Source organism: Pseudomonas sp. UBA6310, assembly GCF_002438225.1.
Taxonomy (GTDB): Bacteria; Pseudomonadota; Gammaproteobacteria; order Pseudomonadales; family Pseudomonadaceae; genus Pseudomonas_O; species Pseudomonas_O kuykendallii.
Window position 1 is genome coordinate 1 of sequence record NZ_DJTK01000030.1, and the last position, 55571, is coordinate 55571.

The 55571-nt window shown below is 64.2% G+C and carries 56 protein-coding genes and 3 pseudogenes (1 of these 59 running past the window's edge); 30 read left to right on the forward strand and 29 right to left on the reverse strand.

Features of this window, described 5'->3' with window-relative positions; genetic code table 11:
* The coding region (locus tag B3E91_RS22215; protein ID WP_414708202.1) for a paraquat-inducible protein A at window positions 1–188 on the forward strand (188 nt) is incomplete at its 5' end.
* On the opposite strand, the gene B3E91_RS06490 is transcribed toward B3E91_RS22215, so the two are convergent.
* Window positions 136–1215 (reverse strand): patatin-like phospholipase family protein, encoded by a 1080-nt coding sequence (locus tag B3E91_RS06490; protein ID WP_273233248.1) that lies wholly within the window; start codon window positions 1213–1215, stop codon window positions 136–138. The genes B3E91_RS22215 and B3E91_RS06490 overlap by 53 nt on opposite strands.
* A 176-nt stretch (window positions 1216–1391) precedes the next feature.
* Here B3E91_RS06490 and B3E91_RS06495 point away from each other — a divergent pair, with 176 nt between their 5' ends.
* From B3E91_RS06495 to B3E91_RS06510, 4 genes are read left to right on the forward strand one after another with little or no spacing between them, the layout of a single operon-like run.
* On the forward strand, window positions 1392–1703 hold the full coding sequence (locus B3E91_RS06495; RefSeq protein ID WP_090230426.1) for a PepSY domain-containing protein: 312 nt from the start codon (window positions 1392–1394) through the stop codon (window positions 1701–1703).
* Window positions 1703–2020: a PepSY domain-containing protein gene (locus B3E91_RS06500; protein WP_287028775.1), complete on the forward strand. Its 318-nt coding sequence runs from the start codon at window positions 1703–1705 to the stop codon at window positions 2018–2020. Before B3E91_RS06495 ends, B3E91_RS06500 begins: the two co-directional genes overlap by 1 nt.
* On the forward strand, window positions 2020–2688 hold the full coding sequence (locus tag B3E91_RS06505; protein WP_287028776.1) for a response regulator transcription factor: 669 nt from the start codon (window positions 2020–2022) through the stop codon (window positions 2686–2688). Before B3E91_RS06500 ends, B3E91_RS06505 begins: the two co-directional genes overlap by 1 nt.
* Window positions 2685–4019, forward strand: coding sequence for an ATP-binding protein (locus tag B3E91_RS06510; protein WP_287028777.1), 1335 nt, complete (start codon window positions 2685–2687; stop codon window positions 4017–4019). The genes B3E91_RS06505 and B3E91_RS06510 overlap by 4 nt, the downstream gene beginning before the upstream one ends.
* 67 nt (window positions 4020–4086) lie before the next feature.
* Here B3E91_RS06510 and B3E91_RS06515 read toward each other — a convergent pair whose 3' ends face one another.
* The 4 genes from B3E91_RS06515 to B3E91_RS06530 all read right to left on the reverse strand — a co-directional run bounded on the left by B3E91_RS06515 (window position 4087) and on the right by B3E91_RS06530 (window position 7214).
* Window positions 4087–4854, reverse strand: coding sequence for an SDR family oxidoreductase (locus B3E91_RS06515; RefSeq protein WP_287028778.1), 768 nt, complete (start codon window positions 4852–4854; stop codon window positions 4087–4089).
* A gap of 23 nt (window positions 4855–4877) precedes the next feature.
* Entirely contained in the window at window positions 4878–5945 is a 1068-nt protein-coding gene (locus B3E91_RS06520; RefSeq protein ID WP_287028779.1) for a phosphotransferase family protein, read from the reverse strand.
* 187 nt (window positions 5946–6132) lie between these two features.
* Complete coding sequence (locus tag B3E91_RS06525) at window positions 6133–6447, reverse strand: SCP2 sterol-binding domain-containing protein (protein ID WP_090230441.1); 315 nt, start codon at window positions 6445–6447, stop codon at window positions 6133–6135.
* Between the two features lie 56 nt (window positions 6448–6503).
* Complete coding sequence (locus B3E91_RS06530) at window positions 6504–7214, reverse strand: histidine phosphatase family protein (protein WP_287028780.1); 711 nt, start codon at window positions 7212–7214, stop codon at window positions 6504–6506.
* A 205-nt stretch (window positions 7215–7419) separates the two neighbouring features.
* Between B3E91_RS06530 and sohB the strand changes: the two genes are divergently transcribed.
* From sohB to B3E91_RS06545, 3 genes are all read left to right on the forward strand, one after another.
* Entirely contained in the window at window positions 7420–8442 is a 1023-nt protein-coding gene (gene sohB, locus B3E91_RS06535; protein ID WP_287028781.1) for a protease SohB, read from the forward strand.
* A gap of 9 nt (window positions 8443–8451) precedes the next feature.
* Window positions 8452–9444 carry a YhdH/YhfP family quinone oxidoreductase gene (locus B3E91_RS06540; protein WP_287028782.1) on the forward strand — a complete coding sequence of 331 codons (993 nt, stop codon included), beginning with the start codon at window positions 8452–8454 and terminating at the stop codon, window positions 9442–9444.
* 84 nt (window positions 9445–9528) lie between these two features.
* Window positions 9529–9909, forward strand: coding sequence for a hypothetical protein (locus B3E91_RS06545; protein WP_287028783.1), 381 nt, complete (start codon window positions 9529–9531; stop codon window positions 9907–9909).
* Between the two features lie 49 nt (window positions 9910–9958).
* Here B3E91_RS06545 and B3E91_RS06550 read toward each other — a convergent pair whose 3' ends face one another.
* The 3 genes from B3E91_RS06550 to B3E91_RS06560 all read right to left on the reverse strand — a co-directional run bounded on the left by B3E91_RS06550 (window position 9959) and on the right by B3E91_RS06560 (window position 12671).
* Window positions 9959–10459, reverse strand: coding sequence for a DUF934 domain-containing protein (locus tag B3E91_RS06550; RefSeq protein ID WP_273233263.1), 501 nt, complete (start codon window positions 10457–10459; stop codon window positions 9959–9961).
* Window positions 10443–12101: a nitrite/sulfite reductase gene (locus tag B3E91_RS06555; protein WP_287028784.1), complete on the reverse strand. Its 1659-nt coding sequence runs from the start codon at window positions 12099–12101 to the stop codon at window positions 10443–10445. Before B3E91_RS06555 ends, B3E91_RS06550 begins: the two co-directional genes overlap by 17 nt.
* Before the next feature lie 351 nt (window positions 12102–12452).
* A complete protein-coding gene (locus tag B3E91_RS06560) occupies window positions 12453–12671 on the reverse strand; it encodes a DUF2970 domain-containing protein (RefSeq protein WP_287028814.1) in 219 nt (72 codons plus the stop codon).
* A 576-nt stretch (window positions 12672–13247) separates the two neighbouring features.
* Here B3E91_RS06560 and B3E91_RS06565 point away from each other — a divergent pair.
* Complete coding sequence (locus B3E91_RS06565; RefSeq protein ID WP_287028785.1) at window positions 13248–13598, forward strand: hypothetical protein; 351 nt, start codon at window positions 13248–13250, stop codon at window positions 13596–13598.
* Window positions 13599–13776: 178 nt separating this feature from the next.
* A complete protein-coding gene (locus B3E91_RS06570) occupies window positions 13777–14703 on the forward strand; it encodes a ZIP family metal transporter (RefSeq protein ID WP_287028786.1) in 927 nt (308 codons plus the stop codon).
* Window positions 14704–14719: 16 nt separating this feature from the next.
* On the opposite strand, the gene B3E91_RS06575 is transcribed toward B3E91_RS06570, so the two are convergent.
* Together B3E91_RS06575 and B3E91_RS06580 are read right to left on the reverse strand one after the other, a co-directional pair.
* Entirely contained in the window at window positions 14720–15640 is a 921-nt protein-coding gene (locus tag B3E91_RS06575; RefSeq protein ID WP_287028787.1) for an alpha/beta hydrolase, read from the reverse strand.
* Window positions 15641–15714: 74 nt separating this feature from the next.
* Window positions 15715–16755 (reverse strand): RNA methyltransferase, encoded by a 1041-nt coding sequence (locus B3E91_RS06580; protein WP_287028788.1) that lies wholly within the window; start codon window positions 16753–16755, stop codon window positions 15715–15717.
* Between the two features lie 258 nt (window positions 16756–17013).
* Here B3E91_RS06580 and B3E91_RS06585 point away from each other — a divergent pair, with 258 nt between their 5' ends.
* Window positions 17014–17556, forward strand: coding sequence for a flavodoxin (locus tag B3E91_RS06585; RefSeq protein ID WP_287028789.1), 543 nt, complete (start codon window positions 17014–17016; stop codon window positions 17554–17556).
* Window positions 17557–17592: 36 nt separating this feature from the next.
* On the opposite strand, the gene B3E91_RS06590 is transcribed toward B3E91_RS06585, so the two are convergent.
* The gene (locus B3E91_RS06590; protein WP_287028790.1) at window positions 17593–18459 is read right to left on the reverse strand and encodes an aldo/keto reductase; all 867 of its coding nucleotides are present in this window, start codon (window positions 18457–18459) and stop codon (window positions 17593–17595) included.
* 178 nt (window positions 18460–18637) lie between these two features.
* Here B3E91_RS06590 and B3E91_RS06595 point away from each other — a divergent pair, with 178 nt between their 5' ends.
* Window positions 18638–18940 carry a DUF1883 domain-containing protein gene (locus tag B3E91_RS06595; RefSeq protein WP_090230475.1) on the forward strand — a complete coding sequence of 101 codons (303 nt, stop codon included), beginning with the start codon at window positions 18638–18640 and terminating at the stop codon, window positions 18938–18940.
* Here the strand turns inward: B3E91_RS06595 and B3E91_RS06600 are convergent.
* The 3 genes from B3E91_RS06600 to metH all read right to left on the reverse strand — a co-directional run bounded on the left by B3E91_RS06600 (window position 18903) and on the right by metH (window position 25485).
* The gene (locus B3E91_RS06600) at window positions 18903–20048 is read right to left on the reverse strand and encodes an acyltransferase family protein (RefSeq protein ID WP_282342533.1); all 1146 of its coding nucleotides are present in this window, start codon (window positions 20046–20048) and stop codon (window positions 18903–18905) included. The two genes, B3E91_RS06595 and B3E91_RS06600, sit on opposite strands and share 38 nt — an antisense overlap.
* 447 nt (window positions 20049–20495) lie before the next feature.
* The gene (locus B3E91_RS06605) at window positions 20496–21767 is read right to left on the reverse strand and encodes a Mur ligase family protein (RefSeq protein ID WP_287028791.1); all 1272 of its coding nucleotides are present in this window, start codon (window positions 21765–21767) and stop codon (window positions 20496–20498) included.
* A gap of 10 nt (window positions 21768–21777) precedes the next feature.
* Window positions 21778–25485: a methionine synthase gene (metH, locus tag B3E91_RS06610; RefSeq protein ID WP_287028792.1), complete on the reverse strand. Its 3708-nt coding sequence runs from the start codon at window positions 25483–25485 to the stop codon at window positions 21778–21780.
* 165 nt (window positions 25486–25650) lie between these two features.
* On the opposite strand from metH, the gene B3E91_RS06615 reads away from it, so the two are divergent.
* From B3E91_RS06615 to B3E91_RS06635, 5 genes are all read left to right on the forward strand, one after another.
* On the forward strand, window positions 25651–27930 hold the full coding sequence (locus B3E91_RS06615) for a fatty acid cis/trans isomerase (protein WP_287028793.1): 2280 nt from the start codon (window positions 25651–25653) through the stop codon (window positions 27928–27930).
* A 181-nt stretch (window positions 27931–28111) separates the two neighbouring features.
* Complete coding sequence (locus B3E91_RS06620; protein WP_287028794.1) at window positions 28112–29122, forward strand: acyltransferase family protein; 1011 nt, start codon at window positions 28112–28114, stop codon at window positions 29120–29122.
* An 83-nt stretch (window positions 29123–29205) separates the two neighbouring features.
* On the forward strand, window positions 29206–29790 hold the full coding sequence (gene nfuA / locus B3E91_RS06625) for a Fe-S biogenesis protein NfuA (protein WP_090230489.1): 585 nt from the start codon (window positions 29206–29208) through the stop codon (window positions 29788–29790).
* Window positions 29791–30000: 210 nt separating this feature from the next.
* Window positions 30001–30999: a response regulator gene (locus tag B3E91_RS06630; RefSeq protein WP_090230493.1), complete on the forward strand. Its 999-nt coding sequence runs from the start codon at window positions 30001–30003 to the stop codon at window positions 30997–30999.
* A gap of 2 nt (window positions 31000–31001) precedes the next feature.
* Window positions 31002–31952, forward strand: a complete 951-nt coding sequence (locus tag B3E91_RS06635; RefSeq protein ID WP_287028795.1) for a sensor domain-containing diguanylate cyclase — start codon at window positions 31002–31004, stop codon at window positions 31950–31952.
* Window positions 31953–31958: 6 nt separating this feature from the next.
* On the opposite strand, the gene B3E91_RS06640 is transcribed toward B3E91_RS06635, so the two are convergent.
* From B3E91_RS06640 to B3E91_RS06665, 6 genes are all read right to left on the reverse strand, one after another.
* Window positions 31959–33071 carry a DNA topoisomerase IB gene (locus B3E91_RS06640; RefSeq protein WP_287028796.1) on the reverse strand — a complete coding sequence of 371 codons (1113 nt, stop codon included), beginning with the start codon at window positions 33069–33071 and terminating at the stop codon, window positions 31959–31961.
* 59 nt (window positions 33072–33130) lie between these two features.
* Window positions 33131–33319, reverse strand: coding sequence for a hypothetical protein (locus B3E91_RS06645; RefSeq protein ID WP_287028797.1), 189 nt, complete (start codon window positions 33317–33319; stop codon window positions 33131–33133).
* Window positions 33320–33397: 78 nt separating this feature from the next.
* Window positions 33398–34090 (reverse strand): DUF421 domain-containing protein, encoded by a 693-nt coding sequence (locus B3E91_RS06650; RefSeq protein ID WP_287028798.1) that lies wholly within the window; start codon window positions 34088–34090, stop codon window positions 33398–33400.
* A gap of 15 nt (window positions 34091–34105) precedes the next feature.
* The gene (locus B3E91_RS06655; protein ID WP_287028799.1) at window positions 34106–34396 is read right to left on the reverse strand and encodes a DUF1652 domain-containing protein; all 291 of its coding nucleotides are present in this window, start codon (window positions 34394–34396) and stop codon (window positions 34106–34108) included.
* A 128-nt stretch (window positions 34397–34524) separates the two neighbouring features.
* Entirely contained in the window at window positions 34525–34794 is a 270-nt protein-coding gene (locus B3E91_RS06660; protein ID WP_090230506.1) for a hypothetical protein, read from the reverse strand.
* 156 nt (window positions 34795–34950) lie between these two features.
* The gene (locus B3E91_RS06665; RefSeq protein WP_287028800.1) at window positions 34951–35214 is read right to left on the reverse strand and encodes a DUF1652 domain-containing protein; all 264 of its coding nucleotides are present in this window, start codon (window positions 35212–35214) and stop codon (window positions 34951–34953) included.
* Between the two features lie 197 nt (window positions 35215–35411).
* On the opposite strand from B3E91_RS06665, the gene B3E91_RS06670 reads away from it, so the two are divergent.
* Complete coding sequence (locus B3E91_RS06670) at window positions 35412–36023, forward strand: hypothetical protein (RefSeq protein WP_287028801.1); 612 nt, start codon at window positions 35412–35414, stop codon at window positions 36021–36023.
* A 5-nt stretch (window positions 36024–36028) separates the two neighbouring features.
* On the opposite strand, the gene B3E91_RS06675 is transcribed toward B3E91_RS06670, so the two are convergent.
* Complete coding sequence (locus B3E91_RS06675) at window positions 36029–37126, reverse strand: GNAT family N-acetyltransferase/peptidase C39 family protein (RefSeq protein ID WP_287028802.1); 1098 nt, start codon at window positions 37124–37126, stop codon at window positions 36029–36031.
* Between the two features lie 104 nt (window positions 37127–37230).
* On the opposite strand from B3E91_RS06675, the gene B3E91_RS06680 reads away from it, so the two are divergent.
* The gene (locus B3E91_RS06680) at window positions 37231–38745 is read left to right on the forward strand and encodes a RimK family protein (RefSeq protein ID WP_287028803.1); all 1515 of its coding nucleotides are present in this window, start codon (window positions 37231–37233) and stop codon (window positions 38743–38745) included.
* A 54-nt stretch (window positions 38746–38799) separates the two neighbouring features.
* Here the strand turns inward: B3E91_RS06680 and B3E91_RS22220 are convergent.
* Window positions 38800–39558, reverse strand: a pseudogene (locus B3E91_RS22220) (methyl-accepting chemotaxis protein); the annotation flags it as partial.
* A gap of 144 nt (window positions 39559–39702) precedes the next feature.
* A pseudogene (locus B3E91_RS22225) lies at window positions 39703–40434 on the reverse strand (cache domain-containing protein); the annotation flags it as partial.
* 204 nt (window positions 40435–40638) lie between these two features.
* Between B3E91_RS22225 and B3E91_RS06690 the strand changes: the two are divergent.
* Window positions 40639–41469 carry an undecaprenyl-diphosphate phosphatase gene (locus tag B3E91_RS06690; RefSeq protein WP_287028815.1) on the forward strand — a complete coding sequence of 277 codons (831 nt, stop codon included), beginning with the start codon at window positions 40639–40641 and terminating at the stop codon, window positions 41467–41469.
* A gap of 23 nt (window positions 41470–41492) precedes the next feature.
* Window positions 41493–42164 carry a DUF1294 domain-containing protein gene (locus B3E91_RS06695; protein WP_287028805.1) on the forward strand — a complete coding sequence of 224 codons (672 nt, stop codon included), beginning with the start codon at window positions 41493–41495 and terminating at the stop codon, window positions 42162–42164.
* Here the strand turns inward: B3E91_RS06695 and B3E91_RS06700 are convergent.
* On the reverse strand, window positions 42161–43342 hold the full coding sequence (locus B3E91_RS06700) for an MFS transporter (RefSeq protein ID WP_287028806.1): 1182 nt from the start codon (window positions 43340–43342) through the stop codon (window positions 42161–42163). The genes B3E91_RS06695 and B3E91_RS06700 overlap by 4 nt on opposite strands.
* A 76-nt stretch (window positions 43343–43418) precedes the next feature.
* Window positions 43419–43772 carry an MmcQ/YjbR family DNA-binding protein gene (locus B3E91_RS06705; protein ID WP_287028807.1) on the reverse strand — a complete coding sequence of 118 codons (354 nt, stop codon included), beginning with the start codon at window positions 43770–43772 and terminating at the stop codon, window positions 43419–43421.
* A gap of 99 nt (window positions 43773–43871) precedes the next feature.
* Between B3E91_RS06705 and B3E91_RS06710 the strand changes: the two genes are divergently transcribed.
* From B3E91_RS06710 to katG, 4 genes are all read left to right on the forward strand, one after another.
* Window positions 43872–44378, forward strand: a complete 507-nt coding sequence (locus B3E91_RS06710; RefSeq protein ID WP_287028808.1) for a DUF1993 domain-containing protein — start codon at window positions 43872–43874, stop codon at window positions 44376–44378.
* An 87-nt stretch (window positions 44379–44465) separates the two neighbouring features.
* A complete protein-coding gene (locus tag B3E91_RS06715; RefSeq protein ID WP_273233330.1) occupies window positions 44466–45485 on the forward strand; it encodes an alpha/beta hydrolase family protein in 1020 nt (339 codons plus the stop codon).
* Between the two features lie 299 nt (window positions 45486–45784).
* The gene (locus tag B3E91_RS06720; protein WP_287028809.1) at window positions 45785–47371 is read left to right on the forward strand and encodes an ABC-F family ATPase; all 1587 of its coding nucleotides are present in this window, start codon (window positions 45785–45787) and stop codon (window positions 47369–47371) included.
* A gap of 416 nt (window positions 47372–47787) precedes the next feature.
* Window positions 47788–50061 (forward strand): catalase/peroxidase HPI, encoded by a 2274-nt coding sequence (katG, locus tag B3E91_RS06725; RefSeq protein ID WP_287028810.1) that lies wholly within the window; start codon window positions 47788–47790, stop codon window positions 50059–50061.
* Window positions 50062–50218: 157 nt separating this feature from the next.
* Here the strand turns inward: katG and B3E91_RS06730 are convergent.
* Window positions 50219–51159 (reverse strand): annotated as a pseudogene (locus B3E91_RS06730) (aromatic alcohol reductase).
* Window positions 51160–51254: 95 nt separating this feature from the next.
* Here B3E91_RS06730 and B3E91_RS06735 point away from each other — a divergent pair.
* Window positions 51255–51713, forward strand: coding sequence for a winged helix-turn-helix transcriptional regulator (locus B3E91_RS06735; RefSeq protein WP_090230538.1), 459 nt, complete (start codon window positions 51255–51257; stop codon window positions 51711–51713).
* Window positions 51714–51873: 160 nt separating this feature from the next.
* Here the strand turns inward: B3E91_RS06735 and B3E91_RS06740 are convergent, their stop codons facing one another.
* Window positions 51874–52131, reverse strand: coding sequence for a DUF1652 domain-containing protein (locus B3E91_RS06740; protein ID WP_273233340.1), 258 nt, complete (start codon window positions 52129–52131; stop codon window positions 51874–51876).
* Between the two features lie 77 nt (window positions 52132–52208).
* Window positions 52209–52451 carry a hypothetical protein gene (locus B3E91_RS06745; protein ID WP_287028811.1) on the reverse strand — a complete coding sequence of 81 codons (243 nt, stop codon included), beginning with the start codon at window positions 52449–52451 and terminating at the stop codon, window positions 52209–52211.
* A 264-nt stretch (window positions 52452–52715) separates the two neighbouring features.
* On the opposite strand from B3E91_RS06745, the gene B3E91_RS06750 reads away from it, so the two are divergent.
* The 3 genes from B3E91_RS06750 (at window position 52716) to B3E91_RS06760 (ending at window position 53764) form a co-directional block, all read left to right on the forward strand.
* Complete coding sequence (locus B3E91_RS06750) at window positions 52716–52958, forward strand: hypothetical protein (RefSeq protein ID WP_273233346.1); 243 nt, start codon at window positions 52716–52718, stop codon at window positions 52956–52958.
* A gap of 114 nt (window positions 52959–53072) precedes the next feature.
* Window positions 53073–53519 (forward strand): hemerythrin domain-containing protein, encoded by a 447-nt coding sequence (locus tag B3E91_RS06755; protein ID WP_090230549.1) that lies wholly within the window; start codon window positions 53073–53075, stop codon window positions 53517–53519.
* A gap of 89 nt (window positions 53520–53608) precedes the next feature.
* A complete protein-coding gene (locus B3E91_RS06760) occupies window positions 53609–53764 on the forward strand; it encodes a hypothetical protein (RefSeq protein ID WP_282344033.1) in 156 nt (51 codons plus the stop codon).
* 284 nt (window positions 53765–54048) lie between these two features.
* On the opposite strand, the gene B3E91_RS06765 is transcribed toward B3E91_RS06760, so the two are convergent.
* Window positions 54049–54915 carry a helix-turn-helix transcriptional regulator gene (locus B3E91_RS06765; RefSeq protein ID WP_287028812.1) on the reverse strand — a complete coding sequence of 289 codons (867 nt, stop codon included), beginning with the start codon at window positions 54913–54915 and terminating at the stop codon, window positions 54049–54051.
* 122 nt (window positions 54916–55037) lie between these two features.
* Here B3E91_RS06765 and rmuC point away from each other — a divergent pair, with 122 nt between their 5' ends.
* Window positions 55038–55571, forward strand: partial view of a DNA recombination protein RmuC gene (gene rmuC / locus B3E91_RS06770; RefSeq protein ID WP_287028813.1) — the 5' portion only. 1035 nt of this gene lie beyond the right edge of the window; the window shows 534 of its 1569 coding nt (coding positions 1–534); the start codon lies at window positions 55038–55040; its stop codon lies beyond the right edge, outside the window.

Genomic DNA, 55571 nt, shown 5'->3' on the forward strand with positions numbered 1-55571 from the left:
GCGGCTACGAGCTCTACACCCATCGCCACAGTGTCGTATCGCGCAGCCTGGCGCTGGTCCTGGCGGCGCTGCTCCTCTACTTCCCGGCCAACCTCCTCCCGATCATGCGGCTGGATCTGCGTTCACGTGACCTCATCAAAGCGGCTGGAGTTGCTCGTGAAGTCGTCCGTTTTGCGTCAGTTCCATGAATTCGTCGCCCAGCCTGCTACTTTCTTCCATCGCCTTTCGCCAGTAGCGCTCTCTACCTAAGTCGTCGCCCAGGAAACGGGTGAAGTCCTTGCGGTCCGGCAGCTTGCCGTGGGGAAGGCGACCTAGATAATCCTTCGAAGGGGAAACCAGCAGGACGTTTTGAAGGCGTTCGCTGCAGCCCTTTCGCCAGGGAAGCGCCTTATCGAACCAGCCAGGAATGACCTTATCGGTGAAGTGCGGGTAAAGCACTACACCTTCTCCCGTATAGGGAAGGTCGAGGTGGTAGTCGAGCAGGCCACCGTCTCGATAGGTCCCGGGGCCCAGGCCGGGAATATCTTTTACTCCTTCCATCACCATGGGGATCGAGCCCGAGGCCAGTAATGCCTGGCGCAGGTTGCCGGTGTCCAGCGGCAGGTAGCGTGAGGGAAAGTCGCTGAGCGCGGCCAGTGGGGGTGGCAGGCGACTGTCGTGCAGAATGACGCGCTCGAAATGGCGGGCGAGGCGAGGGCGGCCTAGCAGATTGCTGCCGGCCACCGACGAGAGGCCAAGGCCGAGGCGGCCTCGGTGATCGGCGGACAGCAGCCCGTTGCTTTTAACCACGACGATGTTCAGCCGATTCAGCGGTGAATTCAGGATGTCTGCATCCTGGCCGGCGAGCAGTTCATCCAGCATGCGGATACAGGCGCGGCTGACTTCGGCCATGCTCACGCCCTTGGCGAAGCGCTGCGATGTGTACAGCTCGCCCAGTCGACGAATCCCGTCGACCGGGTCGGGCAGGCAGGCACTGGCGAAGCGCCAGGAACCGATCGATGCGCCGATCAGCGACCGTTCCCGCGGCGCGCCAGGTAGCCATTCCCCGAACAGTGCGAGATCCAATCCCTGGATACCCAGTGCCTTGGGGCCGCCGGCCGCTCCGGGTAAGATGCCGACGTCCTCGGCGTGCAAACCCCGCTCGCGTATACGCGTCAGGGCTCGCGCACCGGCGCGGAGGGAAAGGGCAGGGAATTTGATATGGATGGCGGTCATGCTGGGCTCCGGTTCTAGCGCACGATTATAAGGATTCGTACGGCTCGCCCAAGCAGCCTTCATGGGCCGAATGATGGGGATGTCCTCGCCGGATGCTTCGATACCTGTGGTTCAGTTTGAGTTAAGCGGCGTTGGATAGTCTGTGCTTGTCCAAACAAAACACAGGAATCCAAAAGATGAATGCCAAGATCACTGCCCTTTTTGCTGCCGCCGCCTTTGCCTCCCTTACCAGCCTGGCGCAGGCCAAGGACCTGGGGCCGGATGAAGCGCTGAAACTGCGTGACGCCGGCACGGTCCAGAATTTCGAGAAGCTGAACCAGGCCGCGTTGGCCAAGCACCCGGGTTCGGTGATCGAGGAAACCGAATTGGAAGAGGAATATGGGCGCTATCTGTACAAGGTAGAGCTGCGCGACAAGCAGGGTATCCAGTGGGACCTGGAGCTTGACGCCACCAATGGCCAGGTACTGAAGGATCACCAGGACGATTGATGAAGCGATTTACCCCTTTCTGCTCGGCGCTGTTCGCCTCTTTTGTTCTGGCCCTGGTCGTGCCTGCTTCCGCACGCGACCTGGACCAGGACGAGGCTCTGCGCTTGCGTGAGAAAGGCATCATTCAGCCGCTGGAAACGCTGCTGCAAAACGCCCTGGGGCGCCACCCCGGGGCGCGTTTGCTGGAGGCTGAGCTTGAGGAAGAGGACGACGTGCTCGTCTATGAGATCGAGCTGCTCACCAGCGAAGGCGTGGTGCGCGAGATCGAGCTCGATGCGTCGACGGGCAGGATTCTGAAGGACGAGGAAGACGACTGATGCGCCTGTTGCTGGTGGAGGACAGCGTACCGCTGGCCGACGAACTGATCGCCGATCTCAGCGCCAAGGGTTACGCCGTGGATTGGCTGGCGGACGGCCGCGACGCCCTCTATCAAGGGGCGAGCGAGCCCTATGACCTGATCATCCTCGACCTGGGATTGCCCGGTAAGCCCGGGCTCGAACTGCTCGCCGAGTGGCGCGCAGGGGGGCTGAGCGTACCCGTGCTGATCCTCACGGCGCGTGGTTCCTGGGCCGAGCGCATCGACGGGCTCAAGGCCGGCGCCGATGACTATGTCACCAAACCCTTCCACCCCGAGGAACTGCAGCTGCGTATCCAGGCGCTGCTGCGGCGTTCCCACGGGCTGGCCAATCAGCCGCACCTGGAGGCATCAGGGCTGCAGCTGAACGAATCCGAGCAGACGGTGAGCCTGGAGAATCGCGTCACCGAGCTGACCGCGGGCGAATTCCGCCTGTTGCGATACTTCATGCTGCATCCCGGGCAGATTCTTTCGAAAACCCGCCTGGCCGAACACCTCTATGACGGCGAGACCGAGCGCGACTCGAATGTGCTCGAGGTCCACGTGAACCGGCTGCGCGGCAAGCTCGGCCGCGAGGTGATCGAGACCCGTCGCGGCCAGGGTTATCGCTTCGCCGGTATCAAGGCTTGAGGTCGATTCAGCGGCGTCTTGGACTCGGGCTCGGCGGTGCGCTGCTGGTGGTTGGGCTGCTTCTAGCGCAGACGAGCCTCTGGCTTTTCGAGTCGGGCCTGCGCCGGTACTTGGAAGACAACCTGCGGGACGACAGCGAGGCGCTGCTCGCGGCGCTGGTACGCGGCCAGAATGGCCCGCAACTGGACGAGTCGCGGGTCGGTCCGGCCTTCCAGCAGCCGCTTTCGGGGCACTATTTCCATATCGACGTGGACGGCAAGACCTGGCGCTCGCGATCGCTGTGGGACAGCGCGCTCCCGTTGCCGGACAAGCCGGGCCTGATGGAAACGTTGGCGAACGGTCCGCAGGCGCAGCAGTTGCTGGTCTATCGCGCCGACTACCGACGGCTCGGGCGCTCGCTGTCGATAACGGTGGCGCAGGACTACACGCCGATTCTCGACAGTTTCCGACGCGTCCGTATCGTCGGGCTGGCACTCGGCGCGGGGGCCTTGTTGCTGATCCTGCTGCTGCAACGGCTTACCGTTCGACGCGCGCTGCGGCCGCTCGAGCGCGCCCGAGTACAGATCGCGCAGCTTCAGGACGGTCGCCGCGGCACCCTCGATTCCGACGTCCCCGACGAGCTAGAACCTCTGGTTCGGCAGATCAACCACTTGCTCGAGCACACCGAACAGACCCTGCAACGCTCGCGCAATGCCCTCGGCAACCTCGGTCACGCGCTGAAAACGCCGCTGGCGGTACTGGTCAGTTTGCTCGCGCGAAGCGAGTTCGATGCCCATCCGGCGTTGCGTCAGACCCTGCGCGAGCAGCTGGAGCAGATTGAGCAGCGCCTGGCTCGTGAGCTGGGCCGCGCGCGGCTGGCCGGCGAGGTCCTGCCGGGCGCGCAATTCGTCTGCGCCCGGGAGCTGCCCGCGCTTTTTGCGACTCTGCAGATGATTCACGGTCAGGCTTGCGAGCTGAGCTGGGAGGCCGAGCCCCAGCTGAGCATTCAGCGTGATCGCGAGGACGTGCTGGAGTTGCTGGGCAATTTGCTGGACAACGCCTGCAAATGGGCCGGTTCGAAGGTGCGCCTGCAGGTGCTCGAAGAGCGCGGCGGGATCGTCCTGCTGATCGATGATGACGGCCCCGGAATCGAGACGAGCCGCCGTGACGACGTGTTGGGGCGAGGGGTTCGACTGGACGAGCAGGTCAGCGGCCATGGCCTTGGCCTGAGCATCGTCCGCGATATCGTGGAGGCGTGGCGGGGGCATGTCGATCTGCTCGACAGTCCGCTGGGCGGGTTGCGCGTGAGTATCCGGCTACCTGCGTCGGCCGGCGGGGCTGGCCCTTCCTGAGCCAGAAGGCAATCCGCCCGGCGCGCGATGCGGACCGGGAGGATTCGACATTCGGGTTACGGCAGGATCAGGAGAGGAAGCCACCGTCGACGTTCAGCGCTACGCCGGTGGTGTAGCTGGACGCGTCGCTGGCGAGGTAGAGCACGGTGCCGGCCATCTCGCTCGGGTCGGCGACGCGCTTGAGCGGGATGCGTTGCAGCGCCATCTTCAGGATGCTGTCGTTCTTGGTCAGCGCGGAGGCGAACTTGGTATCGGTAAGGCCCGGCAGCAGGGCGTTGCAGCGGATACCGAACTGCGCGCATTCCTTGGCGAATACCTTGGTCATGCTGATCACCGCCGCTTTGGTCACCGAGTAGATGCCCTGGAACTCGCCCGGCGAAACGCCATTGATCGAGGCGACGTTGATGATGCTGCCGCCGCCGTTTTCCTTCATCAGCTTGCCGCCTTCGATGGACATGAAGTAGTAGCCGCGGATGTTCACGTCGACGGTCTTCTGGAAGGCCGAAAGGTCGGTGTCCAGCACGTTGCAGAACTGCGGGTTGGTGGCGGCGTTGTTGACCAGGATGTCCAGGCGCCCGAACTGTTCACGAATCTGCGCGAACACGTTCTGGATCTGCTCCATTTCGCCAATGTGGCAGGCGATGGCGGTGGCTTTGCCTCCTTCGGCGGTGATCGCGTCGGCCACGGCCTGGCAGCCGTCGATCTTGCGGCTCGACACGATGACATGGGCGCCTTGCTGGGCGAGCAGTTTGGCGATCGCTTCGCCGATACCGCGGCTGGCGCCGGAGACGAAGGCGATCTTGCCGTCGAGGTCGAACAGGTGCGTCTTGGACATGGGGTTCCCCTTGTTATTGATCGTTAGAGCCGGGACTTGCCGATGACTTGCAGGCTCATGTGTTCGAGCAGCTTGTTCATCTGGACGAATTGGGCGAAGCGCTTGTCCTGCGTCTGCCCGTGGTAGAAGCGGTAGTAGATCTGCTGAACGATGCCGGCCAGGCGGAACAGGCCGTAGGTGTAGTAGAAATCGAAGCTGGGTATGTCGATGCCGGCACGTTCGGCGTAGTAGTCGACGAACTCCTGGCGCGTCAGCATGCCCGGCGCGTTGCTCGGCTGGCGGCGCATCAGTTGGACCGGTGGCGGGTCGTCGGCCTCGATCCAGTAGGCGAGGGTGTTGCCCAGGTCCATCAGCGGATCGCCGATGGTGGTCAGCTCCCAGTCGAGTACGCCGATGATGCGCATCGGATCGTGCGGGTTGAGGATCACGTTGTCGAAGCGGTAGTCGTTGTGGACGATGCCCGGCTTGGGATGATCGGCCGGCATTTTGTCCTTCAGCCAGGCCTTCACCGGCTCCCAGCTCGGTGCATCGGGCGTCAGCGCCTTCTCGTAGCGATCGCTCCAGCCGCCGATCTGGCGCTGCACGTAGCCTTCCGGCTTGCCCAGATCGCCGAGGCCACAGGCCTGGTAATCGACGTTATGCAGGTCGACCAGCTTGCCGATGAAGCTCTTGCACAGCGCACGGGTGCGGGTTTCGTCGAGGTTGAGTTCGGCCGGCAGGTCGGCGCGCAGGATGATTCCCTTGACCCGTTCCATCACATAGAACTCGGCGCCGATGACCGACTCGTCGACGCAGTGCACGTAGGCTTTCGGGCAGTAGGGGAAATCGTCCCGCAGCTGGTTGAGGATGCGGAATTCGCGTCCCATGTCATGCGCGGACTTCGCCTTGTGCCCGAACGGCGGCCGGCGCAGGACGAACTCCTGGCCCGGGTACTCCAGCAGATAGGTGAGGTTGGAGGCGCCGCCGGGGAACTGGCTGATGCGGGGCGTTCCATCCAGGCCTGGGATCTGCGTCTTGAGGTAGGTGTCGATGGCGGCGGCGTCGAGTTCCTCGCCATCGCGGATGCCGGTGGATTGATCAGTCAGCGTCATGTTTATCCCTTCTACTTATGATCGGCGCCTTTGATTATTGGACAATCTAATGCGCTTGCCGAAGCCTTCACAAGGCATGCGGGCCGTTATAGACCAGCGTGTTGCCGGCTGATCAGGTTGCCTGATCGCCGTCCGGGCAATAAAAAACCGGAGTGAATGACTCCGGTTTTTTCGCTGCCTGGGTCAATCAGACCGGGAACAGTTCGCTCAGCTTCATTGCCAGCATCATGTCGCCTTCGGCGCGCAGTTTGCCGCCCATGAAGGCCTGCATGCCGTCGGTTTCGCCGCTGGTGATGCCTTGCAGGGTCTCGGTGTCCATGATCAGGGTGACGTTCGGTGCGTCGGCGTCGCCCTTCTGCACGTCGCAGGTGCCATCCTTGACGACCAGGTAGTGGTTTTCGCCATCTTCGATGTTGAACTGGAAGACCAGATCCAGGCCGGCAGCCGCGCCAGCGTTGAACTTGGATTTCATGGTTTGGATGATGTCTGCGGAATTGCTCATGGTTTCGTTCCTTTGTTATGGATGATGACGGCCACGCAGGGCCGATTGGCCGGCGCTCAGCGGTAGGTGATGAGCTCCGGCGCCTTCAACAGTTCCAGATGCGCATGACTGTTGAAGGAAGCCAGTGACACTTCGTTGCCCCGGAACCGCAGGTGGCTGAGCGAGGTGTTGACGATCTGCCAGTTGAGTTCGAATGCCTTGACCGCCGGAACCCCGATGATCAGTTGCAGCAGGGCGCTGATGGTGCCGCCGGAGGTGAACACGGCGATGCGGTCTCTCGGCCCGGCGCTGCTCAGCAGCCGCTCGAGCCCGGCGCGCGCTTGGTCGAGGAAGGACTGCCAGCTTTGCAGGCCTTCGCGCTCGTGCTCGCCGGAAATCCAGCGGCCGATGATCAGCGAGAACAGGCGCTGGAATTCGGCGCGGTGCTCGGCGGCGTTGCGCATGATGTGCAGCGCGTCGGGTTCTTCGGCGAGGATGTCCGGCAGGTGTGCGCGGATCACCTCGTCGGCCTTGAACTCATTGAAGGCCGCGTCGGTTTCCAGTTCGGGAATCGTCAGCCCGGCATCGCGCATGCGGGCGACCGCGGTAGCACCGGTGTGCTGCTGGCGGCGCAGGTCGCCGCTCAGGCAGCGGTCGAAGGTGATGCCGACACGCGCCAGGTGGTCGCCCAGCACTTCGGCCTGACGCACGCCGGTGGCGGACAGCACGTCGTAGTCGTCGGCACCGAACGAAGCCTGGCCATGTCGAATCAGATAGATGCTGCCCACGTCCGCTTTCATCCCGGTACGCTGAAGTTTCGCGAGAGTAGGGGGATCGGCGGCGCACTGTCAACGAAAAAACATACGCTTGTTTGAATGGCGACGACGAGCAGTCGAGTTGGCGTGCCGGTGGCTACCCACGGGCCGTGGCCGGTATGCTTGGGAAAGAACAGGTCGTCGGCACTGGCCGGCGCGTAGCGATGAAGGAGTCGATGTGGAGTTTCTGGCGGATTACGCAAGCTTTCTGGCCAAGACGCTGACCGTGGTGCTGGCGATCCTGGTGGTGCTGCTCACCATCGCCGCGCTGCGCGGTCGAGGACGCAACCGCAGCAGCGGTCAGCTCAACGTGCACAAGCTGAATGATTTCTACAAGGGCCTGCGCGACCGGCTGGAGCAGTCGGTGATCGACAAGGACCGCCTGAAGAGCCAGCGCAAGGCAGAAGCCAAGGCGGAAAAACTGGCGAAGAAGGCTGCGGAACCGAAGCCGCGCGTCTATGTGCTGGATTTCGACGGCGACATCAAGGCCTCCGCGGTGGAGAACCTGCGCCACGAGGTGACGGCGCTGCTGACGCTGGCCACGCCCAAGGATGAGGTGGTGCTGCGCCTGGAGAGCGGCGGCGGCATGGTGCACAGCTACGGGCTGGCGTCTTCGCAACTGGCGCGAATCCGCCAGGCCGGGGTTCCATTGACCGTCTGCGTCGACAAGGTCGCGGCCAGCGGCGGCTACATGATGGCCTGCATTGGCGAGAAGATTATCTCCGCACCCTTCGCCATCCTCGGTTCGATCGGCGTGGTTGCGCAGGTGCCGAACGTCCATCGGCTGCTGAAGAAACATGATGTCGATTTCGAAGTGCTTACCGCAGGCGAGTTCAAGCGCACCCTGACCGTGTTCGGCGAAAATACCGAGAAGGGCCGGGAGAAATTCCAGGAGGACCTCGAGACCACCCACGAGCTGTTCAAGAACTTCGTCGCGCGCTACCGCCCGCAACTGGCGATCGACGAGATCGCCACGGGAGAGGTCTGGCTCGGCATGGCGGCGCTGGGCAAGCAACTGGTCGACGAGTTGAAGACCAGCGACGAGTACCTGGCCGAACGCGCCAAGGACGCCGACCTGTTTCATCTGCACTACGCGGAGAAGAAGAGCCTTCAGGAACGCTTCGGCATGGCCGCCAGCGTTGCCGTCGATCGCGTGCTGCTGAACTGGTGGAGCCGGCTCAACCAACAACGATTCTGGTAGGAGGACGAGATGAGCACATTCAAGGCGTTACAGGCCAGCGAGGGCCAGGACGGGGCATTCGTGCAGCGGGTGGTGGAGCGCAATGTCGCCGACCTGCCTGCCGGCGATGTGCTGGTCCGCGTTCGCTATTCGTCGCTCAACTTCAAGGACGCGCTGTCCGCCAGCGGCAATCGCGGCGTCACCAAACAGTTTCCGCACACGCCGGGCATCGACGCGGCGGGCACGGTCGTCGAGTCTGCCGTGGGTGAGTTCGCCGTGGGCGATGAGGTGATCGTCACCGGCTACGACCTCGGAATGAACACCGCCGGTGGCTTCGGTCAGTACATCCGCGTGCCGGCGCCCTGGCTGATCAAGCGTCCACAGGGGCTGAGCCTGCGCGAGGCGATGGTGCTGGGCACCGCCGGGCTGACGGCGGCGCTCTGTGTGGACAAACTCGAGAGCGCCGGGCTCGATCCCCAGGCCGGTCCGGTTCTGGTTACCGGTGCCAGCGGCGGCGTCGGCAGCGTCGCCGTGGCGCTGCTCTCCAGTCTCGGCTACACGGTGGCGGCGGCCACTGGCAAAGCGGAGCAGGCGGATTACCTGCGCAGCCTGGGCGCCACGCAGATCGTCACTCGCGAGGCGCTGCAGGAGGGCCTGGAAAAGCCCATGCTCAAGGAGCAGTGGTCGGGCGCGGTGGATACCGTCGGCGGCGACATCCTGTTCAACGTGGTCAAGTCGCTGCGCTACGGCGGCAGCGTCGCCTGTTGCGGGTTGACGGCGGGCGTGGCGTTCAAGGCCAACGTCATGCCGTTCATCCTGCGCGGCGTGAACCTGCTGGGTGTCGACTCGGTCGAGCTGCCATTGGTGGTCAAGGCGTCCATGTGGGACAAGCTGTCGCTGCAATGGAAGTTGGCCAATCTGGACGAGTTGAGCCGTGAAATCAGCCTCGACGCATTGCCCGAAGCAATCGCGGCGATTCTCGCGGGCAAGCAGGTCGGTCGCCTGCTGGTCAATCTCGACTGAGCCGCCGATTCATTGGCAGGCATCAACTTGGCCGGCCCGCCGAACTGGCACAGTGCTGCCCTCACTTAGCTGCCTGGGGGCATCATGAAAGAATTCCGCATTGCGCTGATCGGCGCGGGTGAAACCGGCACGCCGCTGCTCGAACAACTCCTCGCCGCACCGTTCGTGAAGATGCTTGGCGTGGCAGACCTCGATGAGCAGAGCCCCGGCATGGTCCTGGCGCGCCAGCATGGCGTGCACGTCACCACCGATTTCACCGAGCTGGCCGCGATTGGCGAGGAACTGGATATCCTCATCGACGTTACCGGAAAGCCGGAAGTCCGCGAGCTGCTGCGCAAGCAGATGATCGACAGCGGCAACCGCCACACCCTGATCATGCACGAGCTGATCAGCCTGCTGATGCTTTCGCTGTCGGCAGGCAAGCTGGTGGAGAGCAAGCACATGGCGCTGGACTATCACGCCTGACGCCTTCGCCCCGTACAAGAAAAAGCCCCGCATTGCGGGGCTTTTTCGTTCATGCCTGGCGGCGTCGGAACAGCGGTAGCGGCTGGTCGGCGGACGCCTGGTAGACCTCGGAGAAGTCATCCAGACCCTTCAGGGCATCGAAGGGGTCCTTGTCTTCGCGCACGGCGAAGGCGTCGAAACCGCAACGCTTGAGCGCGAACATCTGGTCGCGCAGCACGTCGCCGATGGCGCGCACTTCGCCCTTGTAGCCGTAGCGGGTGCGCAGCATGTAGGCGGTAGAGGAGTGCCGACCATCGGTGAACGCCGGGAAATTCAAGGCGATCACCTGGAAGTGCTCCAACTGGTCGGCGATTTCCTCGATTTCCTCACCGGCTTCCAGCCACACACCCAGTCCGCCATCGCGCGCCTTGAGCGCGTGGGCGTGCTCGCGCCACAGCGCCAGCGGAACGATCAGGTCGTCGCAGTTGGGCATGCCGTCGAGCGTGGCGTCCTTGCCGAGCAGGTGCCACGTCTCGTTGACGACTTGGCCGTCCTTAATGATTCGTTGCATATACACGCTCCTTGAACGGGTCGATGCCCACGCGGCGGAAGGTGTCGAGGAAGCTCTCGTCTTCGCTGCGTTTTTCCACGTAGACGTTGATCAGCTTGTCGATCACATCGGCCATGTCGTCCTGGGCGAAGGATGGACCGAGGATCTGCGCCAGGCTGGCGTCGCGACCCGAGCTGCCGCCGAGGGATACCTGGTAGAACTCCTGGCCCTTCTTGTCGACGCCGAGAATGCCGATGTGGCCGACATGGTGGTGGCCACAGGCGTTCATGCAGCCCGAGATGTTCAGGTCGATGTTGCCCAGGTCGAAGAGATAGTCGAGGTCGTCGAAACGGCGCTGGATGGCTTCGGCGATCGGAATCGACTTGGCGTTGGCCAGCGAGCAGAAATCGCCACCCGGGCAGCAGATGATATCGGTCAGCAGGCCCACGTTCGGGGTGGCGAAACCGTGCTCGCGCAGTTCGCCCCACAGGGTGAACAGCTGACGCTGCTCGACGTCGGCGAGGATGATGTTCTGGTTATGGCTGTTGCGCACTTCGCCGAAGCTGTACCGATCGGCGAGGTCGGCGATGGCGTCGAACTGCTTGTCGGTCACGTCGCCGGGCGCCACGCCGGTGGGCTTGAGCGACAGGGTCACCGCGCAGTAGCCGGGCTTCTTGTGCGGGAAGACGTTACGCGAGCGCCAGCGGGCGAAGCCGGGATGCTCGGCGTCCAATTGCGCGAGCGCCGCATCCTGGTCTTCGAGGGCCTGATAGGCCGGGTCGACGAAGCAGCTGGCGACGCGTTGGAGCTCGGCCTCGGTCAGGGTCGTCGGGCCGTCCTTCAGGTGCTTCCATTCGGCGTTCACGCGCTCGGCGAACACCTCGGGGGTCAGTGCCTTGACCAGAATCTTGATCCGCGCCTTGTACTTGTTATCGCGACGGCCATAGCGGTTGTACACGCGCAGGATGGCGTCGAGATAGCTGAGCAGGTGTTTCCACGGCAGGAACTCGTTGATGAAGCTGCCGATCACCGGGGTACGGCCGAGGCCACCGCCGACGGAAACGCGGAAGCCCAGTTCGCCCTCGGCGTTCTTCACCGCTTCCAGGCCGATGTCGTGCACTTCGATGGCGGCGCGATCGCTGGTGGAACCGTTCACCGCGATCTTGAACTTGCGCGGCAGGTGCGAGAACTCGGGGTGGAAGGTCGACCACTGGCGAATGATTTCGCACCAGGGGCGCGGATCGACCAGTTCGTCCTTGGCCACGCCAGCGAACTGATCGGTGGTGGTGTTGCGGATGCAGTTGCCGCTGGTCTGAATCGCGTGCATCTGCACGGTCGCCAGCTCGGCGAGGATATCCGGTATGTCTTCCAGCTCCGGCCAGTTGAACTGCACGTTCTGCCGGGTACTGATGTGGGCGTAGCCCTTGTCGTAGTCGCGAGCGATCTTCGCCAGCATGCGAACCTGGCGAGAGGAGAGCAGACCATAGGGCACGGCGACGCGCAGCATGGGCGCGAAACGCTGAATGTAGAGGCCGTTCTGCAGGCGCAGTGGGCGGAACTCTTCACCGGACAGTTCGCCGGCAAGGTAGCGGCGGGTCTGATCGCGGAACTGCTTTACGCGGTCCTCGACGATTTTTTGATCGTACTCGTCGTATACGTACATATAAGGTGGGTCCTGTTTTCAGGCTGTTCTACAGCTGCTAGCGCGCACGGTCGCGCTCTCCAGAACGGAGCCGCGGAAAGATACCAGCAAGCAGATATGCGCAAAAGTGCTGTTTAGACATATCGAAAGAACGGCTAATGCTAAGCACTGCGTGTGGCATCACCTTGAGAGGCGCTGTCCCATCGACTTAACTACTGCAGTGCCTTCGACAACAATAAGGAGAACGGAATGAGCGAGCCGTCCGAACACCCTGAAAGCCGCGACAGCATCGTCGATGCCTGGGCGATCTTCATCCTGATCGTCATCGCGGTGAGCACCGCCGTCTTCTGGGTAAGCCATCAGTAGCGACGGCTATACGCCAGCGATGCTGAGTACCAGTTTGACCACGCCGAGTACCAGAACTACGAAGAGCAGCGTGAAAAGCACGCCGAGTGCGATGAAATGCACCGGTTTGCCTCGGCTGAAATCGCGCGCGCGGTTTTTCCCGCTCTGCACGCCGAGTGCCGCAGCCAGCACGCTGCCGAGCATTTCGCGAAACTTCAGGGGTTTGTCGTCCGGTTTGTCTGTCATGTCTTGTTCCTTTTTTTCGTACAGTCTAGTTGCGGCTTTCGCGACGCCACGGTCTACTCGATCACTGGTGCTGACGTGGTTCATTGTCCGACAGCTTTTTTCCAGGCATGCAGATAGAGGTGGGGGTGGCATGCAGCCGAAGCCGTCGAGTAGGGCTGTCTCGCGACGTTTGCGTGCACTCTGTGGTGCGCTGATTCTGGCCACTGGCGCGGTCGCTCGCGGGGAGCCGGTGAACGTCTACATCGGTCACGGGCAGATGCCGTTCGCGGACAGCGGGCCGGACCAGGTCGGGCTGTTCGGCGAGGTGATGGGCGAACTCTGTGCGCGCCTGACGCTGGAGTGCCGCATTCGCGACGTGCCCTGGAAGCGCGTGCAGCACGACGTCGCCGAGGACCCGCGAGGCATCGTGTTGAACCTGGGACGCACGCCCGAGCGTGAGGGGAGCTTCATCTGGCTGGTCGACGTGGTGCCCACCTCCTATGTGCTGGTGAGCGTCGATCAGCCGTTCGACAGTCTGGACCAGGCGTTACAGGCCGGGCCGGTCGTCGTCATGGGGGGACGCCGCGCGCCCAGGAAGTGCATGCCCACAGTGCCGGCGCGCAGCGCGTGGTCGAGGTCACCGATCCGGAGATGGCCGCCCGCATGCTCGCCAGCCGCCGAGTGGTCGCCTGGTACGAGATCGACCTGCGCTCGCTTTACCTGTGGAAGCGCCTGGGCCTCAGCCATCAACCGATGCATATCGGCAAGCCGATCTTGTCGACCGACAGCTATATCGCCGCCAGCCCGAAGTTTCGCGGTGCCCAGGTGCTGAAGGCACGGATGAGCGAGGCCTTCGAAGCCATGAAGCACGATGGCAGTTGGCGGCGGATGCTGGCGGGCTACCTGGACGAGCGCAAGGTCGAGGAGCTTCTGCAGGCCGAACTCTGAAACGGCGCATTCGCCCGGCGGTCTTGCTGCTCTGGCGATCCCGTCGCTCGTCGAGCCGATCCCTTTCATATCGCCTTGGGCAGGGCACGCTGACGCCCGTCGCTGGTCAATAACCTCTATGAGCCCAGCGGCCCATTCCTGCGTCCGCTGTCAGACGACCGACCAGCGAAGCCAGCCGATGCAGACGACAGAAGAGCAGTACGCCAATTTCCGCGCGGCCTGGGTTGCCCAGGCGCAGGCGAATCCCTGGGTGACCGTCGGCCTGGTGCTCGCCTTGCTGGCGCTGCTCGGGCTGATTCTCAGCGCCGGGTTGAGCGCCTTCGAGGACAACCCGGAGCGCCTGCGTTATGCGCTGTATGGCGGGTTCGCGGGGTTCGCCGCCACCGCCGTCGGCGCGTTGCTGGCAATCGGCTTGCGCAACATTTCCTCTCGCCTGCAGGACGTGATGCTGGGCTTCGCCGCCGGGATGATGCTCGCCGCCAGCTCGTTCTCGCTGATCCTGCCGGGGCTCGACGCCGCCAGGGAAATCACCGGCAACGACGTGCTGGCGGCCTGCACCGTGGTGCTCGGCCTGGGCTTGGGCACCTTGCTGATGGTGGGCCTGGACCGTTTCACCCCGCATGAGCACGAAATCGGCGGGCGCCACGGTCCGGAAAGCCAGCGGATCAATCGGGTCTGGCTGTTCGTCTTCGCCATCACGCTGCACAACCTGCCGGAGGGCATGGCCATCGGCGTGGGCTTCGCCGGTGGCGATCTCACCGTCGGCATTCCACTGGCTACCGCGATCTCGCTGCAGGACATTCCAGAAGGCCTGGCAGTGGCCATGGCGCTGCGCACCACCGGCCTGTCGGCGCTGAGTGCGGCGCTGATCGCCGTCGCCACCGGGTTGATGGAGCCACTGGGTTCGCTGCTCGGCGTCGGCATCTCCAGCGGCTACGCCATCGCCTATCCCACCAGCATGGGACTGGCCGCCGGGGCGATGATCTTCGTCGTCAGCCACGAGATCATTCCGGAAACCCACCGCAATGGACATCAGAGTGCCGCGACCATGGGGCTGATGGGCGGTTTCGCGGCGATGATGTTCCTCGACACGGCGCTCGGTTAGCGGCGCCGCGAGCGTCTCAGTGCAGGCCGAGCCCGGCGAGGAAGTCGTCGACCTCGGCGGTGTAGCCGACGTCGGCACCGAGCAGTTCATTGATCTGCCGGTGCGAGTAATCCTTGCGGATCACCCTGGTTTTCACCCCGAGTCGGTCGGTCTTGGCGGTGAACATGTCCACCTGGGCGCAGGAGTCGTCGCGTCGGGTCGAACAGACGGCGAGCAGCGGATGCATTGCCGCCGTCACCGCGTAAAACGGTGAAGCCGATTTCCACAGCGCCTTGTCCTTGCCGAAGGCGCGGTCGTAGAGCGGCAGATGCCGGGACTGCATGATCGTCTCTATGTCATAGGCGGCGCTGTCCAGCGCGACGGTTCCCAGCCAGGGCCTGGGCGCCACGCCGGCGCTCAGCGTCGCATCGGTGGCCAGCAGCGAGACGAGATGCGCGCCGGCCGAATGCCCCATCAACACCACCCGGGCGGGGTCGCCGCCCCAGCTGGCAGCCTGGCTTTGCACTGCCGCCAGTGCGCGGGCCACGTCGCGGGCCTGCTCGATCGGATCGGCCCCCGGGAGCAGCCGGTAGTTGGTGGAAACGAAGATGTAGCCCTTGGCCAGGTAATGCGCGGCCTTGTTGTCGACCACCGGGCTGTTGCGTTTGTCGCCCTCCGACCAGCCGCCACCGTGAACCATCAGGATCAGCGGGGCCGATTGCGCATGCGGCGGCAGATAGACGTCGAAGCGTTGCAGGGCGGCGGTACCGTAGCTCAGGTCCCGTCGGACCTGGCTACCGGCGGGCAATGACGCACGCACGGTGGATTCGTTCTTCTCTGCCCGAGCGGCCTGGCGGGCCTCGATCGCGTCGCGGAGCGGTCCGGCCTGTGCAACGCTGCCGGCGAGCGCAGCGATCAGGAACGCATGGACGAGGTGTCTTCCAACAGGCGAGGGCATGGCGACTCTCCGACGGGGGAAAGACGCGATGCTAGCCGATGGCTGCGCCCCGGCGATAGACGGTCGTGATGGCCTCAGCTCGGCCGACGCTGCAGCCGACGCGTATTGACCACATCCACCGCGCGGGCGCGCAGCTGGCCGCAGCCACCCTCGATGTCCTGACCGGCCGAATTGCGCACCTTGGTCAGTACGCCGCGGCTGTGCAGGTAGCGCACGATCTCGACGATGCGCGCGCCGGCCGGGCGCTGGTACTCGTCGGCTTCCAGGCTGTTGTAGGGAATCAGGTTCATCACCGCGTACTTGCCCCTGAGCAGGCGCAGGATGCCGTCGAGTTCTTCCTGGCTGTCGTTGATCCCGTCGAGCAGCGTCCACTGGTACTGGATCGGAAACCCCACCGTGCGCGCATAGGTTTCGCCCAGCTCGACCAGCTCGTCCGGATCGATGCGTGGCGCGCGCGGCAGCAGGCGCTGGCGCAACGCGGCGTCGGTACTGTGCAGCGAGAGGGCCAGGGCGGGTTTGACCCGCTGCTGCGGCAGGCGCTCGAACACCCGCGGATCGCCGACCGTGGAGAAGACCAGGTTCTTGTGGCCGATGCCGCCGTCGGTGCCGAGCAGGTCGATGGCGTCGAGCACGTTGTCCAGGTTGTGCGCCGGCTCGCCCATGCCCATGAACACGACCTTTTTCACCGGGCGAAAACGCCGGGCGAGGGCAACCTGGGCGACGATTTCGGCGCTGCCCAACTGGCGTAGAAGACCGCTCTTGCCGGTCATGCAGAACACGCAGCCCACCGCGCAGCCGACCTGGCTCGACACGCAGAGGCCATCGCGCGGCAGCAGCACGCTTTCCACCATCTGCCCGTCGGCCAGCTCCACCAGCAACCGCGCGGAGCCGTCGGCGGCCGGGTGTTCGGAGCGCAACCGCGCCAGCCCGGCAACCTCCCCGGCGAGCGCCGCCAGCCCCTCGCGGACGCTCAACGGCAGGAAATCCTGGGCCTGCTGGTGGCGGGTGCCGCTGTCCAGAGGCAGCCCCTTCAGCCAGGCACGGCTGATCCGTCCGATGTGCACGGGCTTGGCGCCGAGATCGGCGAGGCGCTGGTGAATGTCTTGGATACGCATGGGGCGCGAATCCTACCATTGGCGCGGATGCAGGCGAAGGTGGCCGCTACGGGCGGCTCTGTCGCAAATCCGACATCGGCCACCCATTCAAAGGCTGTCGCTGTGCGGTTTCCGACAAGGGTTTTTGGACTGTGGCAAAAAGCCTTATGGATCATGTGCTTAGAAGGTTGTCCGGCGCTGGCCCGGTTTCTGCTCTGGCGTGTACCAGCGCCCGGCATTCCGGGCGATCAAGGACCCCCACTCAGCGAGAGATGAACGATGGCCAGGATCGGACTTTTTTTCGGCAGCAATACCGGCAAGACCCGCAAGGTCGCCAAACAGATCAAGAAGCGCTTCGACGACGACACCATGGCCGATCCGCTCAACGTCAACCGCGCGACCCCCGAGGACATCGCTCAGTATCAGTACCTCATCCTCGGCACCCCGACCCTGGGCGACGGCCAGTTGCCAGGGCTGTCCTCGGACTGCGATAGCGAGAGCTGGGAGGAGTTCCTGCCGCAACTCGAAGGCGTCGACTTCACCGGCAAGACGGTGGCGCTCTATGGACTGGGTGATTCGGTGAGCTACGCCGACGAGTTCCTCGACGCGATGATCGTGCTCTATCGCTTCGTCGTCGAACGCGGCGCCAAGGTGGTTGGCGCCTGGCCCACCGAGGGCTACGACTTCGAGCACTCCGAGTCGATCGTCGACGGCAAGTTCGTTGGCCTCGCGCTGGACCTCGACAACCAGAGCGGCATGACCGACGAGCTGCTCACCGCCTGGCTCGGGCTGATCGCCAAGGACTTCGACCTACCGCTGTAAGTCCGTCTGAGCGAAGGCGCTGGAGCGCGCCTTCGCTCAGACGATATCCAGCGAGCGCTTGCGCTTCGGCGGCGGGAAGGCGGTGTCCAGCGCCCGTAGGTCCTCGGCATCCAGCTGGATCTCCAGCGCCGCAGCGTTTGCCTGCACATGTTCGGTTTGCACCGCTTTCGGGATGGCCAGAACCGGGCGCTCGTCCCACTGCGGGCGGATCGCCCAGGCCAGCAGAATCTGCCCGACGCCGGCGCGGTGCTTGTTCGCCACGGCCTGCACCTGCGGGTGAGTCCACACCGCGTCGTCCAGCCCGCCGGCCTGGGCCAATGGGCAGTAGGCCATGACCGGCATGCGCCGTTCCGCCTGGTAGGGCAGCAGGTCGAAGTCGATCCCGCGCGAACCGAGGTTGTAGAGCACCTGGTTGGTCTGGCAGTGCGCCCCGAACGGCGTTTCGGCCAGCTCCCGCAGGTCGTCGACATCGAAGTTCGAAACACCGTAGCTGCCGATCTTTCCCTGTGCGATGAGCCTCTCGAAGGCGCCGAGGGTTTCCTCCAGTGGCGTCGACGAGCGCCAGTGCAGCAGGTAGAGGTCCATGTGATCGGTTCCCAAGCGCCGCAGGCTGTTCTCGCAGGCCTTGATCAGCGAGTCATGGCGGGCGTGGCTGGGCAGCACCTTGCTGACCAGGAACACCTCGTCGCGGCGCCCGCGAATCGCTTCGCCGACCACCTCCTCGGAGCGACCGTCTCCATACATTTCCGCGGTGTCGATCAGCGTCAGGCCGAGGTCGAGGCCCATTCGCAGCGCACGGACCTCGTCGTTGCGACGTGAAGACTGCTCGCCCATCCGCCAGGTGCCCTGGCCGATGGCGGGGATGTTCCTGGCGCTGGGAAATCTGACCTGGGGAAGGGGCATGCGGGTGTCCTCAAGGAAGCGGGTTTCTGAGCGTCCATCTTCTCCGATGACGAATCGATGCCAGCGTTCCCCGCGCGACGCGCAGAACGCCAGTTACTGCCGGGCGCCGCTTCTCGGGCCGCGGGGGACGCTGGCGTGCTATCGTTCGCGCCGCTGCAAACCTGCACGTGGAGCTCCCATGAAATTCATACACCAGCGCGAACACCTCAACGAAGACGACCTCGTCATCATCGAATGCTCGCAGACCTGCAACATCCGCCTGATGAACGACGCCAACTTCCGTGCGTTCAAGAACGGCGGCCGCCATGTCTACCACGGCGGCGCCTTCGATACCTTCCCGGCGAAGATCACCGTGCCCAGCACCGGTTTCTGGAACATCACCCTCGATACCGTCACTCGCAAGGCCATCAGCGTCACGCGCAAGCCGACGCTGAAGCACTCGATCAAGATCGTCCGTCGCTCGAGTTCGCGCCTGAGCTGATCGCGTTCGGCATGCGCGGCTGCGGCTTGCGCAACGGCCAGTAGTTCTTGATCGGCAGGAAGAACAGCGCGAACAAACGCACCCGTTCGATGATGTAGTAGAGCGCGATGGGCAGCGCGCAGGCGAGGGTGAAGGAAATCAACCCGGCGGGCATGCCACTGATTCCCAGCTTGGTTTCCAGCAGGTAGTACGACTTGTTCTGGATGAAGGCGTGGAAGATCAGGATCAGCAGGCTCGCCTCGCCGATGTAGGAAAACACCCTCGCCACCACCGCCTTGCCCTGGCCGAGAAGATGGGCGACGGCCAGCGTGATGTAGATGCCGCAAACGGCTTCCAGCGTGGTGATCACCACGTCGTCGTACAGCCGCTTGTTCAGGTCCATGGTGGCGTTGAAGGCGTAATGGCAGATCGCGAAGATCGCCAGCGCTCCCAGCAGCAGCGGGAGCGAAAGGCTGAAGTTGAACACCTTCTCGCGCAGCCAGTACCCCAGCAGGAAGAAGCCCAGCGTGACCGGCAGCAGGTCAAGGCTGAACGGCATGCCCTTGAACTCGTACTGATCGCCCGGAAACGACAGCCCGCGTATCCAGTCCTGATTCATCGCCACCGCGCCGAGCATGAAAAAACTCGCCATGAAGGCCAGGCGCGGGCGGATACCCAGTTGCAGCTTCTCGAACGCCGAGATGCCCAGCCAGGCGACGATCGTCAGCAGGAACAGGTGGGTTAGGAACCAGAGCGGCGACCAGTAGCTGGTCATCCCGTTCTCATCGCCGTACAGCGTGCGCAGGCTGCCGCCGGTACTGTGCAACACGCGCGCGGCGTATTCGGCGAAGTTCAGCGGCTTGGCCAGGGCGACCGCCAGACCGAACAGAATCAGCGTTACGAAATAGGGTTTGAGCAGCGAGTCGAACTTGTTGAAAGACAGTTTCGCCAGTGAGTCGGTGTGGCGGAAGAACAATCCCGAGAGGAAGAAGAAGAACGGCATGTGGAAGGAATAGATGACATTGAACAGATCGGTCTTGGTGTCCGAGACGATCCAGTTGTGGCCGAACACCACCAGCAATATCCCCATGCCCCGCGCAATATCGATATGTGCATATCTGGCTTTCATGAAGTCCCCTTTCATCGATAATGGAAGTCGATCGGCCGATGTCCGACAAGACTGCGTTTCCGAGATGGAGAGACACAAAAGCGAAATGCTATGCCCGTCAGAGCCCGGCGAGTCGGCCTCGCCAACAGGCCTTGTAATGGCCTACTGCTGCTGGCGTCGTAATTAAAGACGCTCTAGGGTAGTGACGGTTAATACAGGCGGCGAATAAAACTGACTAGCGGTAAATGACTGTTTGGTCATATCCCGTTATTCAAAATAAAGCGCTTAATAATGAACTTCTTCAAGTATCGGGAGACTAAAGCAAGTCTAATGATGGCGATCTGCAATTAATGGCTAATTGTCATCGCTAATTAAATCAAGTTGATTTTAATGTGCCATTATCCTTGCGGGCCTTCGTTATTCGGACGCTGGGTCGAATGAATGGGCGGCGGGGAAGTTGTCTGGGTATTACCGGTTATCCACGCGCCTGTTGGCCGTGAAGTAATCCGCTTCACGAATCAGTTGATCCCAGGCGGGAAGAGCCTCGTGGTACGGCGGGACGCCGCTTTCGCCCGTCTCCGGAAGGGCGAGCAGAAGCTTGTCCACCTTCTCCGAACCCTTGAGCAGAATCACTTCGCCTTCCTGCGCGTCGCTCAGCAGAGCGCGCAGTTCCGCATGGTTGGCCGCGTACAGGATGACGCCGTTGCGTTCGTCTTCTTCCGCCCCTTTCAGCGAGGGGGGCTTGTCTCCAAAGAAAACCAGCCGCTCGCAGTGCGGCCTGGCCAGCGCATAGGCGCGGTTGTAGCTGCGCCCGGTGGAGCCCGGATAATCGGAAATCTTGCCGATCACGATGGTCCTGCGCGGCGCCTCGGGGAATGCGTCCATGAGCGAAAACGCCAGGCCGAGGGTGGAGAGCGGCGACTTGATGGTGTCGCACAGGTAGGTCGGACCTCCCGCGACGCGATGGATCGAACATCGTCCTGCCATCTGCACATAGCTTCGCGCGCGTTCGGCGATCTCGGTCAGCGACATCCCCTGATGGTGGGCGCAGGCGATTCCGGCCAGCGCGCTGACGATGAAGTGCCTGCCCAGCAGGCCGATATCGAACGCCGCGGTTTCCGCGCCGTGGGTGCAATCGAACCGTAGCCGGCCGTCCGCCGAAACCCGCACGTTGCTTGCCCGGAAATCCGCCTCCGGGCTTTCTCCGAAGCGCACCGCCCTGCCTGGCGCCAGCTCGGCCATCTTCGCCACCAGCGGATCGTCGGCATTGAGAAATGCGGTGCCGCCGGCCTCGAAGACACGGGAGACCAGCTTGCCTTTCTCCTGCGTGGTCGCGTCGGTTCCGCGATAGTTGGAGTAGTGATCGTTGGATATGACGGTGACGATGGCCAGTTGCGGTTGGACCAGCGCCGCGGAGGCGTCGATGGCGCCCGGCCCGTGGCCGCTGATCTCGAAGATGGCGATCTCGTCCCGCGCCTCGAGTCGCTGGATGCGCCGTGCGATGGCCTCGCTGGTGTTGTAGATCAGCGAAAGCGCGCAGCGCTTCCTGTCGGACAGCAGGTGGTGGAGAAAGGCCGCCGTGGTGCTTTTAGCGCCGCTGCCGGTTATCCCGATGAAGGTGGTCTCCCCAAGACTCCGGCGATGGGCGAGGGCCTGCTCGCGGGCGACATCCGCCCGCGAAAGCGCCTGCTGGCCCAGAAGTCGCGCCCGGATCTTGCGAAAGGAACGCAGCAGATTCATCGGCGCCGCTTCAGTTGTCGTAGCCGAGGTTCGGCGCCAGCCAGCGTTCGCTGATCGCCAGCTCCTGGCCTTTGCGAACGCTGTAGCGTTCGACCTGGTCCTTGTCCACCTTGCCGACGGCGAAGTACTGCGCCTGCGGGTGGGCGAAGTACCAGCCGCTGACGGCCGCCGCGGGGAACATCGCATAGTGCTCGGTGAGGAACACGCCGCTGCGTCCGGCCTTGTCGAAGTCGGACTCGGGATCGAGCAGGGCGAACAGCGCTTTCTTCTCGGTGTGGTCCGGGCAGGCGGGATAGCCGGGGGCCGGGCGGATGCCCTTGTAGGCTTCCTTGATCAACTCTTCGTTGCTCAGGTGCTCGTCCGGCTGGTAGCCCCAGTATTCCTTGCGCACCTGTTCGTGCAGCCATTCGGCGCAGGCCTCGGCGAGGCGGTCGGCCAATGCCTTGACCATGATCGAGTTGTAGTCGTCGCCGGCGTTCTGGTACGCCTTGGCGACTTCCTCGGCGCCGATGCCGGCGGTGGTGATGAAGCCGCCGATGTAGTCGCGCACGCCGCTGTCCTTCGGCGCGACGAAATCGGCCAGCGACAGGTTCGGTTTACCGTCCGGCTTGATGGTCTGCTGGCGCAGGTGATGCAGCGTCGCCAGCGTCTCGCCGTCGTCGCCATAGACTTCCAGGTCGTCGTCCTGCACCTGGTTGGCCGGCCAGAAGCCGAAGACGGCGCGCGCCTTGATCAGCTTCTCGTCGATCAGCTTCTTCAACATCGCCTGGGCATCGGCGAACAGCGCGCTGGCGGCCTCGCCGACCACCTCGTCGGTCAGGATGCGCGGGTATTTGCCGGCCAGGTCCCAGGAGATGAAGAACGGTGTCCAGTCGATGTATTCGGCCAGCGTCGCCAGGTCAATGTTGTCGAGCAGCCTGACGCCGGTAAAGGAGGGCACCGGGGCCTGGTAACCGGCCCAGTCGAACGACGGCTTGTTGGCGACCGACTGTTCGTAGCTCAGGCGTTCGGTACGCGCGCTGCGGTTGGCGGTGCGCTCGCGTACCTCGACGTACTCGGCGCGGGTGCGCTCGACGAAGCCGGCCTTGAGTTCCTTGGACAGCAGCTGGGTCGCCACACCGACCGCGCGGGAGGCGTCGGTGACGTAGACCACGGCGTCGTTCTGGTATTTCGGTTCGATCTTCACCGCGGTGTGCGCTTTCGAGGTGGTGGCGCCGCCGATCATCAGCGGCAGGTGGAAATTCTGCCGCTGCATCTCGCGGGCGACATGCACCATCTCGTCCAGTGACGGCGTGATCAGCCCGGACAGGCCGATGATGTCGCACTTCTCGGCGATGGCGGTCTGCAGGATCTTCTCGGCCGGCACCATCACGCCCATGTCGACGATGTCGTAGCCGTTGCAGCCGAGCACCACGCCGACGATGTTCTTGCCGATGTCGTGCACGTCGCCCTTCACCGTCGCCATCAGGATCTTGCCCTTGGCTTCGGGTTTGTCGCCTTTTTCCGCCTCGATGAAGGGAATCAGGTGCGCCACGGCCTGCTTCATGACGCGAGCGGACTTGACCACCTGCGGCAGGAACATCTTGCCCGAGCCGAACAGGTCGCCGACCACGTTCATGCCGCTCATCAGCGGCCCTTCGATGACCTCGATCGGCCGCGCGCACTGCAGGCGGAACTCCTCGGTGTCTTCGACGATGAAGGCGGTGATGCCCTTGACCAGCGCGTGCTCCAGGCGTTTTCCGACCGGCAGCGCGCGCCATTCCTCGGTTTCCGCTTCCTTGACGCTGCCGTCGCCCTTGAACTTGTCGGCGATGGCCAGCAGCGTATCGGTGCCGTCCGCGGTGCGGTTGAGCACCACGTCTTCCACGGCGTCGCGCAGCTCTTTGGGAATCTCGTCGTAGATCTCCAGCTGGCCGGCGTTGACGATGCCCATCGTCAGGCCGTTCTGGATCGCGTAGTAGAGGAACACCGAGTGGATCGCCTCGCGCACCGGGTTGTTGCCGCGGAACGAGAAGGACACGTTGGACACGCCGCCCGAGCTGAGCGCGTAGGGCAGGTGGTCGCGGATATAGGCGCAGGCCTCGATGAAGTCCACCGCGTAGTTGTTGTGTTCCTCGATGCCGGTGGCGACGGCGAAGATGTTCGGGTCGAAGATGATGTCTTCCGGCGGGAAGCCGACTTCATCCACCAGGATGTCGTAGCTGCGCTGGCAGATCTCGCGCTTGCGCGCCGCGGTGTCGGCCTGGCCGGCTTCGTCGAAGGCCATCACCACCACGGCGGCGCCGTAGCGCTTGCACAGGCGGGCGTGGTGCTTGAACGCCTCGACGCCTTCCTTCATCGAGATCGAGTTGACGATGCCCTTGCCCTGGATGCACTTGAGGCCGGCTTCGATCACGTCCCACTTCGAGGAGTCGATCATGATCGGCACGCGGGAGATGTCCGGCTCGCCGGCGATGAGGTTGAGGAACTTCACCATCGCCGCCTTGGAGTCGAGCATGCCCTCGTCCATGTTGATGTCGATCACCTGGGCGCCGGCTTCCACCTGCTGCAGGGCGACTTCCAGGGCCTCGGTATAGTTCTCCTCGCGGATCAGCCGCGCGAACTTGGCCGAGCCGGTGATGTTGGTGCGCTCGCCGACGTTCACGAACAGCGAGTTGCGATCGATGGTGAACGGCTCCAGGCCGGACAGGCGGCAGGCCTTGGGAATCTCCGGGATGACGCGCGGCGGGTACTTTCCGACGGCTTCGGCGATCGCCTGGATGTGCGCCGGGGTGGTGCCGCAGCAGCCGCCGATGATGTTGAGGAAGCCGGAGGCGGCGAATTCCTCGATTACCACGGCCATTTCAGCCGGGGTTTCGTCGTATTCGCCGAAGGCATTCGGCAGGCCGGCGTTCGGGTGGGCGGACACATGGGTGCCGGCCTTGGCGGCCAGTTCGGCCAGGTACGGGCGCAGGTCGGCGGCGCCGAGGGCGCAGTTCAGGCCGACGGAAATCGGCTTGGCGTGCGCCACCGAGTTCCAGAAGGCTTCGGTGGTCTGCCCGGACAGCGTGCGGCCGGAGGCGTCGGTGATGGTGCCGGAGATCATGATCGGCAGCTCAAAGCCGATCTCCTCGAACACGCCCTGCACAGCGAAGATCGCCGCCTTGGCGTTGAGGGTGTCGAAGATAGTTTCGATCAGGATCAGGTCGGCGCCACCCTCGATCAGGCCGCGGGTGGCTTCGGTGTAGTTCTCCACCAGTTCGTCGAAGGTGACGTTGCGGTAGCCGGGATCGTTGACGTCCGGGGAGATCGAGCAGGTGCGGCTGGTCGGGCCGAGCACGCCGGCGACGAAGCGCGGCTTGTCGGGCGTTTCCAGCGTCTTCGCATCGGCCACGCGGCGCGCCAGACGGGCGCCTTCGACGTTCAGTTCGTAGACCAGCGCTTCCATGCCGTAGTCGGCCTGGGACACCTGAGTGGCGTTGAAGGTGTTGGTCTCGAGGATGTCGGCGCCGGCGTCCAGGTAGGCCTTCTCGATGGCACCGATCACGTCCGGACGGCTGAGGATCAGCAGGTCGTTGTTGCCTTTGACGTCGCTCGGCCAGTCGGCGAAACGTTCGCCGCGGTAGTCCGCTTCCTCCAGCTTGTAGCTCTGGATCATCGTGCCCATGCCGCCGTCGAGGATGAGAATGCGCTCGCGAAGTGCGTGCTGGAGGGCCTGGAGGCGGGCGCGATCGTGCATGGTGACTACCTGGGGTAAAGCGGGAAGAGGGCGCGAATGATAGCAAAGTTGCGCTACGGCTAATCCTCGCCTGCATTTGTATGAGAAATACTCATGCAGGCGTGATGCCTGGCGGTCGCCGGCCCCGCTAGAATCGCGGCTCATTTTTTTCCGGGAAAACGCTACATGCGCATCCGCTTGCTTCTCGCCGTTTTCCTGGTGATGTCCGCACAGGCGCTGGGCGCCGAGGGCATCTCCTATAGCCGCGACATCCAGCCGATCCTCACGCAGAAGTGCGTGGCCTGCCACACCTGCTACGACGCGCCCTGCCAGTTGAATCTGGGCGGCACCGAGGGCGTCCTGCGCGGGGCCAGCAAGCTGCCGGTGTATGACGGTGAGCGGCGCAAGGCGCAGGAGCCGACGCGGCTTTATCTGGATGCCCGGGGCGAGGCGGCCTGGCGGCGCAGGGACTTCTATTCGGTACTCCACGACCGCGATGGCCAGGCCGCGCTGATGAAGCGAATGCTGGAACTCGGCCGGCAGGAACCGCCAACGCCGAACGCCAAGTTGCCGGCCGACCTGGATATCGGTATCGGCCGCGACAACCAGTGCCCGCTGCCGGAGGAGTTCGACGCCTACGCCAAGCGCTTCGCCCATGCCGGCATGCCGTTCGCCGTCACCGGGCTCAGCGAGCAGGAATACACCACGCTGCAAACCTGGTTGGCGCAGGGCGCGCCGGTGGATCAGCAGGACATGCAGCCGAACCTGAGCGAGGTGGCGCAGATCGCCGACTGGGAACGCCTGCTCAATGCGCCGGGCGCACGCGAGGCGCTAGTGAATCGCTGGCTGTTCGAGCACCTGTTCCTCGCGCACCTGTATTTCGACGATGGCGAAAGCGGGCATTTCTTCCAGTTGGTGCGCTCGCGCACGCCGAGCGGCCAGCCGATCGACCCGATCGCCACGCGGCGGCCGAACGACGATCCGGGCACCGTCTTCTACTACCGCCTGTGGCCGGTCCAGGGCGTGATCGTGCACAAGACGCACATCACCTATCCGCTCAGCGCGCAGAAGCTGGCGCGGGTGCGCCAGCTGTTCTACAGCGGCGACTGGCGGGCCGATGCGGTGCCCGGATACGGCGCGCAGCGACGTGCCAACCCGTTCGAGACCTTCGCCGCGATTCCGCCGCAGGCGCGTTACCAGTTCATGCTGGATAACGCCGAATACTTCGTGCGCACCTTCATCCGCGGGCCGGTGTGCCGCGGGCAGATCGCCACGGACGTGATCCGGGACAATTTCTGGACGACCTTCCAGGCGCCCGAGCACGACCTCTACCTGACCGACGCCCAGTACCGCAAGGAGGCCACGCCGCTGCTGGCGATGCCGGGCCAGTTCGACGAAGTCGGCGACCTGCTCGGCCTCTGGCTCGCCTACCGCGACAAGCGCAACGCCTATGAGCAATTGCGCATGAAGGCCTACGCCAAGGCGCAGCCGGCCGCCTGGGGCGATATCTGGCGCGGTAATGACAACGCGCTGCTGTCGATCTTCCGCCACTTCGACAGCGCGTCGGTGCGCAAGGGGCTCATCGGCGACGTGCCGAAGACCCTCTGGCTGCTCGACTATCCGTTGTTCGAGCGGACCTATTACCAGCTGGTGGTGAACTTCGACGTGTTCGGCAACGTCTCGCACCAGGCCCAGACACGCCTGTACTTCGACCTGATCCGCAATGGCGCCGAGGTGAACTTCCTCCGCCTGCTGCCGGCCGCGGCGCGGCAGGCAGAGCTGGACAGCTGGTACCAGAACAGCGGGCGGTTGAAGATGTGGCTGGATTACCAGGGCATCGACACGCACACGCCGAGCGCGCTGGGCTTGCCGGAAAAGGACGCCAAGCGCGCCTTCGGGCTGGCGCTGGTGGAGCATTTCGCGGCGGTCAATGCATATCCCGACCCGATCAATCGCTGCCGCGACGGACGTTGTTTCCGCCCGCAGGTGGCGCCGGTGCTGCAGCGGGTCGAGCAAGCGCTGAGTCGCCTGGTCAGCCGGCCGGCGAGCGAATTGGAGGTGATCGACGAACTGCCGGAGGCGACCCTGCTGCGGGTCGAGCGGGGCGACGGTCGACGCGAGATCTACACGCTGTTGCGCAACCGCGCGCACAGCAACGTGGCCTTCCTGCTCGGTGAGTCGCTGCGCTACCAGCCCGGCCTCGACACCCTGACGCTGTATCCCGGTGTGCTGACCAGCTACCCGAACTTCATCTTCGACCTCGAGGCGAGCGAGGCCGACGCGTTCGTGGCCGCGCTGGAGCAGGTGCGCGACCCGGCGAGCTTCGAGCGGGCCGTGGAGCGTTGGGGCATCCGGCGCAGCCATCCGGACTTCTGGCACTACTTCCTCGATCTCTCGAACTTCCTGCGCGAGACCGAGCCGGTGGAGGCGGGGATGCTCGACATGAACCGCTACCAGAACCTTTAGCGGGCGCCGCGCCACCGTTCCGCCGGCGGCGGCGACGAATTTTCTGCCCTCGAACGCGGTCGACATCTTGAGAAAAGATGCAGGGCCGCGCCGGGCAGTGGCGGACTTTCCAGACTGCGGCGGGCGAAACAGGCGGTGTATCGCCGGGCGCCGGGAGGGCGTCTCGCACGAGTGACGCGATATGTTGATTTCGCTTCAGGCGCTCAGAGCGGTTGCGGCCTGGATGGTGGTTTGCCACCACGTGATGCAGGTGTTCTTCGACTTCAAGGCAGACAGCCCGATCGGGCAATTCTTCGTGCAGAAGGGCGCCATCGGCGTCGATATCTTCTTCGTCATCAGCGGCTTCGTGATCTACCTGTCCACCGCCGGCAAGGACATCCAGGCTGGGCGTTTCCTGCTCAACCGGATCATGCGCATCGTGCCGGCGTACTGGCTGTACAGCCTGCTGATGGCGGCGATCATTCTCTATGCCCAGCAAATGACGCCGGGGCAGACCTTCGAGCTGCGTCACCTGATCCTCTCGCTGCTTTTCATCCCGGCGGAAAACCCCGGCGGCTACGGGCTCTACCCGACGCTGAACGTCGGCTGGACGCTGAACTACGAAATGTTCTTCTACCTGGTGTTCGCCCTGTCGCTGGTGGCGCCGCAGCGTCTGCGCCCGCTGTTGATCGCCGTCACGCTGGCACTGGTGAGCACCTTGCTGGCACATCAGGACTGGCTGAGCAATTTCTACCGCAACAGCATCCTGTACGAGTTCCTCTTCGGAGTGGCCATCGGCATCGCTTACCGGCGCGGTTGGATCGGCCAAGGCACCTGGCTGCCGTTGCTCATCCTGGCGGCATCGATGGCGCTGGTGCTGCATCTGGATGCTTCGTCGCGGCTGCTCAACTGGGGCGTTCCCAGCGCGTTCATCGTCGTCGCCTGCGTCGCGCTGGAACCCTGGTTCACGCGGGTGAAACCGCTGAAGATGCTCGGCGACTGTTCCTATTCGGTGTACCTGGTGCACGTCATCGTGCTGTCCACCGGCTGGTACCTGTACGAACGCTTCGGCTTCGACGAGTACTGGGTGATCGCCGCGTGCATGCCGGCGATCCTGCTGATTTCCTGGGCCAGTTACCAACTGATCGAGCGCCGGCTGTTTTTCCGCACCCGGCGCTGGCTCGAACCGCAGGCGGCGCGGGCGGATGCCTGAATACTTTCCCGACTAAAAAGCTAGGACTTTATCCGGGCGACCGCTTTGGCGTAGACTGCGTGCATGTATCGCGAGGAATCGACATGAGCGCTATCACCATTACCGACGCCGCCCACGACTATCTGGCCGACCTCCTGGCCAAGCAGAACACCACGGGTATCGGCATCCGCGTGTTCATCACCCAGCCCGGCACGCAATACGCGGAAACCTGCATCGCCTATTGCAAGCCGGGCGAAGAAAAACCCGAAGACACCGCACTGGCGTTGAAGAGCTTCACCGCCTGGATCGACTCGGTGAGCGAAGCCTTCCTGGAAGATGCCGTGGTGGATTACGCCACCGACCGCATGGGCGGCCAGCTGACCATCAAGGCGCCGAACGCGAAAGTGCCGATGGTCAACGAGGACAGCCCGCTCAACGAGCGCATCAACTACTACCTGCAGACCGAGATCAACCCGGGTCTGGCGAGCCACGGCGGCCAGGTGACTCTGGTGGATATCGTCGACGAAGGCGTTGCCGTGCTGCAGTTCGGTGGCGGTTGCCAGGGCTGCGGGCAGGCCGACGTGACCCTCAAGGAGGGCATCGAGAAAACCTTGCTCGAACGCATTCCGCAGCTCAAGGGCGTGCGTGACGTCACCGATCATAGCGTTCGGGAAAACGCGTACTACTGATCGACCCAGCAGTTAAGAAAGCGGCCCTGATGCCGCTTTTTTTTGCCTATCTGCCGGGCCGCCGCCGTGCGACGTGAGGGGGCGTTCACGGCTTTTTTTGGGCGCATGGCTCGACTTCCGTCCGCGCTCGGGCGATAAACGTGTGGCGAAGAGCCGCGACGTTTCATCCCATTGTCGTGATTGAATTTTTGAGCTGCGAGACGGCTGCCTATGTCCCTGATTCCCTTGCTCGTCTGCGACGACTCCAACATGGCGCGCAAGCAGTTGCTGCGCGCCCTGCCAGTGGACTGGGCGGTGTCCGTCACGCAGGCGACCAATGGCCGCGAAGGGCTGGAGGCGATTCGCCGCGGCGAGGGCGAGATCGTCCTGCTCGACCTGACCATGCCGGAAATGGATGGCTATGAAGTGCTCGCCGCGATGCGGGCCGAAGGCCTGTCCAGCCGCGTGATCGTGGTGTCCGGCGACGTTCAGGAGGAAGCGGTACGCCGCGTGATGGCGCTCGGTGCGCTGGCCTTCCTGCGCAAGCCGGCCGATCCGCAGGAGCTGGCCGATACGCTAAAACGCCTCGGCCTGCTGGGCGCGCCGGGCGTGCCTCCAGTCCCGGTGGCGAGCCTTGCCGAAACCACGGTCGGCTTTCGCGATGCCTTCCGCGAGACCGTCAACGTCGCCATGGGCCGTGCGGCGGCGTTGCTGGCGCGGGTGCTCAAGGTGTTCGTGCAGTTGCCGGTGCCCAACGTGAACATCCTCGAAGTCGGCGAACTGCACATGGCGCTGGCCGATGCGCAGCGTGGCGAGCGCCTGACCGCGGTCTGCCAGGGCTACATCGGCGAAGGCATCGCCGGCGAGGCGCTGCTGATCTTCCATGACTCCGAAGTGGCCGACATGGCGCGGCTGATGCGCTGGTCGTCGAGCGAGTACTCGGAGATGGAAATGCTGCTGGACCTCTCCAGCGTGCTGATTGGCGCCTGCCTCAGCGGCATCGCCGAACAGATCGACGTGGTGTTTTCCCAGAGTCATCCGCAGGTTCTCGGTGCCCATGCCGGCCTCGACGACCTCATCCAGGTCAACCAGCGTCGCTGGAAGAAGACCCTGGCGGTGGAGATCAGCTACAGCCTGGAAGGGCACGACATTCACTTCGACCTGCTGCTGCTGTTCACCGAGGATTCGGTGGAGCTGCTGTCGCACAAACTCGCTCACGTGATGAACTGACCATGGCAGAGATCGATCTGGAAGAATTCCATTGGCTGGCGGCCATCGTGCAGGGTATCGATGTCGGCGTGGTGGTGCTGGACCGTGCCTACCGCGTGGAGGTGTGGAACACCTTCATGGAGAACCGTTCCGGGCTGCAGCCCAGCCAGGCCTATCACCGCTCCTTCTTCGAGCTGTTCCCGGAGGTCAACGAGGAGTGGTTCCGCATGAAGGTGGAAAGCGTCGCCACGCTGGGCACGCCGGGTTTCACGGTGTGGGAGCAGCGACCGTACCTGGTGCGCTTCAAGAACTACCAGCCGATCACCGGGCGTGAAGACTTCATGTACCAGAACACCACGCTGCTGCCGTTGCGCTCGGTGAACAGTGAGATCGGCCACATCTGCCTGGTGATCTACGACGTCACCGACGTGGCGATCAACCGACGCCAGTTGCAGGCGGTCAACGCCAAGCTGGAGGGGCTGTCGCGCATCGACCGTCTCACCGGGCTGTTCAACCGCGACCACTGGGACGAATGCCTGCGGCACGAGTTCGCCCGCACCCAGCGCTACGACAGCCCGCTGTCGCTGGTGATGATGGACATCGATCACTTCAAGGCGATCAACGACAGCTTCGGATACCTGGCGGGCGACCAGGTCATCCAGCGCCTGTCGGAGTTGCTCCGCGAGCACATTCGCGATGTCGACATCGCCGGCCGCTACAGCGGCGAGGAGTTCGTCGTGCTGCTGCCGGATACCGGCAAGGACGGCGGCCTGGTGTTCGCGGAACGCCTGCGCACTGCGGTGGAGAGGTTGCGGGTCGAGCATGACGGCCACGTCATCCCGTTCACCATCAGCCTGGGCGTGGCCCAGCCCACTGCGCTCTGCGTCGATCACCACATGCTCATCGAGTGGGCCGACCAGGCGCTGTACAGCTCGAAGAAGGGCGGGCGCAACCAGGTTTCGGTGTACCTGTAGCGCCGCTCAGGCGCAGTCGGCCTTCGATTCGGCGGCGTTCTGCAGGTTCTCCAGAAACTTCATCAGCGCGACTTCCTCCACGCGCAGCCCCTTGCGCGGCCTCGGCTTCTTCAGCTCGGCCAGCGTGCCGTCACCGAAGGCATCGATCACCGCCGGATGGATGTAGCACTTGCGGCAGATGGCCGGGGTGTTGCCGAGCTGGCTGGCGACCGCCTTGACGATTTCCACCACCTGCTTGCGGGGGTCGACCTCGCCGGCGAGCCTGGCGCTTTCGCAGAGGCTTTCCAGGGCGAGCGCGCTGCCGGCCCAGGTGCGGTAGTCCTTGGCAGTGAAGTCTTCGCCAGCGTGGGTCTGCAGGTAGGCGTTGATGTCGGAGGAGGTCACCACATGGCGCTCGCCGTCCTCGTCCAGGTACTGGAAGAGGTGCTGGCCGGGCAGTTCCAGGCAGCGTTTGACGATCCTCGCCAGGCGCGGATGGCTGAGTTTGACGTTGTGTTCGATGCCGCTCTTGCCGCGGAAATGGAAACGAATGGCGGTGCCTTTGACGTCGACGTGGCGGTTGCGCAGCGTGGTCAGGCCGAACGACTTGTTCTCCTTGGCGTAACGGCTGTTGCCGACGCGGATCAGCGTCGAGTCCAGCAGCGAAACGACCGTGGCCATCACTTTGTCGCGGCCCATGCCCGGTTGTGCCAGGTGCTTTTCCAGGGTGGCGCGCAGCTTGGGCAGGGCGCGTCCGAACGCGAGCATGCGCTCGTACTTGTCCGCATCGCGAACCTCGCGCCAGCGCGGATGGTAGCGGTACTGCTTGCGTCCGCGCGCGTCGCGGCCGGTGGCCTGCAGGTGCCCGCTGGGGTTGGGACAGATCCAGACATCGGTATAGGCCGGCGGAATCGCCAGCTTGTTGATCCGGCTGATCTCGCTCTTGTCGCGGATACGCTGGCCGTCGACATCGAAGTAGACGAACTTGCCGCGCAACTTGCGCCGGCTGATGCCGGGCTGCGTATCGTCGACATAGCTGAGGTCGGGCGGAAGCATCGAACAGAGCGGGGTGCCAGTGTCCGCGGACTCGTCCGGCGGCACCGGCAGCCGCCCTTCGGCCAGCGGCGGTATCAGGCGCATACGTACTCCTTGAAGCGAACGCGCTGCGAGGCAGCGAGGGGCTAAGTGCTGCCGGCGACTCAGGCGTCGGAACCGCGATACGGCTCGCCTTCCTTCTCGGCGCTGTTACGCAGAAGCAGGTCGATGGCCATGGCCATTTCGTCGATGGCTTCGCGATAGAGCGCGGGATTGTCCTGGGTTTCCGCCTGGTCGGCGTGTTTGCGGGCGGTGTTGAGGTGCTGAATGATTTCGGAATGGTCGCCGAGCATCGTCTGGTTCCTCTGGTGAGTATCTGCATTGCCTAGAAACAGTGACCCGGTCGCAAAGGCGGCGGTTCAGCCCACCGGTCAGCGCGCCCTCGGGCGGTCGGTCGCCATGGACCAGCGTTTGCGTTCGCAGCGCGGGCAGGGGCCGCCCTGTCCGTAGTCCAGCGACTGGACGAAGCCACAGCGGCAGCAGGCGTAGAGGCCGTTCTGGTGGGCGGTCTCGACGACCACCCGCTCGCTGGGCGGAAGCACTGACAGCCCGTGGCGCGTCTCATCGCTGTCGAAGAAGTACAGGCTCACGTCGCCGTTCACCTCGAGGATGCCCAGGCGCACCTGGCCCAGGTGCTCGACGCCTTGCTGGCGCAGCTCCATGAAGAATTCGTCGTCGGAGATGTTGGTGGCCTCCAGCGTCGGCAGGTCGTACTGGCCATCGCGGATGATCACCATCGGCTTGCCCTCCATCCAGGCGCCGAAGCGCGGGCTGCGCTCCATCGCGTACGTGGTGGCGCGATACAGCACCAGCAGGGTGACGAAGACCATCACGATCGGCAGCAGCGGAACATCGTCGTAGAAGGACACATCGCCCGCCGCCGAGCCCAGGGTGAGGATCACCACCACCTCGAACAGCGACAGCTGGCGCACGCCGCGGCGCCCGGAGATCTTCAGGAAGGCGAACACCGCGAGGTAGGCAAAGCTGGCGCGCAGCGCGACCTCGCCGAGGAACAGCACAGGGAATTCGTCCAGCAGCATGCGTTTGAGGTCGAACGCTTCCATTGCTTCTACCTGGCTTCAGCAGTGTTTGAGGTCCACCTGGAAGGGCATCGACCAGGGATACAGCGCATGCCCGTCCTTGCTCAGCTCCAGCCGCGCCTGTTCGATCAATCCTGCGAAACGGATCGGCTCGCTGTACTGCGAGCGCGCCAGGTGAGCGATGGAGTAGAGGGCTCGGCCGGACTGGTCGCTCACCTTCAGGGAGAAGCTGGCGTCCTCGCGGTCGGCGACGGTCGTGCAGTGGAGCGGGAGGAAGGCCTGATCGATGATGCGTCGGGCTTGGTCGAGGGTGAGGTGCGTGGTACTCATGGTGGTCCTCCCGCCGGCGGTGGCTGAGGGATAGACCGGAGCAGCGCTCCCGGAGTTCGTCACGGGGCCTGCGGCACGCTGTCGGCACGCGGATACGAAAAGGCCCGGCGATTGCCGGGCCTTTCGGTTTACTCGGGCATGCTCCACGGGGAGAGCCTGAAGCCTTCCTGGCTCAGCTCCTGCCGCGCCTGCTGGAGGATTTCCGCCAGTTGCTGCGGATCGCAATAGGTCGTGCGGGAAATCTTCGAGCGACCGAGGACCCGGGTGCAGGTCCTGTCGACGACGCTCAGGCTCAGTTCACCACTGCCTTCCAGCGGAGCCCAGGCGACGCATTCGAATGGTTGGAAAGCGCGGCCGGCGATCAAAAGTGCTTCGTTGACACGGAGCGGGGCATTCATGGGGGCGGTCTCTTAAAAGTGCCTAAATGGAGGGGCCTGGTACGGTCACTTGCAGCAGGCTCGGTCATTTCATTGATGTCGGTGTTAAGCTGGAAGTCACGGGATGTCGACAATCGGAAAGCAAATGTCGCGTCTAGGGATTTTTTGCGGGGTTTCCTATTCGGTTCTGCGGGTGAACGGGTTGTTCGGATGAATCACTTCAAGGTCGGTTTCCAGCGCCTGGATCAGTCGGTCGATCTCCTTGTGGGTGAGCTTGGTGTTGCAGCGGATTCCAGTGACGGTCAGCAAGGGGGCAGCGGTCAGTGGGTCCAGCACCCGGACCAGAAGGCTGTCCGGCGTCTCGAAGGAAACTTCCAGACCCAGGGGTCTGAAGTGGCGCCGCATCAGTTCCAGCGCCTGGGGCAGGGTGAGCCTGTTCAACCATGGGGTCCTACTTGCAACGCAGAGATGCGAACCCGGCATGGGTTCGAATGGATGAGGCGAAACTAGCACCCCGCCAGCGACGGCTCCTTGACCCGCGGCAGCTGAATTCCGCCGTGGCGTGAATCCGATGAACGTACGAAGAGCCGCACGACCCTGTGCTGTCCACCGTGGGTACCCACGCGATGGAGAAGAAGATGCACACGATCAGATTCCCGCTACTTGTCCTGGCCACCGTCATTCCCCTCGTCAGTCACGCGGGCGCCGGTTTGAGCCTGGAAGACCAGCGTCGCCAGAGCGGCGAGCAGATGGAAAACAACCGCCAGCAGGTGGGCGACAACCTCAACCAGATTCGTACCCCGGCCGATCAGGCGGCGCCGGGCACGGCCAACTCCGCCAACGGCACCTCGACTAACGGCAATTCGGTGAACAGCGGCAACGGCACCCCCACGACCACCGGCCAGCAGCGCTCCACCACCGAGCCCGGCACGCCCACCACCGGCCAGCAGCGTTCGACCGTCGCGCCGGGCACGCCCACCACCGGCCAGGAGCGTTCCACGGTCGCGCCGGGTACGCCAACCACTACGAGCCCGGGCAACACCGACGGCACGCTCAACCAGAACGGCGCGAACCCGAGCAATTCCAGCGGCGCGGGCACCAGTGGTACCGGCAGCAACAACGGTGGAGCACCCATGGGCGGAAGCGGCGGTAACTCCGGCTCCGGCTCTGGCTTCGGTTCGGGTTCAGGCGCCGGCGGTTCCGGGGGCTCGGGTGGAGCAGGCGCAGGCGGCGGTGGCGGCGGTAGCTGAAACGCTCACTGGCGTGGATAGACGATCACGGCCGCGCGCAGCTTGCGCCGGCCGAACCGGCTCATCTTGTCGAATTCGGCGTGGCTGACCGGCACGTGCTGGCAGTCCATCTGCCGGCGATGGATGCTGTGGTCCACGTCCGGGTCGTGCAGGTAGATGAAGTCCTCGTCGCAGTCGGTGACGATCACCCAGTGCGGCGCTTTGGAGCGCGTCAGCCGATAGCTGCTGATCAGCACCAGCGGTTGTCCGCCGGCGGCGAGCGCGGCCGGAATGTCCAGCGGCCCGCGTTTTAGCGACTGCACGTCGCTCTGCTCCAGCTCGGCGCAGAAGTCTTCATGCACCACGCGCATCACCGCGCGTTTCTCCTCGCTGCGCACGCCGTCGAGGAACAGCGGCCCACTGACGCTCACCATCAGGCTGACGCGGAACCCGCGTCGCCAGGCGGCCAGCGCGAGGCCATGGGGGCCGCAGCCACCGTGCCCGGCGGTCATGTAGATGGTGGTCGCCTCGCGCCACAGGCGCAGTTCCTCGCGGCGCGTCATGCGGAAGTCGCGATCCAGCGCTGCCATGGCCATCAGCAACGATGCCGGGCCACAAGTGAATTCGGTGGTCTGCCGATAGTAGGGCGAGCGCTTGCGCCGACCCTGGCTGAGTTGGCGAATGCGCTTCTCGTAGCGCAGCGCTTCGGTGTGGTCTTCGTAGTAGTCGCTGAGGCGGGCGAAGGGCAGGTAGCCGTTGCGTTCGTAGAGGGCGATGGCGGCGCCGTTGTCCGGGCGCACCTCCAGGCGCAGGAAGGCGCAGTCGTTTTCCAGCGCGGCCTGTTCCGCCGCCTCCAGAAGCCGTTGTCCGAGGCCGCGGCCGCGCGCCTGTGGATCGCTGGCGATGGAGTACAGGCGCGCCAGCGAGGTGCCCTGGTGGAACAGCACCAGCGCGTAGCCGAGGAGGCCCCCGTCTTCCTCGGCGAGCGTCAGCCGGGCGTTGGCCCGCGTGATCATCCAGTGGAAATTCCGCCGCGAGAGACGGTCGTGATCGAAGCAGCGGTTTTCCAGTTCCACCAGGGCGGCGATGTCTTCGGCCGTGGCGAGGCGTAGGGCGGCTTTCATCGATAAGGAGTTTCCAGTACGGGCGAACGCGATGTTTGTCTCGCATGTCCTAGCACAGACAGGCGGGGGCGCCTTTTGCTCCCGGCATATGAGCGGGAGCGATCGTGAGCAGACTCGTCATTGTGGTCGAGCGCAAGGAGGATTGGACCTCCTACTATCCAAGCGAAGATGTCATCAGTGTCCAGGAGTATCTGGAACAACCCAACGACGATGCCAGCGGCAAACGGGTTCAGGTGATCAACCTGTGCCGCAACTACAAGTACCTCGGCCACGGCTACTACTGCTCGCTGCTGGCCGAGGCCCGCGGGCACCGGGTGATCCCCAGCGTGCGCACCATCAGCGAGCTGGCGCGCAAAGCGCTTTACAGCCTGGCGCTGGAATACCTCGACAAGTCCCTCGACAGAGCGCTGGCCGACCACCCGTTCGGCAGCACCGACGGCTTCACCCTCACGCTGTATTTCGGCCGTACCGAGATCGAACCGTTGCAGGAACTGGCGCGCCAGCTGTTCGAGGCGTTTCCCTGTCCGCTGTTGCTGGTGGAATTCCGCCGCAACGACAGTTGGCACATCACCGGGATCAAGCCCGGTAGCCTGCACAAGCTGCGCGACGACCAGGAGGACCACTTCGCCAACGTCCTCGACGCCTTCAACCGCAAGATCTGGCGACGCCCACGTTCACGCCGTCTGGTGCGCTTCGACCTGGCCATCCTGCAGGACCCGGACGAAGCCTTCCCGCCGTCCAATCGCAAGGCGCTGAAGAACTTCATCCGCGTCGGCAAGCGCCTCGGCATCGAGGTGGACCTGATCGAGAAGAAGGACTTCTCCCGCCTGGCCGAGTACGACGCGCTGTTCATCCGCGAAACCACCAGCGTCAGCGACCACACCTACCGCTTCGCCAAACGCGCCGAAAGCGAGGGGCTGGTGGTGCTGGACGATCCCGCGTCCATCCTGCGCTGCACCAACAAGGTGTACCTCACGGACTTGCTGCGCGCCCACAAGCTGGGCATGCCGGCCACGGAAATACTCTACAAGGACCGCCCGCACGAACTGGACAACCTGGGCGACCGGCTGGGCTTCCCACTGGTGCTGAAGATCCCCGACGGCAGTTTTTCCCGTGGGGTGATCAAGGTCGAGGATCAGCAGGCGCTGCTCAAGGTGACCGCCGAGCTGTTCGAGCGCTCGGTGCTGCTGCTGGCGCAGGAGTTCTTCTACACCGAGTACGACTGGCGCATCGGCATGCTCAATCACAAGCCGATCTTTGCCTGCAAATACTTCATGTCCAAGGGCCACTGGCAGATCTACGACCACCGCCCGGACGCCCAGGAAGTCAGTGGCGACTTCCAGACGCTGCCGGTGGAGGAGGTGCCGCGCGAGGTGCTGGAGCTGGCGACCACCACCGCCAACCTGATCGGCGACGGGCTCTACGGGGTGGACCTGAAGCAGGCGGGCGACAAGGTGGTGGTCATCGAGGTCAACGACAACCCGAACATCGACGCCGGCATCGAGGACGTGCACCTGCAGGACGAACTCTATGCCGCGGTGCTGCTGGAATTCGTCCGTCGCCTGGAGCTCAAGCGCAAGGGCCAACCCTGGTCGGAAAACCAGGAAGGTGTGATCTAGGGCGTCGCCGTGAGCGCGTTGGCGCTCACGGCAGCGGACCGGCGTCGACGCCGGTCAGACGCGGAACTGGCCAAGCAGGCGTCCCAGTTGGTCGGCGAGCTGACCGAGGTTCTTGCTCGCGCTGCTGGTCTCTTCGGCGGACAGTGCGCTGGTGTGCGCCAGGCTCGCGGCTTCGGTGACGTTGCGGTTGATGTCCTCCACCACATGCGATTGCTGCAGTGTGGCGCTGGCGATGGAGGCGTTGGCGCCGGCGAGGTTGCGCATCGACTGGGCGATCAGTTGCAGGCTCTCGCTGGCCTGGCTGGCCTGGTCTACGGTCAGTTGCGAGGCCTCGCTGCTTTCGTGGATGACCTTCACCGCGGCGCCGGAGTTGGTTTGCAGTCGTTCGATCATGCCCTGGATCTCCGCTGTCGATTGCTGCGTGCGCTGGGCCAGCAGGCGCACTTCGTCGGCCACCACGGCGAAGCCGCGACCCTGTTCGCCGGCGCGGGCCGATTCGATGGCGGCGTTGAGCGCGAGGAGGTTGGTTTGCTCGGCGATGGCCCGGATCACCTCCAGAACCTTGCCGATCTGCGAGCTTTCCTGGGCCAGCGCCTGGATCACCTGCACGGCCTGGCCGATGGTGCCGGACAGCTGGTCGATCTGGCGCAGGCTGTTGTCGATGTTCTGCTGGCCCTGGTTGGCCTGCTCCTCGGCGTTGCGCACTTCGTTGGCCGCTTCCTCGGCGCTTTTCGCCACGTCCTGCACGCCATAGGTGACTTCGTTGATCGCGGTGGCGACCAGCTCCATCTGCTGCGACTGCTGCTGGCTGGTCTGGTAGCCCTGGTTGGCCACGCCATCCAGCGAGCGCGCGGCTTCGTCCAGCGAGCGCGAGGCGGCGAGCGATTCGCCGATGACCTGGCGCAGCTTGAGGGTAAAGGCGTTGAAGTGCCTGGACATCTGCGCCAGCTCGTCGTTGCCCTGGGTATCGAGGCTGCGCGTGAGGTCCGCCTCGCCGCTGGCGATGTTGGCCATGGCGCCGACCGCGGCGTTCAGCGGCACCACGATGCTGCGTGCGATCAGCATCACCAGCAGGGTCATCACCACGGCGATGCCGAGGCCGATCAGCGACGCGTGCAGCGCCTGGCCGTAGAACTGGGCCTGCATGTCGTCGATGTAGATGCCGGTGCCGAGCACCCAGCCCCAGGGCTCGAACAGCTGGATGTAGGACACCTTGGGGACCGGTTCGGCGCTGCCCGCCTTCGGCCAGCGGTAGTCCACCATGCCGCCGCCCTGCTTGCGCGCGAGGGCGACCATTTCGTTGAACAGCTCCTTGCCGTCCGGGTCCTTGATCGTCGAGAGGTTCTGGCCTTCGAGCTTCTGGTTGACCGGATGCATGATCATCTTCGGCCCGAGGTCGTTGATCCAGAAGTACTCGGTCTTGTCGTAGCGCAGGCTGCGGATCATCGCGGCGGCCTGCGTCTGGGCCTGCTCGCGGGTCAGGGTGCCTGCAACCTCCTGGTCATGGAAGTTCTGCAGGATGGCGCTGGCGCTCTGCACCAGATGACGGGTCTTCTCGACTTTCCCCTCGTAAAGGTCGTTGTGGATCTGTTGCAGCATGAACACGCCGAGCGCCACCAGCATGGCGACAGCAACCGCGAGAATCAGCATCAGCCGGCGGCTGATGGGCAAACTTCGGAGACTGCGCATGGTGAAGCCCTCGATATTGTTGTTATTGCTCTAGCGTGGGAACTGTAGCGGTTCCACAACTGTCCGAAACCCGGTTTGCCAGCCTTTAGCCAGCTTCTGATAGCATTTCGGCAAAGCGCGGGCAAACCTGAGCGTGGGGCGGTTATGTCGCACCCCCTGCGCACCGAGCCGTATGCGTTTTTAAACCTGGGAACTGGGGGAATGATGGATCTTTGGAGCGCCTTTCAGGCACTGGTTCTGGGTATTGTCGAAGGGCTGACCGAATTCCTGCCGATCTCCAGCACGGGCCACCTGATCGTGGTTGGCGACCTGCTGGAGTTCAACGGCGACCGATCCACCGCGTTCAAGATCATCATCCAGCTGGGCGCGATCCTGGCGGTGATGTGGGAGTTTCGCAGCCGCGTCATCGACGTGGTGGTCGGGCTGCCGACGCAACGTCGCGCGCAACGTTTCACGCTGAATCTGCTGATCGCCTTCATTCCGGCGGTGATCCTCGGCCTGCTGTTCGCCGACCTTATCGAACACTGGCTGTTCAACCCGATTACCGTCGCTACCGCGCTGATCATCGGCGGTGTGGTGATGATCTGGGCCGAGCAGCGCGAGCATACGATTCGTGCCGAAACGGTCGACGACATGGACTGGAAGCTGGCCCTGAAGGTCGGTTTCGCCCAGTGCCTGGCGCTCATTCCGGGCACCTCGCGCTCCGGCTCGACGATCATCGGCGGCCTGCTGTTCGGTCTCTCGCGCAAGGCCGCCGCGGAGTTCTCGTTCTTCCTGGCGATGCCGACGATGGTCGCGGCGACGGTCTATTCGCTCTTCAAGTACCGCGAGATCCTCCACCTCAGCGATCTTCCGGTATTCGCCATCGGCTTCGTCTCCACCTTCATCGTGGCGATGATCACCGTGCGCGCGTTGCTCAAATTCATCGCCAACCACAGCTACGCGGCGTTCGGCTGGTACCGGATCGCCTTCGGCCTGGTGATTCTGGCGACCTGGCAGTTCGGCTGGATCGACTGGAGCACGGCCCAGGGCTGAGGCGATTCGCAGGGACGCGAACGATGGAGCTGCGCGGCACCTTGAAAAGCTGGAACGACGAGAAGGGCTTCGGCTTCATCGTTCCGCAGGCGGGCGGGTCCCAGGTCTTCGTGCATGTCTCGGCGATGCGCGGCGAGCGTCGCCCACGGCCCGGCGACACCGTGCTTTATACGATGTCCAGTGAGCCGGGCGAACGTCCGCGCGCCGGCCATGCACGGTTGCCGGGCCTGTCGCTGGACGATCCGGCGATCCGCCAGAAACCACGCGACACCGCCAGGCCCGCCACCCGCCACAGCGCCTCCCCGGCACGCACGCCGCGCAGGCCACTCCATCTGCCACTGAAACTGACGCTCTTCGCGCTGCTGTGCCTGTTGCCGGCAGGCGGCGTCGCGCAGTTGGCCTGGCGCGGAAGCTTCTGGCCGGCGGCCGCCTATCTGCTGCCCAGTGTGCTCGCCTTTCTGCTCTACGGGATCGACAAGCGCTGCGCGCTGTCCGGCGGCCGGCGCACGCCGGAAAACACCCTTCACCTGATCGAGCTGTTGGGCGGCTGGCCGGGCGCGCTGATCGCCCAGCAGGTGTTTCGCCACAAGACGCGAAAGCTTTCCTACCAGCTGCTTTTCTGGCTGATCGTGCTGCTGCACCAGGCGTTCTGGATCGATTGGCTGTTGCTTGGCCGGCGCTTCATTCCGTTCTAGCGGCGCTCGGCCTGGCGGTACATCCACAGGCTGAGCAGCAGGCCGGCGAGTGCCATCAGCGCGGCACTGAAGAAGATGCTGGCGAAGCCCAGGCCATTGGCGATGGCGCCCATCAGCGGGCCGGCGATGCCCAGCGCGATGTCGAAGAACACCGCGTAGGCACCCAGCGCCGAGCTGCGGCTGGAGGCGGGTATCCGCGAGATCGCCTCGACTCCCAGAGCCGGATACACCAGCGACAGGCCGAAACCGGTCAGCGCCGCGCCGCACAGCGCCAGCCAGGGCTGATGGGCGAAACCGAGCAGCAGCAAACCCAGGCATTCCACGCCGAGACAGGCGATCGCCACGCGATAGCCGCCCAGTCGTTTGATCGCGCCGCCGAACAGCAGTCGTGCACCGATGAACGAGGCGCCGAATGCCGTGAGGCAGTAGGCGGCGCCGCTCCAGCCCAGGCTGGCGTAGTACAGGGTGATGAAGGTGCCGATGGTGCCGAAGCCGATCGAGCCCAGCGCGAGCCCCAGCCCGTTGGGTGCGATCTGCCAGAGCACCCGGCGAAACGGCAGGCGCTCGCCGGGAACGATGGGCGCTGGCGGCCGGTTCCAGGCCAGGCCCAGGGCGACGACGCCCAGCAGGGTGATCGAGGCGCCCATGCTCCACAGGCCCAGCGCACCGACCATCAACACCCCGAGCGGTGCGCCGATCGCCACTGCGCCATAGGCGGCGATACCGTTCCAGGAAATCACCCGTGCGGTGTTGTCCGCTCCGACGCGGCCGATGCCCCAACTGATCGCGCCGGTGCCCACCAGGCCTTGCGAAATGCCCAGCACCACGCGGCCGGCGAGCAGCAGGCCCAGGCTGGCGGACGGCCAGGCCTGGATCGAGGTGGATATCAGCGTAAGGATGCCGCTCAGGGTGCAGCCGACGAGGCCGAACATCACGGCCTTCTTCGCGCCCAGGCGGTCGGCCGTGGCGCCGGCCAGCGGTCGGGAGAGCAGGGTGGCGAGGTACTGGCTGCTGATCACCACGCCCGCCAGCACCGAGCCATATGCCAGGTCGTCGTGTACGTAGCCAGGCAGAACGGCCAGTGGAATGCCGATGCTGAGGAAGGCGATGAAGGTGAAGAAGACGATGCTGATGATTTGCAGCGTGATCGGTGGAGAAGGCTGCGCGGGCGGGCTCATGGACACTCGAAGCGGTGGCAGAACAGGTTCGCCATGATCGCCTGTCCCCGGTAATTAAGAAAGCTAGCTAAGCAATTCACTCGTCGTCCAGCAGTAGCCCGATCCGCTTGCGCTTTGGCAGGCGCGCCACCACAAGTTGGTGGGAACGGCGCAGCAGGAGGGACAGTTCGGCATCGCCCAGCGGGTAGGGCGGCGCCATGGCGATCCAGTGGGCGCGGGCCAGATAAGGCGCCGGGCGAATGCCGGGACGGTCGCAGAAGCCGAGGAACAGGTCGGCGTCGACCTTGAAGGCGAGGCGTTCGCCGAGGAAATCGACGATGGCGAACATCTTGTTGCCGGCGACCGAGAAGACCCGATTATGGCCCCACTTGAGGTCTTCCCGGGCGCCCGGCAACTGCAGGCAGAAGGCGGCGACGGCATCCGGTGACATGTTTCGTTCTCCTCTCTTTGGTGCGATTGGGGCGGCTCGACAGCACGCATCTCACGACGGATCATGGCTGACCTTCAACCCCGTGCAGCAGGAAATTCCATGTCCCTCTCCATGTATCAGGCCTCCGTCCCGGTGTTCGTGCGCATGTTCGGCAACCTGTCGGCGATCCTCGACAAGGCCGCGGCCTTTGCCGAAGCGAAGAAGATCGACCCCTCCGTGCTGGTCAATGCGCGTCTGGCGGTCGACATGCTGCCGCTGTCGAAGCAGGTCCAGATCGCCAGCGATGCGGCCAAGGGCGCCGGCGCCCGCCTGACCGGCAGCGACGTTCCGAGCTTCGCCGACACCGAAACCACCTTTCCCGAATTGCAGGCGCGCGTCGCCAAGACCGTGGACTTTCTCAAGGGCCTGGATGCCGCGCAGTTCGACGGCAGCGAGTCGAAGGAGATCGTGCTCACGCTGGCGAAGGGTGAGGTGAGGTTCAAGGGTGACGCCTACCTGCTGAACTTCGTGCTGCCTAACTTCTATTTCCACATGACCACCGCCTACGCGATCCTCCGTCACAACGGCCTCGACCTGGGCAAGATGGACTACCTGGGCGCCCTCTGATCCGTCCTCTGGTCCGATCCGTGCATCGTTCCCGCGACCCGGCGCCCCTGTGCGTCCGGGGCTCGCGGAAATGCACGGGAGGGGAGCATGTCAGGGCGTTTTTTCACAGTGTTCTTGGCGACCATGCTCACCGCACTGCCGATCGCAGGGCGTGCTGCCCCCAGTTGGGGCGTCGGTCTGCACCGGCTGACGCTGGAAGACCCGGTCGACCACCAGCCGATGAGCGCCGTCGCGTTCTATCCGTCCTGGGTCAAGCGCGGCGACACGCATATCGACCTGTTCCGCATCGCTGGCCGCGAAGACACGCCGCCGGCGCCGGGCCGCTTCCCGCTGATCGTGCTGTCCCATGGCAATGGCGGCTCGCCCCTGGCGCATCATGACCTGGCGACCGCGCTGGCGCATCGCGGCTTCATCGTGCTGGCGGTGCAGCATCCCGGTGACAACGTCGACGACCAGAGCCGCATCGGCCGCTTCAGCAACCTCTATGGCCGCCCGATGCAGCTCTCCGCGGCGATCGACGCGGTCGGCCAGGACAAACTGCTCGGAGATGAAGTCGACAGCCGCCAGGTCGGGGTGATCGGCTACTCGGCGGGCGGGGAATCGGCGTTGATCCTGGCCGGCGGCCATCCCGAACTCCAGCACCTTCGCCAGTACTGTGAAAAACAGCCGGACGACGCCGAGGCCTGCGAGCGCGCGGCGAGCCTGGCGATCGACGATGACGTGGTGGAGGCCGCGCCGGATTCGCGGGTGCGTTCGCTCCTGCTGCTGGCGCCGCTCGGCCTGATGTTCGGGCGCCAGGACCTGGCCGACGTCCAGGTGCCCGTGCTGCTCTACGCCGGCGCCGAGGACCACCTGTTGCTGCCGGCGGAAAACGCCGCGGCGCTGGCGCGGCGCCTGCCTGGACCTGCCGATTACCGTGTGGTGCCGGGCGCCGGGCATTTCGTCTTCATGGCGCCCTGTTCGGCGGAGATGCGCGAGGCCGCGCCGCAGCTCTGCGACGACGGCGAGGGGGTCGATCGCATGGCCGTCCACGACAGCCTCAACAGCGAGGCCGTGCGCTTCTTCAGCCAGACGCTGACGGCCCCCCAGACCGCCGCGCAGTTATAGCGCTGCTAGCGTCGGACCGCGGCGATCCGCACGGCCCGCCACCGGCGGTGCTAACGGCGCATCGAGGCCGTCCTGCGAGGAGGCTGCGGCGGCGCTTGAGCCGCCGCGCTTCCAAGCCTCCATGCAACTGCCCCGGGACCTATGCGACAATATGCACAAATCTGGCATGACCCCCCGCATTTGTTGCCCCACAGCTCGGCCATAGCGTGCAGGTGCTGCTCACGATCTGTGCCCGCTGGATCCGGGAGTCGTCTATCGACCGACTCCAGCAACTCTCAAGTTACTGATAGGTAAACCTCTTGATCTCCACCGCAAACATCACCATGCAGTTCGGCGCCAAGCCGCTGTTCGAAAACGTGTCCGTAAAGTTCAACAACGGCAACCGCTACGGCCTAATCGGCGCCAACGGCTGTGGCAAGTCGACTTTCATGAAGATCCTCGGTGGTGACCTGGAGCCGTCCGGTGGGCAGGTGATGCTCGAGCCGAACGTGCGCCTCGGCAAGCTGCGCCAGGACCAGTTCGCCTACGAAGAATTCAACGTGATCGACACCGTGATCATGGGTCACGAAGAGCTGTGGAAGGTCAAGGCCGAGCGCGACCGCATCTACTCGCTGCCGGAAATGAGCGAAGAAGACGGCATGAAGGTGGGCGAGCTCGAAGGCGAGTTCGCCGAGATGGACGGCTACACCGCCGAGTCCCGCGCGGGCGAGCTGTTGCTCGGCCTGGGCATTCCCCTGGAACAGCACTTCGGCCCGATGAGCGAAGTCGCCCCTGGCTGGAAGCTGCGCGTGCTGCTGGCCCAGGCGCTGTTCGCCGACCCGGACGTGCTGCTGCTCGACGAGCCGACCAACCACCTGGACATCAACACCATCCGCTGGCTGGAAAACATCCTCACGGCGCGTAACAGCACCATGATCATCATTTCCCACGACCGTCACTTCCTCAACGCGGTCTGCACCCACATGGCCGACCTGGATTACGGCGAGCTGCGCCTGTTCCCGGGCAACTACGATGAATACATGATGGCGTCCACCCAGGCCCGCGAGCAGCTGCTGGCCGACAACGCCAAGAAGAAGGCGCAGATCGCCGAGTTGCAGACCTTCGTCAGCCGCTTCTCGGCCAACGCCTCCAAGGCCAAGCAGGCCACCAGCCGCGCCAAGCAGATCGACAAGATCCAGCTGGCCGAGGTCAAGCCGTCGAGCCGCGTCAGCCCGTTCATCCGCTTCGACCAGACCAAGAAATTGCACCGCCAGGCGGTGACCCTCGAGAAGCTGTCCAAGGCCTTCGACGACAAGGTGCTGTTCAAGAACTTCAGCTTCCAGGTCGAAGCCGGCGAGCGCGTGGCCATCATCGGCCCCAACGGCATCGGCAAGACCACGCTGCTGCGTACCCTGGTTGGCGAGATGGCCCCGGACGCCGGCAGCGTGAAATGGACCGACAGCGCAGAGGTGGGCTACTACGCCCAGGATCACGCCCACGACTTCGAAGCCGACGAGACCCTGTTCGAGTGGATGGGGCAGTGGACCAGCGGCGAGCAGAACATCCGCGCCGCCCTAGGCCGCATGCTGTTCTCCTCCGATGAGATCCAGAAGTCGGTGAAGGTGCTCTCCGGCGGGGAACAGGGCCGCATGCTGTTCGGCAAGCTGGCCTGCCAGAAGCCCAACGTGCTGGTGATGGACGAACCGACCAACCACCTGGACATGGAATCGATCGAGGCGCTCAACCTGGCGCTGGAGAACTACCCCGGCACGCTGATCTTCGTCAGCCACGACCGCGAGTTCGTCAGCTCCCTCGCCACGCGCATCATCGAGCTCTCGGACAACGGCGTGACCGACTTCTCCGGCAGCTACGACGACTACCTGCGCAGCCAGGGCGTGATCGTCTGACGCCTCGCCGCCTCATGAAAAGCCCCGCCGATGCGGGGCTTTTTCGTTGCGGCGCGCTGCGGTCCGCTCACCCGCGGTGGTAGCGATCAACAGCGGTGATTGGTCTTTCGGCGGCCGCTCGTACAAGCTCGCAAGCGAAGCGCCTGAAAGACGCTCGCTATCGCCGTACTAGAGACGCTGTATTAGATGGCCGCCGTAGCGGGGGCTAGTCTTGCCTCGTACGGAACGACCGGCCGTTGCCACCGGATGAGCGTCGAAGAATGGACCGCGAGCCCGTTCTGAGCCTCCCGGGCCGCCGCTTCGTTGAGCCATTGCGGCGATAGACCGATCGCATACCCACACGCTGATTTCACTCATCGCTGCCCGGCATCCGGGGCCGGATGGAAAGCGGGATGAGTACCACCGAGGGATCACCCATGACGACCGAATCGAAATGCCCGTTCAACCACGCCGCGGGTGGTGGCACCACGAACCGTGACTGGTGGCCGAACCAGCTGAACCTGAAGATTCTTCACCAGCATTCGTCGCTGTCCGATCCGATGGGTGAGGATTTCGACTACGCCACGGCGTTCAGGAGCCTCGACTTCGAGGCGGTGAAGGCCGACCTGCGGGCGCTGATGACCGACTCGCAGGACTGGTGGCCAGCGGACTTCGGCCACTACGGCCCGTTGTTCATCCGCATGGCCTGGCACAGCGCCGGCACCTACCGCACCGGCGATGGCCGCGGTGGCGCCGGTGCCGGCCAGCAGCGTTTCGCACCGCTCAACAGCTGGCCGGACAACGTCAGCCTGGACAAGGCGCGCCGGCTGATCTGGCCGGTGAAGCAGAAGTATGGGCGCAACATCTCCTGGGCCGACCTGATCGTCCTCACCGGCAACGTCGCCCTGGAGTCCATGGGCTTCAAGACCTTCGGCTACTCCGGCGGCCGCGCGGATGTCTGGGAGCCGGACGAAGACGTGTATTGGGGCACGGAGACCACCTGGCTGGGCGGCGACAACCGCTACGGCAAGGGCGCCAAGGACATGCAGCCGCCGGGCGAGGGCGATCTGGTCGCCGAGCCAGAAAAACACGGCGAGGAAGAAAGCCGCACCAACCAGGGCGAGCGCCATCTGGAAAACCCACTCGCCGCCGTGCAGATGGGCCTGATCTACGTGAACCCGGAAGGTCCCGAAGGCAACCCCGACCCAGTCGCTTCGGCGAAGGACATTCGCGAAACCTTCGGTCGCATGGCGATGAACGACGAGGAAACCGTGGCGCTGATCGCCGGCGGCCACGCCTTCGGCAAGACCCACGGCGCCGGCCCGGCAGACAACGTCGGCGCCGAGCCCGAGGCGGCCGACCTGGAAGAGCAGGGCCTGGGCTGGAGAAGCACCTTCGGAACCGGCAAGGGTGGCGACACCATCACCAGCGGCCTGGAAGTCACCTGGACCTCGACGCCCACCCGTTGGAGCAACGAGTACCTGGAAAACCTCTTTGGCTTCGAGTGGGAGCTGACCAGGAGCCCGGCCGGCGCGCACCAGTGGCGACCGAAGAACGGCGCCGGTGCCGGCAAGATTCCCGATGCGCATGACCCGGCCAAGCGTCGCGCGCCGAGCATGCTGACGTCCGACCTGGCCCTGCGTTTCGATCCGGCCTACGAGAAGATCGCCCGACGCTTCCTGGAGAACCCGGATCAGCTCAGCGATGCCTTCGCCCGCGCCTGGTTCAAGCTGACTCACCGCGACATGGGCCCGCTGGCGCTCTATCTCGGGCCGGAGATGCCCACCGAGGAACTGCTCTGGCAGGACCCGATTCCGGCCCTCGATCACCCCCTTGTGGACCAGGCCGACATCGATGCCTTGAAAGCCCGGATCCTCGCCTCCGGATTGACGGTGTCGCAGCTGGTTTCCACCGCCTGGGCGGCGGCGTCCACCTTCCGCGGGTCCGACAAGCGCGGCGGTGCCAACGGCGGACGCCTGCGCCTGGCTCCGCAGAAGTTCTGGCAGGCCAACCAGCCCGAGCAACTGGCGAAGGTGCTGTCCGCCCTCGAGGGTATCCAGCAGGCGTTCAACGCCGCGCAGTCCGGCGGCAAGAAGGTGTCCCTCGCCGACCTGATCGTGCTGGCCGGCGGCGTCGGTGTCGAGCAGGCGGCGAAGAACGCCGGTCATGCGGTGACGGTGCCGTTCACACCCGGGCGGATGGATGCCTCGCAGGAGCAGACCGACATCGAGTCGTTCGGCTTCCTCGAGCCGATCGCCGATGGCTTCCGCAACTACCTCAAGGGCCATTACAAGGTGTCGGCCGAGGCTTTGCTGGTGGACAAGGCGCAACTGCTGACGCTCACCGCGCCGGAAATGACGGTACTGGTCGGCGGTCTTCGCGTGCTGAACACCAACGTCGGGCAGACCGCCCACGGCGTGTTCACCCAGCGCCCGGAGACCCTGAGCAACGACTTCTTCACCCATCTGCTGGACATGGGCGTGGAATGGCGCGCGCTGTCACCTGCGAAAGACCTGTTCGAAGGCCGCGATCGCAAGACCGGCGCGGTCAAGTGGACCGGCAGCCGTGTCGATCTGGTGTTCGGCTCGCACGCGCAGCTGCGCGCCATCGCGGAGGTCTATGCCAGCGCCGACGCGCAGGAGAAATTCGTCCGGGATTTCGTCGCGGCCTGGACCAAGGTGATGAACCTGGACCGTTTCGACCTGGCCTGAGCTGACGTTCGGCGGTACCGAGCCCCGGCCTGAGCGATCAGGTCGGGGCTTCTTTTTGCGGGTTTCAGCGCAGGTGGGCGAGTGGTGGACCGAGCGCTTCCAGTTCGCCGATCCTCTCCAGCCGGGCGCCGGATCGTTCTGCCGGCGGATTTTGCCTTCAGTGGTGCGCGAGGTTTTGCCTAATCCACTGCTCGGCAGTGGTCACCGGAAACGACTGTCGCGCGTTGAACGTGTCCGCCTTGGGCCATGCCACGCCTCTGCCTTGGGCGAACACGGCGCGGTACTTCCTGATGGGATGCGTCGGGTCTTTCTCCAGTTCCTGGAGCAGGTACGGAACGGTCCAGACGTTACGCTTGAACGGCCGGCCCAGCGCGCGCTCGAGTAGGCTCGCGACCTCGCCGTACGTCACCGTATCTCCCGCCAGGTAGAGGATTTCGTTACGCCAGCGAGGTTCGTAGAACACGATTTCCGCGGCCAGTACACCGATGTCGTCCGGAGTGGTGAGCGTCACGCTGTTCTCGAGGCTGCCCAGGGCGTTCAGGGTATCGTTTTCGAAGTCGACCACCCCGAATATGGGCTCGAAAAGGAAGCTGATGAACATGCCGGTCGAGATGATCACCCATTCGGTTTTGTCCTGGGCGCGAAGCAACTCGCGCACATCGAGCTGGGCATCGAACAGATCCTGCGGACTGCCGCGGCCGATCACGTCGTAGTCGACGCCGAACTGCCAGGGGAAGTAGCGCTTCACGCCCGACCTGAGGGCCGCCGTCGCCAGCTTCATGGGCGTTTCCGGGCCCGCGACCATGCCTGCGCAGCCTATTACCGTGTCGAACCGCGCGAACACTTCGGCAAGCTGATCGATCGAATCGTTCACCAGGTCCGCGGCGACCATCTGGACGCCGAGGCCTCGAAGCGCGTCGATTTCCGCCTTCTTCGCAGGCTCCTGGGTGTTGATGGTCGAGTCCCGGAGCAGGACGCTGATTTGGGAGCCGGGCGCCGCTTCGCGACTCGCGCCAGATTGCGTAATACCGGAAGGCCAAGTTCGCCTGCGCCCAGGACGAGAATCGATTGAGGGGATAGCGGGGTCGCTTCGGTCATGACTAATCCTGATCAAGTTGCCTATAACATGGGCAAATGCTTTCACGATCCGTCGGCGCTCGTAAGAAGGCACACGTGTGATACCAGGGGGAAAAATGGCTGATCGGGAAACGCTGAACCGGGCAGAAATCGTCTGCCAGACGCTTAGCGAGGATGATGATGGCGTCAGGCGAGAGGTCCTCGCCCACGCCGGTAGCCGCTGGTCGCTGGGCATCCTGCATGCCCTGGGGGTGTACGGAAAGATGCGCCATGCCGAGATAAAAAGGCAGATGACGGGCGTGACTCAGCGAATGCTGACGAAGACCCTGCGTTCGATGGAGAGAGACGGCCTTCTGACGCGACAGGAGTTCAGCGAGATTCCCCCACGCGTCGAATACGAGCTGACAGCGCTGGGGAGGGGGCTGTTGATCCGCATGTCGCCGATCTGGACCTGGGTCGTCGAGAACGTCGAGGACGTGCGCAAGGCGCGTCGTCGTTTCGACAGCCAGGAGGGCAAAAGGCCGTCGTGGCAGACACCCACGCCGCTCCCGGTGGATCAGGAAACGTCCGGGTAATCGTCGCGCGAGGACCTTGGCCGTTCATACCGGCGAGGTAAGCCGCACGCACGGCGCCGTCCGTTCACCACCATCGGAGCCGATCTGCATCGCCCGAGCGTAAGCCGGTTGGCCACCGATCTCAGGTGGCAACGCAACGGGGCGATATCGAAGACGGCGGTCAGAAGGACGAAAGGGCGCCGGCCGAACTGAGCCGGGTCATCGCCAGTTCCGCGCGGATTTCATCGACGACCTGCTGTGCGCCGGAAGGGGTGTCCAGTTTGAAGAGCGGAATCCCGGTTACCACCAGATGCGTCATGTCGTCGGTAGCGTCGTAAATCCTCACGCTGAAGCTGTCGCGTTCCAGCGTGCACTTGCAATCAAGGGGGGTGAACGACGATTCGATCAAGGTTCTCGCGGCCTCGAACCGTGTGGGCATGGATCAACTCCGACAACGCAACGGGAAAGCGCCCAGGCGCTTCGTTCAAGTCGGCATCATAAAGGCAAAAAGCGCGTTCACCCAATGGGCTTGTCTTGCGATTTCCGCTCGCCCAGTGACTGTTCGAGGCTATCGCGTTCGCGGCGCAAGTCTGCCAGCACGGTTTCCAGCAGGCTGATGTTGCGGAACTGCTGCACGGTGAGCGTCCGACTCAGCAATCGATTGTTGCCCAAGATCGGCGCGATGATCTCGATATGGTCATTGTCCCTTTGATCGATGAACAGATCGGGGTTACGCAGGCTGAAACTGCTGTAGGGCATGGGGCGCTCGGTATATCTAGTTTTGTAGGACGGTCGACACTGTACAAAATTGATGGGCGCAGAGCGATTGGGTTCTGTCCATTCGTCGAGTGGCAGATATCGAAACGCTCGAGGCGGCCTGCCAGGCGCTCTATGGCGGGGGTTCGACCCGCTGGTCAGGCGTTCGGCGCGCTAGTCTGCAGTGCGCTATACCAGTCACTAGCGCTTGCGGTCCGGTTGGAGGCGCTGCACCCATTACCGTCGAATATGTTCGGGGGAGATGCCATGAACTGCCTGATCTGCAATGCCGACGCCCATGAGTTCCACAACGGATTCGAGGGGATCGAGTGCGAATGCCATCACTGCGGGCATTACGCGATCACCGATGCGCTGCTGAAGATTCGCCACGGACGCCACTTCGACGTGTTCGATACACGCGTACTGCTTGCCGTGCTGCGCGGCGAGCATCCCCACGCCGTGCCCGTCATCACCGAGGCGAACGTCTACTGGCAACGCCTGCTGGCCTGAGCAGCGCGGGGTCGTCGGAACCGTCGGTTGTTCCCGAAGGTCTTTTCCCCAACGGGCAGCGATTGCCCGAATCACCGCGGAGCCGTCCGCGTCTGACCGAGGGGAACAGCCGATATGGATATTTTCGAAGCATTGCGCCAGAGCCACGACCGCCAGCGTGAATTCGCCACGGCGGTGATCGCCACGCACGGCGACACGCCCGATCGCGCCGAAACCTATCAACAATTGAAAAGCGAGCTGGTGGCCCATGAGCGCGCCGAGGAGCGGCATTTCTACATTCCGCTGATGGAGTACGACAACGGCGTGGACCTGTCCCGGCACGCGATTTCCGAGCACCACGAGATGGACGAGATGATGGAAGAGCTTGAGGCCACCGATCCCTCGAGCCCGGCCTGGCTGCCGCTCGCCAAGAAACTCAAGGAAAAGGTTTTCCATCACCTCGAAGAGGAAGAGCACAAGTTCTTCCAGATGGCGGGCAAGCTGCTTTCCGAGCAGCAGAAGACCTCGTTGACCAAACCGTACTTCGAGGATTACGAGGCCAGCCTGGCCGAGGAGGCCTGATCCATGCGGCGATCAGGTTCGACCGCCGCGAACGTTGCCTGACCAACGACCTCGAATCCCGAAGATACCCATCACGCAGCGAGGTAGCCATGAACGACAACGAGCTGGATCACAGCCAATCGAAAACCCCCTATGACGAGCCGGACGTGACCATGGTCGACGGCGGCGATAAGGAAACCGGCGAAGACCCGGATTTCGACGATGTCGAATCCGACTCCGCCGGCACCTACGACAGGGAAGGGTGAGCCGCGCGAGGCGAACGAAAGAGCCCGGCCGATGCCGGGCTTTTTCGTACCCGGCGGCGGGGTTCCGCCTGATTTGTTTACGTGCGAAAAGTTGACAGATCGACGCTGCGTGCCGCGCTGCCTAAGGTTTGGCCCACGAACCAAGCCGAAATGGAGCACGAAGATGCTGTCGATCGAACTGATGCTGGAAAACCTCGAGGCCAGCCTGGGTGTGCTGGCGTTCATGGGAGCCCTGGCCTGGCTGGCCTACGCGCCGAGCGGGTCGCACTCCCTGCGCGGCTGATTCAGCGGTACAGCCAGCGCTCCAGGTCATCCAGGTTGGCCACCACGATCTGCTGCGCCGCCGCCTTGGTCTGAACCTTCGTGGGGTCGATCTGGTAGCGCTGCAGCACGTACTGCACCAGCGCGCCACGGCTGGGAACGGCCAGTCGGCCGTCCTGCATGCCATAGTCGGCTTCGATGATCGCCTTCTGTTCCGGGGACAGCCGCGGGTCGGCGGTAAGTATCACGTCCAGCTCGGTATTCCAGCCTTCGTCCTGTTCGCGACCGTGCTCCGAGGGGGCGAAGTGCTCCGGTTCGCCACGGAAGCGGCTGAGCACGAAATCCCGGTAATCGCGGTTCTTCTCGCAATAGGCACGCACGTGCCAGCGCATGCCGGTGTAGACCAACGTGTGCGGGCTGATCACGCGGAATTCCGGCTCGGGCGTGCTCAGCGAGACGTACTCGGTCTCCAGGCGCAGCCCCTCGCGGCAGGCCTGCAGGATCGGTCGCAAGACTTCGGGGCGAATGCTCCGATCCGGCACCTGCAGCACTTCGGTATGGGCGTAGGCCAGGGCCAGGCCCTCGATGTGGGGTGCCCGTTCGCGGTTGCGATCGAGCAGGTGCAGGTAGGCGCTGGCGCTGCCGTCGATGAACAGCGGGGCGAAGCCGGGCGCCGGTTTGTAGCCCTTCAGGCGCTTGTCGTAGACGAGGTTTTCCGGGGCGTGCTCGCCGAGGTAGGCGTTGATGTCCTTCGACGCCTGCTGGCGGCTGATGCCGAAGCTCTGCATCAGATGCCCGGTGGTGAGCCGGCCTTCCCACCAGGCGACGGTTTCGATCAGCCGGTAGCGTTGCGCCAGGTCCCAGCGGACTTGCTCGATGGATCGCTTCATACACCCCCATCCGTGCGAAAACTTTACACGCTCCCGACCAGCGGATAGACGTGTCGCCTGAAGCTACATATCTTGTCCCGGTCGATCAAGCGGTGTGACCGCCGCAGTGAGGAGAAACAACGATGCAAGCGAACCTGATCTGGGCCTTCGCCGGCGCGGCCGTCCTGTTGATTGCCGCGCTGGCGGTGGCGTTGGCGATTGTCGGCGGGCGTCTGCGCGGACTGACCGCGCAGCTGGCGGAGGGGCGCCGGCAGCTGGATGCGCAACAGAGCATGGATACCCAGCGCATGCTGGAAAGCATGGAGCTGCAATCGGCGGTGCGCGCGGAAAAGGCCCATGTCGAGCAGTTGCAGCGCCAGTTGGCGTTCTCCCGCGAGGAAACCGAGGGCTTGCGCAGCCGCCAGTTGCTGGAACAGCGCCGCCAGGAAGAACTTGGCGGCCAGGCGGAGGCGGCCAAGGCACAGAGCCAGCAGCTCGGCCTGCAGCTCGATGAACTGCGCCAGACCCATGCGCGTCTGGAACTGGCCAACCAGAACCTGCAGGAGCGCTTCGCCACGCTCAGCCGCGAGCACGCCACGCTGGCCTCGACCCTGGAGCAGAAACAGCAGCATTTCAGCGAGCAGCAGCAGTTGCTCAAGGACAGCCGCGAGCAGCTC

Coding starts and splice junctions, on each gene's coding strand:
- B3E91_RS06490 (WP_273233248.1), bottom strand. CDS start 1,215: ATGACCGCCATCCATATCAAATTCCCTGCCCTTTCCCTCCGCGCCGGT.
- B3E91_RS06495 (WP_090230426.1), top strand. CDS start 1,392: ATGAATGCCAAGATCACTGCCCTTTTTGCTGCCGCCGCCTTTGCCTCC.
- B3E91_RS06500 (WP_287028775.1), top strand. CDS start 1,703: ATGAAGCGATTTACCCCTTTCTGCTCGGCGCTGTTCGCCTCTTTTGTT.
- B3E91_RS06505 (WP_287028776.1), top strand. CDS start 2,020: ATGCGCCTGTTGCTGGTGGAGGACAGCGTACCGCTGGCCGACGAACTG.
- B3E91_RS06515 (WP_287028778.1), bottom strand. CDS start 4,854: ATGTCCAAGACGCACCTGTTCGACCTCGACGGCAAGATCGCCTTCGTC.
- B3E91_RS06520 (WP_287028779.1), bottom strand. CDS start 5,945: ATGACGCTGACTGATCAATCCACCGGCATCCGCGATGGCGAGGAACTC.
- B3E91_RS06525 (WP_090230441.1), bottom strand. CDS start 6,447: ATGAGCAATTCCGCAGACATCATCCAAACCATGAAATCCAAGTTCAAC.
- B3E91_RS06540 (WP_287028782.1), top strand. CDS start 8,452: ATGAGCACATTCAAGGCGTTACAGGCCAGCGAGGGCCAGGACGGGGCA.
- B3E91_RS06545 (WP_287028783.1), top strand. CDS start 9,529: ATGAAAGAATTCCGCATTGCGCTGATCGGCGCGGGTGAAACCGGCACG.
- B3E91_RS06550 (WP_273233263.1), bottom strand. CDS start 10,459: ATGCAACGAATCATTAAGGACGGCCAAGTCGTCAACGAGACGTGGCAC.
- B3E91_RS06555 (WP_287028784.1), bottom strand. CDS start 12,101: ATGTACGTATACGACGAGTACGATCAAAAAATCGTCGAGGACCGCGTA.
- B3E91_RS06560 (WP_287028814.1), bottom strand. CDS start 12,671: ATGACAGACAAACCGGACGACAAACCCCTGAAGTTTCGCGAAATGCTC.
- B3E91_RS06570 (WP_287028786.1), top strand. CDS start 13,777: ATGCAGACGACAGAAGAGCAGTACGCCAATTTCCGCGCGGCCTGGGTT.
- B3E91_RS06575 (WP_287028787.1), bottom strand. CDS start 15,640: ATGCCCTCGCCTGTTGGAAGACACCTCGTCCATGCGTTCCTGATCGCT.
- B3E91_RS06580 (WP_287028788.1), bottom strand. CDS start 16,755: ATGCGTATCCAAGACATTCACCAGCGCCTCGCCGATCTCGGCGCCAAG.
- B3E91_RS06585 (WP_287028789.1), top strand. CDS start 17,014: ATGGCCAGGATCGGACTTTTTTTCGGCAGCAATACCGGCAAGACCCGC.
- B3E91_RS06590 (WP_287028790.1), bottom strand. CDS start 18,459: ATGCCCCTTCCCCAGGTCAGATTTCCCAGCGCCAGGAACATCCCCGCC.
- B3E91_RS06595 (WP_090230475.1), top strand. CDS start 18,638: ATGAAATTCATACACCAGCGCGAACACCTCAACGAAGACGACCTCGTC.
- B3E91_RS06600 (WP_282342533.1), bottom strand. CDS start 20,048: ATGAAAGCCAGATATGCACATATCGATATTGCGCGGGGCATGGGGATA.
- B3E91_RS06605 (WP_287028791.1), bottom strand. CDS start 21,767: ATGAATCTGCTGCGTTCCTTTCGCAAGATCCGGGCGCGACTTCTGGGC.
- metH (WP_287028792.1), bottom strand. CDS start 25,485: ATGCACGATCGCGCCCGCCTCCAGGCCCTCCAGCACGCACTTCGCGAG.
- B3E91_RS06615 (WP_287028793.1), top strand. CDS start 25,651: ATGCGCATCCGCTTGCTTCTCGCCGTTTTCCTGGTGATGTCCGCACAG.
- B3E91_RS06620 (WP_287028794.1), top strand. CDS start 28,112: ATGTTGATTTCGCTTCAGGCGCTCAGAGCGGTTGCGGCCTGGATGGTG.
- nfuA (WP_090230489.1), top strand. CDS start 29,206: ATGAGCGCTATCACCATTACCGACGCCGCCCACGACTATCTGGCCGAC.
- B3E91_RS06630 (WP_090230493.1), top strand. CDS start 30,001: ATGTCCCTGATTCCCTTGCTCGTCTGCGACGACTCCAACATGGCGCGC.
- B3E91_RS06635 (WP_287028795.1), top strand. CDS start 31,002: ATGGCAGAGATCGATCTGGAAGAATTCCATTGGCTGGCGGCCATCGTG.
- B3E91_RS06640 (WP_287028796.1), bottom strand. CDS start 33,071: ATGCGCCTGATACCGCCGCTGGCCGAAGGGCGGCTGCCGGTGCCGCCG.
- B3E91_RS06645 (WP_287028797.1), bottom strand. CDS start 33,319: ATGCTCGGCGACCATTCCGAAATCATTCAGCACCTCAACACCGCCCGC.
- B3E91_RS06650 (WP_287028798.1), bottom strand. CDS start 34,090: ATGGAAGCGTTCGACCTCAAACGCATGCTGCTGGACGAATTCCCTGTG.
- B3E91_RS06655 (WP_287028799.1), bottom strand. CDS start 34,396: ATGAGTACCACGCACCTCACCCTCGACCAAGCCCGACGCATCATCGAT.
- B3E91_RS06660 (WP_090230506.1), bottom strand. CDS start 34,794: ATGAATGCCCCGCTCCGTGTCAACGAAGCACTTTTGATCGCCGGCCGC.
- B3E91_RS06670 (WP_287028801.1), top strand. CDS start 35,412: ATGCACACGATCAGATTCCCGCTACTTGTCCTGGCCACCGTCATTCCC.
- B3E91_RS06675 (WP_287028802.1), bottom strand. CDS start 37,126: ATGAAAGCCGCCCTACGCCTCGCCACGGCCGAAGACATCGCCGCCCTG.
- B3E91_RS06690 (WP_287028815.1), top strand. CDS start 40,639: ATGGATCTTTGGAGCGCCTTTCAGGCACTGGTTCTGGGTATTGTCGAA.
- B3E91_RS06695 (WP_287028805.1), top strand. CDS start 41,493: ATGGAGCTGCGCGGCACCTTGAAAAGCTGGAACGACGAGAAGGGCTTC.
- B3E91_RS06700 (WP_287028806.1), bottom strand. CDS start 43,342: ATGAGCCCGCCCGCGCAGCCTTCTCCACCGATCACGCTGCAAATCATC.
- B3E91_RS06705 (WP_287028807.1), bottom strand. CDS start 43,772: ATGTCACCGGATGCCGTCGCCGCCTTCTGCCTGCAGTTGCCGGGCGCC.
- B3E91_RS06710 (WP_287028808.1), top strand. CDS start 43,872: ATGTCCCTCTCCATGTATCAGGCCTCCGTCCCGGTGTTCGTGCGCATG.
- B3E91_RS06715 (WP_273233330.1), top strand. CDS start 44,466: ATGTCAGGGCGTTTTTTCACAGTGTTCTTGGCGACCATGCTCACCGCA.
- katG (WP_287028810.1), top strand. CDS start 47,788: ATGACGACCGAATCGAAATGCCCGTTCAACCACGCCGCGGGTGGTGGC.
- B3E91_RS06735 (WP_090230538.1), top strand. CDS start 51,255: ATGGCTGATCGGGAAACGCTGAACCGGGCAGAAATCGTCTGCCAGACG.
- B3E91_RS06740 (WP_273233340.1), bottom strand. CDS start 52,131: ATGCCCACACGGTTCGAGGCCGCGAGAACCTTGATCGAATCGTCGTTC.
- B3E91_RS06745 (WP_287028811.1), bottom strand. CDS start 52,451: ATGCCCTACAGCAGTTTCAGCCTGCGTAACCCCGATCTGTTCATCGAT.
- B3E91_RS06750 (WP_273233346.1), top strand. CDS start 52,716: ATGAACTGCCTGATCTGCAATGCCGACGCCCATGAGTTCCACAACGGA.
- B3E91_RS06755 (WP_090230549.1), top strand. CDS start 53,073: ATGGATATTTTCGAAGCATTGCGCCAGAGCCACGACCGCCAGCGTGAA.
- B3E91_RS06760 (WP_282344033.1), top strand. CDS start 53,609: ATGAACGACAACGAGCTGGATCACAGCCAATCGAAAACCCCCTATGAC.
- B3E91_RS06765 (WP_287028812.1), bottom strand. CDS start 54,915: ATGAAGCGATCCATCGAGCAAGTCCGCTGGGACCTGGCGCAACGCTAC.